The sequence below is a fragment of the Enterobacter sp. JS8-1 genome, from assembly GCF_049187015.1.
In the GTDB taxonomy this organism is placed as follows: Bacteria; Pseudomonadota; Gammaproteobacteria; order Enterobacterales; family Enterobacteriaceae; genus Enterobacter; species Enterobacter mori.
The window spans coordinates 3712289-3769105 of sequence record NZ_CP185805.1; the positions used below are offsets into that span (position 1 = coordinate 3712289).

The following is a 56817-nucleotide window of genomic DNA, read 5'->3' on the forward strand; positions in this document are numbered from 1 at the left end:
GACTGCCGGGCTGGTTTTACTTCTGCTCTCCTGGGCGGCTATCTGGTATGGGCACGTCTCCGTGCTGGCGCTGATCGTCGGTATTCTGGTGCTCGACCTGACCGTCCAGGGCGTGCATATCACCAACCAGACCGTCATTTACCGCGTGAAGCCAGAAGCGCGAAACCGCCTCACGGCCGGGTACATGACCAGCTACTTTATCGGTGGTGCTGCAGGTTCGTTGATTTCTGCTTCCGCATGGCAGCATGCGGGCTGGACAGGCGTGTGCGCCATCGGCGCCATCATGGCGGTGCTGAATCTGCTGGTCTGGTGGCGTGGCTATCACCGCCAGGAAGCAATTCACTAAGATTTACACTGCTTTAGGCCTCCTGGGGTGTAAAGGGGGCCTGCATCTGTTAATGTTAACGCAATTATTTATTCCAGAAATTTTAATGTGGGTGACATATTTAGTATACGCATGAATAGCTCAGACCCTCATCCTCACCTCCCCTCTTCAACGGGTTCATACCCTACGCTTTCTGTGCTCACCGGGTCACGGACTTACCCGGCGCTTTCTGATGGTGACATACGTTTGGCGGATATAACCGCACAAATAATTCATTTACATTATTTGTCACTGTCGTTACTATATCGGCTGTAATTAATGAGGTTATGCCCAAAATGGATAGTTCGTTTACGCCCATTGAACAAATGCTTAAATTCCGCGCCAGTCGTCATGAGGACTTCCCTTATCAGGAAATCCTGCTGACTCGCCTGTGCATGCACATGCAGGGTAAGTTGCTGGAAAATCGTAATAAAATGCTGAAAGCTCAAGGGATTAACGAGACGTTGTTTATGGCGTTAATTACGCTGCAGTCTCAGGAAAACCACAGCATTCAGCCGTCTGAGCTGAGCTGCGCGCTGGGTTCATCCCGCACCAATGCAACCCGTATCGCTGATGAACTGGAAAAACGCGGCTGGATTGAGCGCCGTGAAAGCGACAACGACCGCCGCTGTCTGCATCTGCAACTGACCGATAAAGGTCACGAATTCCTGCGTGAGGTGCTGCCACCTCAGCACAATTGCCTGCACAAACTCTGGTCTGTCCTCAGCACCGCCGAGCGCGACCAGCTTGAGCACATCACTCGCAAACTGCTCACCCGTCTGGACCAGATGGATGAAGACGGCGCCATTCTTGAGGCGCTGCGCTAACGCGACGACACGCTCGAATATCCTGATTTAAAAAAGAAAACTGACAGGCCAGCACGTCACACTGCTGGCCTTTCTGACAACAGGTCGGCTCAGCCGATGTGAAAATAAGAAGATCGTGGAGAACAACAATGAGCGCAAATGCGGAGAATACCAACCCGCAGCAACCGGCCAACAAGAAAGGCAAACGTAAGAGCGCCCTTCTTCTGTTGACCTTGCTCTTTATTATTATTGCCGTGGCATATGGGATCTATTGGTTTTTAGTATTGCGTCATGCTGAAGAGACTGATGATGCATACGTGGCAGGGAACCAGGTTCAAATTATGGCGCAGGTGTCGGGCAGCGTGACGAAAGTCTGGGCTGACAATACCGACTTTGTGCAAAAAGGGGATGTGCTGGTCACGCTCGATCCGACCGACGCCCAACAGGCATTCGAAAAAGCACAGACAGAGCTGGCCTCCAGCGTCCGTCAAACTCGCCAGCTGATGATCAACAGCAAACAGCTTCAGGCCAGCATCGACGTGCAGAAAACCGCACTGGCGCAGGCGCAGAGCGACCTCAATCGTCGTGTTCCTCTCGGCACCGCCAACCTGATTGGCCGTGAAGAGCTGCAGCACGCCCGCGACGCCGTTGCCAGCGCGCAAGCTCAGCTGGACGTGGCGATCCAACAGTACAACGCCAACCAGGCGATGGTGCTGGGCACCAGTCTGGAAAACCAGCCAGCCGTTAAGCAGGCGGCGACCGAAGTGCGTAACGCATGGCTTGCCCTGCAGCGTACCAAAATCGTCAGCCCGATGACCGGCTACGTCTCCCGTCGTTCCGTCCAGCCAGGGGCACAAATTAGCCCAACCACGCCGCTGATGGCGGTCGTTCCTGCGAACAATCTGTGGGTGGATGCGAACTTCAAAGAGACGCAGCTTGCGCATATGCGTATCGGCCAGACCGCGACCGTTATCAGCGACATCTATGGCGATGACGTGAAGTACACCGGTAAAGTGGTCGGTCTGGACATGGGGACCGGCAGCGCCTTCTCCCTGCTGCCTGCGCAGAACGCCACCGGTAACTGGATCAAAGTGGTGCAGCGTCTGCCGGTGCGTATCGAGCTGGATGCCAAACAGCTGGCGGATCACCCGCTGCGTATCGGTCTTTCCACGCTGGTGACGGTCGATACCGCCAACCGCGACGGTCAGATCCTCGCAAGCCAGGTGCGCAGCAGCCCGGCTTATGAAAGTAACGCCCGTGAAATTAGCCTCGATCCGGTCAACAAGCTGATCGATGACATCGTGAAGGCAAACGCCGGTTAATCCGAAGGTGAGCGTTATGCAACAGCAAAAGCCGCAAAAACCGCTGGAAGGCGCGCAGCTGGTTATTATGACCATTGCGCTGTCTCTGGCGACATTCATGCAGGTGCTGGACTCCACCATCGCAAACGTGGCGATCCCGACTATCGCCGGGAACCTTGGCTCATCGCTGAGCCAGGGAACCTGGGTCATTACCTCGTTCGGGGTGGCAAACGCCATCTCCATTCCGATTACCGGCTGGCTGGCGAAGCGCGTCGGTGAAGTGAAGCTGTTCCTGTGGTCAACGGTATTGTTCGTTCTCGCCTCCTGGGCGTGCGGCATGTCCAACAGCCTGACGATGCTGATTTTCTTCCGCGTCATTCAGGGGATTGTGGCAGGGCCGTTGATTCCGCTGTCGCAGAGTTTACTGCTGAACAACTACCCGCCCGCCAAACGCTCCATTGCGCTGGCGCTGTGGTCAATGACCGTAATTGTCGCGCCGATTTGCGGACCGATTCTCGGTGGCTACATCAGCGATAACTACCACTGGGGCTGGATCTTCTTTATCAACGTACCGATTGGTGCGCTGGTCGTGTTGATGACCCTGCAGTCTCTGCGCGGTCGCGAAACGCGTACCGAGCAGCGGCGAATTGATGGCGTGGGGCTGGCGTTGCTGGTCGTCGGCATTGGTAGCCTGCAGATCATGCTCGACCGGGGTAAAGAGCTGGACTGGTTTGCCTCGTCGGAAATCATCGTCCTCACGGTCGTTGCCGTGGTCGCTATCAGCTTCCTGATTGTGTGGGAACTGACGGACGACAACCCGATAGTTGACCTGTCGCTGTTTAAGTCGCGAAACTTCACCATCGGCTGTCTGTGTATCAGCCTCGCCTATATGCTCTACTTCGGCGCGATCGTTCTGCTACCGCAGCTATTGCAGGAGGTATATGGCTATACTGCGACCTGGGCGGGGCTGGCCTCTGCGCCTGTGGGGTTAATACCGGTTCTGCTGTCGCCGATTATTGGTCGTTTCGCCCATAAGCTCGACATGCGCAGGCTGGTCACGTTCAGCTTCATCATGTACGCCGTCTGCTTCTACTGGCGCGCGTATACGTTCGAACCGGGAATGGACTTTGGCGCGTCCGCGTGGCCGCAGTTTATTCAGGGCTTTGCCGTGGCGTGCTTCTTTATGCCACTGACCACCATTACGCTTTCCGGCTTACCGCCTGAGCGCATGGCGGCGGCATCGAGCCTGTCGAACTTTACCCGAACGCTGGCGGGCTCCATCGGGACGTCGATCACCACGACGCTGTGGACCAACCGGGAATCATTGCACCATGCGCAGTTGACCGAAGCAGTGAACCCGTTCAACCCGAATGCTCAGCAGATGTATAGCCAGCTGGAGGGAATGGGGATGACGGAGCAACAGGCGTCCGGCTGGATTGCTCAGCAGATCACCAACCAGGGGCTGATTATCTCGGCAAACGAGATTTTCTGGATATCGGCGGGGATCTTTATCGTCCTGCTGGGGCTGGTGTGGTTTGCTAAACCCCCGTTTGGCGCCGGTAGCGGCGGCGGCGGTGCGCACTAGTCCTGTGCGCAGGATGCCGGGTGGCGGCTACGCCTTACCCGGCCTACGATAACCGGGCCATCATTCGTAGGCCCGGTAAGCGTAGCGCCACCGGGCAACCGCCCCGGCTGTCCAGTACGCGACAGCAATTGTCAGTTTCGATAAAGCAGCGCGCCTGAAATCGATTCACGATAGTGAAAAGACAACAGGAGCGCATCATGCTGAACACACCCGCCGACAAGTACCAACCTTATCCCACGCTTTCCCTGCCTGACCGCCGCTGGCCGGAGCAACGCATCACCCGCGCGCCGCGCTGGCTCTCAACCGACTTACGCGACGGCAACCAGGCGCTTGCCGAGCCGATGGACAGCGCACGCAAGCTGCAGTTCTGGAACCTGCTGCTGGGCTGCGGATTCAAAGAGATTGAGGTGGCCTTCCCGTCCGCCTCCCAGACCGACTTCAATTTTGTGCGTCAGCTGATTGAAGAAAACCGCATTCCGGATGACGTCACGATTCAGGTGTTAACCCAGGCGCGGGAAGATCTCATCCGTCGCACTTTTGAATCCCTGCGCGGTGCGAAACAGGCCACCGTCCATCTGTATAACGCCACCGCCCCGCTGTTCCGCCGCCTGGTGTTCGGCATGGAGAAAGCGCAAGTCGTCGAGCTGGCAACGCGCGCCACGCGCCTTATTCGTCAGCTGTGTGAAGAGAACCCGGATACCCGCTGGCAGTACGAGTACTCCCCGGAGACCTTCTGCTTTACCGAACCGGAGTTTGCGCTGGAGATTTGTGAAGCGGTGGCGGAGATCTGGCAGCCGTGCGATGTGCGGCCAATGGTGATTAATTTACCCGCTACCGTCGAAGTGAGCACGCCTAACGTCTACGCCGATCAGATCGAGTATTTCTGCCGCCACTTCAGCCGCCGCCGCGATGTCTGCATCAGCGTGCATCCGCATAACGACCGCGGCACCGGCGTCGCCAGCGCGGAGCTGGCCATGATGGCAGGCGCAGATCGCGTGGAGGGCTGCCTGTTTGGCAACGGTGAGCGCACGGGCAACGTCTGCCTGGTGACGCTGGCGATGAATCTTTACAGCCAGGGCGTTAGCCCGAATCTGGACTTTAGCGATATGAACCGGGTGGTGGAAGTGGTGGAAGCCTGTAACCAGCTGCCTGTGCACCCGCGCCATCCGTGGGCGGGGCGGCTGGCGTATACCGCCTTCTCAGGCTCGCACCAGGACGCGATCAAAAAAGGTTTTGATGCCCGTCAGCCTGGCGAGCGCTGGGAGATGCCCTATCTGCCCGTCGATCCGCAGGATATCGGCTGTACCTATGAAGCGGTGATCCGCGTGAACAGCCAGTCGGGCAAAAGCGGCAGCGCGTGGCTCATCGAACAGAACCATGGCCTGAAATTACCCCGCGCCCTGCAGCAGGATTTCAGCCAGCACGTGCAGCAGGAAACCGATCGCCACGGGAAAGAGATGACGCAGAATGCGCTGTGGCAGCTGTTCCGCACCCGCTACGGCCTGATAGCGACACCGCAGTATGCACTGCAATCCTACCGCAGCGACAGCCAGCAGGATGGCCAGCTGCACTTAACGGCAAGCATCTATACGCAGGGCGGAACGCGCCAGCTTGAGGGTCAGGGTAACGGTCTGCTTTCTGCCGCCGCTCAGGGCTTAAGCCGCTGGGTCAACGCCCCATTCGTGATTAAGGATTACCACGAGCATACGTTAGGCGAACGCAGCGACAGCCGCTCGGTGGCCTACATCCGCTGCCTGTTCCAGGACGGCAGCAGCCGCTGGGGCGTGGGCATTGACAGCGACGTGGCGCGCGCGTCGCTTCAGGCGCTGTTCAACTCCGTCAGTCGTTCTTAAAGTAATCGCTGGGTGAAGTTCCCATCACCCGGCGAAACATCGCCGTAAAGGCGCTGTGACTGCCGTAACCCAGATCCAGCGCCACACGCAGCACCGGCTGGCCCTGCGCCAGCCGCACTAAGGCTTCCAGCAGGCGCGCCCTTCTTACCCACTCACCGTAGCTTAATCCCGTTTGCTGCTGAAAATGGCGGTTCAGGGTACGCTCACTCATTCCTACCAGGCTCGCGGCCTGCGCGCTGCTCCAGCTTTCCCCTGCGTTTTGCCGGATTTGCAGACACAGATGACGTAATGCTTCACTTTCTGGCTCCGGCAGATAAAACGGCAATGCCGGCATCATGCGGATTTCATCGAGGATCAGCTCATAGATCCGTTCATCGCGGCTGCCGGGTGAGTACGATTCAGGTAAAGCAAGGGAGACGAGGATCAGCTCGCGCAACAGCGGTGAGATCTGCACGATCTGGCAGGTGGCCGGGAGATCGGCGCGCGCCAGCGGATCGATAAACAGCGTGCGGGCTGCGACATTGCCGGTGATTCGAAGAGAGTGCTGTGTCCCCGCAGGGAGCCAGACGCCGCGACCGGGCGGCACCACCCAGCAGCCGGATGCGGTATCGACCCGCACCACGCCAGTCAGGCTGTGCAACAGCTGAGCGCAGTCGTGCTGGTGCCACGGCTCGCTGTCGCCGTGAACGTAATCATGGGCAAACGGAACGAGGGGGCGATGGGTAAAGGAGAAAGTAGAGGTTGTGGTCATGGGGTTAAACCACCCTCACCCTACCCTCTCCCTGAGGGAGAGGGAAAAGGTGCACTAGATGTGCAGTTCCTGCAGTTTTTCTTTTGGCAGGGCCAGCTCGTCGTTGCTGTTCACGCGAACGTCACGCTCGATGATGTGGCGCGCGATTTCCTGCGCTTCTTCCAGAGAGTGCATCTGGTAAGTCCCGCACTGGTAAACGTTCAGCTCAGGGATCTGGTTCTGCTCTTTCACCTTCAGCACGTCTTCCATCGCCGCTTTCCACGCATCTGCAACGCGCGTCTCGTCAGGCACACCAATCAGGCTCATGTAGAAACCGGTACGGCAGCCCATCGGAGAGATATCGATGATCTCAACGCCGTTGCCGTTCAGGTGGTCGCGCATGAAACCGGCGAACAGGTGCTCCAGCGTGTGAATACCTTTCTCTGGCATCACTTCTTTATTTGGCACGCAGAAACGCAGATCGAAAACGGTGATCGTGTCGCCGTGCGGGGTGTGCATGGTCTTCGCCACGCGGACTGCAGGTGCTTCCATACGGGTATGGTCGACAGTAAAGCTATCTAATAACGGCATACGTCACCTCCGATAGTGATTTTTTTTAAAATAAACTGAACTCTTCTACAGAATGCGCGTCTGAGTATATGAAAGACGCGCATTTGTTATCATCATCCCTGAATTCAGAGATGTATATTTTGGCCACAGCGATGTGGCCTTTTTCTTTTTCAGCTCAAGCCTGCTTCGCCAGAAACGCCTCAAACGACTCGGTATCCGCCGCTTCAACCTCTTTCTGACGCACGACGGACGCATCGCGTTCCGCCACAAAATCCGCTTCGCTCAGCACTTCTAACGGCTCCTGCATCAGCATCTCACGGTACTCCGCTGAGAGTGAACGCCCCGTGCCGCCAATGCCCTGATCAATCATAGAACGCAGAATGCGTGCTGAGAACGTCAGTTCAGGATTATCAAAGCTTTCAACCAGCTGGTCGCAAACGGCCTGATACGCTTCACCACCGTATACGCTGTCCATCGTCTGTGCCACGCGCTTCAGGTCGTGGAACAGATCTTTACCCACCTTAGCGAGCGGGAACTGTGCCGTTTCACAGCCGATGCCTAACGTCAGGCCAGGCTTGCGCCCTTCCAGAATCACGCGATTCCAGTTGGTGCGGGTACAAAGCAGTTCGTCTGAACTCATTTCCGGCGCATCCGCCAGCACGCACCAGACCATAAACAGATCGAGGAAGCGAACCTGCTGCTCGTCGACGCCAATCGGCGAGAACGGGTTGATATCCAGCGAGCGTACTTCAATGTATTCAATCCCGCCGCGCTGCAGCGCGTCCGACGGCGTTTCACCGCTGCGGGTAACACGTTTTGGACGAATCGGCGCATACAGCTCGTTTTCAATCTGCAGCACATTACTGTTGATTTGCAGGAGCTTGCCGTCTTTTTCGAGGCCGATTTTCTCGTACTCTTCCGACGGGGTTTTGATCGCCCGCTTCAATCCTGCCACATACTCGTGCAAATCGTTAAACGTAATACCGAGATTGCTTTGCGATTTATTGGTATAGCCAAGGTCGCTCAGGCGCAGAGAGGTCGCGTACGGCAGGTAATACATTCCGCATTCGGTCTTCTCGAACGGCAGCGTGGTCGGTTTTCCCTGCAGGAAGGAAGAACAGATCGCCGGAGAAGCACCAAACAGATACGGAATGATCCAGCCAAAACGATAGTAGTTGCGGATCAGGCGGAAGTAGCCCGCTGAGATCGCGTCTTTATCGGTTTCGCCGCATTTTGCCTGCCAGAACGCCATTGGCAGTGAGAAGTTGTAATGCACGCCTGAAATCGTCTGCATTAACGCGCCGTAGCGGTTTTTCAACCCTTCGCGATACAGCGTCTTCAGTTGACCGATATTGGACGTGCCGTATTGTGCCAGCTCAATCTCCTGCCCCTGCTCGATATAGCACGGCATGCTGAGCGGCCACATGCGCTCATCGCCCATGTTACGGGCAGTAAAGCGATGAATGTCACGCAAAATGGAAAGCATATGATCAACATCACCTTCCACCGGCGTGATGAATTCCAGCAGCGCCTCAGCAAAATCGGTTGTGATCCATTTATGTGTCAGCGCCGAGCCTAACGCCTTCGGGTGACCCGTCGTCGCTAAGCTACCGTCCGCGTTAACGCGCAGCGTTTCACGCTCAAGACCACGCTGAATACCCTTCAGAGCCTGAGGGTGGTTTTCCAGCCAGGCCAGCGCCTGAGATACGTCCGGGATCAAATTGACCTCCCGCCTGTCAAAGTAATGTTACTCAGCATAATTGTAATGGTTGACGATTGAAGGTCGCGTATTCATTCCACCAATTAGTGCCACCACGTCATACCCTGTAGTGTTGCCCACGCCACGAGAACATAGCGCAACGCCTTGCCAAGGCACAAAAAAAAGAGCACCGGTCCCCAGGAGATGCGCATCCATCCCGCCAGCAGACACAGTAAATCGCCTATTACAGGCATCCAGCTTAATAACAGCGTGGCAGCGCCATAGCGTTTTAGCCAGCCGACTGCCTTTTCCTGCCAGCGCAACTTTTCGCGCAGCGGAAAGAAACGCCCAAGAATAACGTTAGTCAGCCCCCCAAGGCTATTACCCATTGTTGCTATTAATACGAGCAACCAGGGCTGACTCACGCCGGACAACAGCATCGCCACCAGTACCACTTCCGAATTTCCCGGTAACAGCGTGGCGCTTAAAAAACTGCTGGCGAATAATGAGGCGAGTGACAGCGCGTCACTCACAGTAAGCGCACATCCACCGCGTCCATTCCGGCATCACGCGCGGCCTGGATACCGAAATCGGCATCTTCAAACACAACGCATTTTGCCGCCGGGACGCCCATTAACTCTGCACAGAGCAGGAAGGTGTCCGGTGCGGGCTTGTGATGTTTAACATGATCGGCGGCAACCACGGCAGAAAAATAGTGGCGAAGGCCAAGATGGTTGAGTAATGCTTCAGCAATCGCACTTTCGCTGCCTGTTCCTACCGACATCGGGCGACGCCCGTGCCACTCTTTTACCACGTCAATCAGCGGCAGAGGGCGTACGGTATCTAAAAGCATGGCTTTGACCGCATCGGTTTTTTCGCGCGCGAGCTGGTACGGGTCGAGATCGGCCTGATTCAGTTCAATCACGGCCTGCGCAATACGCCAGGTGGGGGATCCGTTGAGGGCAATCATCGCCTGAAGGTCGAAACGCATACCGTAGCGGCCCAGAACGTCAGTCCAGGCTTTACGATGCGTAGGTTCGGTATCCAGGAGAGTGCCATCCATATCGAAGATCAAACCGTCATACTGTGCGTACATCGTGCTCTCGCTAACCGATTAACAAAGCATTACTTTATCGTAAATGGTGGTTTTTGTCGCTGATTGCGAAGTGATAACTACGAGAGTGATTAAGAACTAAACATCGAAGGGAATAACAGAAGAGATGGTGCATCCGGGAGGATTCGAACCTCCGACCGCTCGGTTCGTAGCCGAGTACTCTATCCAGCTGAGCTACGGATGCATCGGGAAATGCTTTTAGAAACAGTAAATGGTGCATCCGGGAGGATTCGAACCTCCGACCGCTCGGTTCGTAGCCGAGTACTCTATCCAGCTGAGCTACGGATGCATCAGGGAACTGCTTTCAGAAATAGTAAATGGTGCATCCGGGAGGATTCGAACCTCCGACCGCTCGGTTCGTAGCCGAGTACTCTATCCAGCTGAGCTACGGATGCATCGGGATTTACTACTGTACTGCTCGATATTCATATCACTTCTAAAGCAATATGAAGTAATAGATGGTGCATCCGGGAGGATTCGAACCTCCGACCGCTCGGTTCGTAGCCGAGTACTCTATCCAGCTGAGCTACGGATGCAAAATGGCGGTGAGGCGGGGATTCGAACCCCGGATGCAGCTTTTGACCGCATACTCCCTTAGCAGGGGAGCGCCTTCAGCCTCTCGGCCACCTCACCACACAACGCCTCTTTCGAGTGCTTCGAGTAACTCGTTAAGAGCTTCTCGTCGCTGCGTGGCGCATATATTACTTTCTGGGACTTATAAGTCAAACAATTTTCCACAACCTTTTATCGTTTGCACAAATCGCACGCAATTCGCATGTAAAAGCCGCAAAGAGGGTGTTTTATAAGCGGATTTTGCAGACATCTTCACAGAAAACTCTTGTGAGAAACACGCAGTCAGGACGAGATAAGAGTGAGGGAGTGGTTAAAAACAGAGCGATTGAAATAGAACGGTAACTTTATGCAGGAAAAATGGCAGGAGGGTTGCGTCTCGCCCGACAGCGAGACGCGACAATATCAGTAACTGGACTGCTGGGATTTTTCAGCCTGGATACGCTGGTAGATCTCTTCACGGTGGACAGATACTTCTTTAGGAGCGTTAACACCAATACGTACCTGGTTACCCTTTACCCCTAAAACTGTCACGGTGACCTCATCCCCAATCATGAGGGTCTCACCAACTCGACGAGTCAGAATCAGCATTCTTTGCTCCTTGAAAGATTAAAAGAGTCGGGTCTCTTGTATCCCGGCATTATCCATCATATAACGCCAAAAAGTAAGCGATGACAAACACGTAAAGTGTAAGCAGTCACGGCATCACATTCTGTTAAACGTAAGTTTAGCCGATATACACAAACTCAACCTGACTTTATCGTTATCGATAGCGCAGTGAACAAGACGCCATAACGTTACCGCTATGGCGTCTGCTTGTGCTTTGTAGTTATTACAGTTTCGCGCTTACCCAGCTTTCAACGCTGGCCAATGCCGCAGGAAGTGCCGCCGCATCCGTACCACCGGCTTGCGCCATGTCCGGACGACCGCCACCTTTGCCACCCACCTGCTGGGCGACCATACCAATCAGTTCCCCTGCTTTGACGCGGTCGGTCACATCCTTAGAGACGCCCGCAATCAGAGAAACCTTACCTTCTGCCACTGTCGCCAGCACGATAACGGTAGAACCAAGCTGGTTCTTGAGATCGTCGACCATAGTGCGCAGCATCTTAGGCTCAACGCCCGCCAGATCGCTGACCAGCAGTTTGACGCCCTTAATGTCTACAGCCTTGCTGGAGAGGTTTGCACTCTCCTGCGCCGCAGCCTGCTCTTTCAGCTGCTGCAGCTCTTTTTCCAGCTGACGCGTGCGATCCAGCGCAACGCGCACTTTCTCGCCCAGGTTCTGGCTATCGCCTTTCAGCAGCTGCGCGATGTCGTGCAGCTGATCGCTCTGCGCATGCAGGCTGGCGATTGCGCCTTCACCGGTCACCGCTTCAATACGACGCACACCTGCCGCCGTACCTGATTCGGAAACAATGCGGAACAGGCCGATGTCACCGGTGCGCGATGCGTGCGTACCGCCACACAGCTCGGTAGAGAAGTCGCCCATGCTCAGCACGCGAACGCGGTCGTCATATTTCTCGCCAAACAGCGCCATCGCACCTTTTTTCTTCGCGTCCTCGAGCTCCATGATGTGAGTCTCGATTGGCAGGTTACGACGGATCTGCGCGTTCACCAGATCTTCCACTGCGCGGATTTCAGACGGTTTCATCGCTTCAAAATGCGAGAAGTCGAAACGCAGCACTTTGTCGTTAACCAGAGAACCTTTCTGTGCAACGTGGGTACCCAGCACGTCGCGCAGGGCAGCGTGCATCAGGTGGGTTGCAGAGTGGTTCAGACGAATGCGCGCGCGGCGTGCTTCATCAACGTTAGCCTGTACGCCCTCGCCCACTTTCAGAGAACCGGAAACCAGTTTGCCCTGATGACCAATCGCCTGACCGTATTTCTGGGTGTCGCTGACGCTGAAGCTAAAGCCGCTGCCTTTCAGCTCGCCCTTATCGCCAACCTGGCCGCCGGATTCCGCGTAGAACGGCGTTTTGTCCAGAATGACAACCGCATCCTGACCCGCGCTGATGCTGTCCACGGCTTTACCGTCAACAAACAGGGCGGTCACTTTGCCGGTCAGTTCCAATGCTTCATAGCCTTTGAATTCTGATGCGCCATCAACGCGGATCATCGCGTTATAGTCTGCGCCGAAACCACTGGATTCACGCGCACGACGACGCTGTTCTTCCATCGCGGCTTCGAAGCCCGCTTCGTCAACTTTGATGTTGCGCTCGCGGCAGACGTCTGCCGTCAGGTCAACCGGGAAGCCGTAGGTGTCGTACAGGCGGAAAGCGGTTTCGCCATCCAGCGTGTCGCCTTTAAGCTTCGCCAGCTCTTCGTCCAGCAGCGCCAGACCGCGCTCAAGCGTACGCGCAAACTGCTCTTCTTCGGTTTTCAGTACCTGTTCGACCTGCGCCTGCTGGCGTTTCAGCTCATCACCGGCAGCACCCATCACGCCAATCAGTGGCCCAACGAGTTTATAGAAGAAGGTGTCCTTCGCGCCCAGCATGTTGCCGTGACGGATGGCACGACGAATGATACGACGCAGCACGTAGCCACGGTTTTCATTCGACGGGATAACGCCATCGGCAATCAGGAATGCGCAGGAACGAATGTGGTCTGCGATAACGCGCAGCGATTTGTTGCTGAGGTCGGTCGCACCGGTCACTTCTGCGACGGACTTGATCAGCGTGCTGAACAGGTCGATGTCATAGTTGGAGTTAACGTGCTGCAGCACTGCGGCAATACGTTCCAGACCCATACCGGTATCAACGGACGGCTTCGGCAGCGGCTCCATGGTACCGTCAGCCTGACGGTTGAACTGCATGAAGACGATGTTCCAGATCTCAATGTAGCGGTCGCCATCTTCTTCAGCGCTTCCCGGAGGGCCGCCCCAGATGTGGTCGCCGTGATCGTAGAAGATCTCGGTGCACGGACCGCAAGGACCGGTATCACCCATCTGCCAGAAGTTGTCAGACGCATAAGGTGCGCCTTTATTATCGCCGATGCGAATAATACGTTCGCGCGGGATACCGACTTCTTTTTCCCAGATTTCGAACGCTTCGTCATCGGTTTCGTAAACGGTAACCCACAGACGCTCTTTCGGCAGGTTGAACCAGTTTTCACCGGTCAGCAGTTCCCATGCGTACTGGATAGCATCGTGTTTGAAGTAGTCGCCGAAGCTGAAGTTACCCAGCATTTCGAAGAAAGTATGGTGACGCGCGGTGTAACCGACGTTTTCCAGGTCGTTGTGTTTACCGCCCGCACGCACGCAACGCTGTGAGGTTGTGGCGCGGGAATAATTACGCTTGTCGAGACCAAGGAAAACATCCTTGAACTGGTTCATCCCGGCGTTGGTAAACAGCAGAGTCGGATCATTGTTCGGTACCAGGGAGCTGCTGGCAACAACCTGGTGTCCCTTACTATGGAAAAAGTCGAGAAACGCCTGACGGATCTCAGCGGTGCTCTTGCTCATAATTATCCTGAAATCAAGCTAACGAAATGTCGCAGCAGGTCTGTATCGGTAAACCGTTGGACAGACCAGCTACTGGAAAAAGTGGGAATAAGATAAGTTTTCTTGGGTGGGAAGTAAAATCCCGCATGCGTTCAATCGGCAAAATTACGCCAGATATCCTGAATATCTTCCATCAGAAAGCCGCGGTAGAGCAAAAAGCGTTGGATTTTGACTTTTTCTGAAAATTCACGCGGCAGCGGTTCGCCGTATTTCCGAATCGCCTGTTCTTTTGCCAATTCGCACCAGTCGGTATCGCATTCGCGCATCGCTTTTTCAATCGATTCACGGGCAACCCCTTTCTGGTTCAACTCCTGCCGAATGCGCGCGGGCCCGTATCCTTTGCGACCACGGCTGGCGAGAAAGCGGGAAGCAAAGCGCTCGTCGTCAAGATAGTGATGCTCATAGCACCAGGCGATCACGCGGTCGTAATCTTCTGCTGTGGCATCAATGTCTTCCGGTCCGTTTTTGCTCATCACGGGTGCAGACAGTTTTCGCCGTAGCTCTTGTTCGCTGTGGTCACGCACGGCAAGGATGCGCACCGCGCGGTCCAGCAAGCGCGCGTAGGCGGGTCGTCGTGATGTGGATTCACTCATAAAAAACCTGCAGATTCAGAAATGCAAAAAGGGCCGCATCAGCAGCCCTTCATCTTTACACGAGAGACTTAAAAGTCTTCGTTGGTTTCTTCAGCATCCGCGGCGTCCACCACGAAATCAGGTTTGGAGTCCTGGTTATTCAGCAGAAGCTCACGCACCTTCTTCTCAATCTCTTTCGCTGCAGCCGGGTTCTCTTTCAGCCAGGAGATAGCATTCGCTTTACCCTGACCAATCTTGTCACCGTTGTAGCTGTACCATGCGCCCGCTTTTTCAATCAGCTTTTCTTTCACGCCCAGGTCAACCAGCTCGCCGAGGAAGTTGATGCCTTCGCCGTAGAGGATCTGGAACTCAGCCTGTTTAAACGGCGCGGCGATTTTGTTCTTCACAACCTTCACGCGGGTTTCGCTACCGACCACGTTCTCGCCCTCTTTCACCGCGCCGATACGGCGGATATCCAGACGGACAGAGGCGTAGAATTTCAGGGCGTTACCACCGGTAGTGGTTTCCGGGTTACCGAACATCACACCAATTTTCATACGGATCTGGTTGATGAAGATCAGCAGCGTGTTGGACTGCTTCAGGTTACCGGCCAGCTTACGCATCGCCTGGCTCATCATACGTGCCGCGAGGCCCATGTGAGAGTCACCGATTTCACCTTCGATTTCCGCTTTTGGCGTCAGTGCCGCAACGGAGTCGACGATGATCACGTCAACCGCACCAGAACGCGCCAGCGCGTCACAAATTTCCAGTGCCTGCTCGCCGGTATCCGGCTGGGAACACAGCAGGTTGTCGATATCAACACCCAGTTTACGGGCATAGACAGGGTCCAGCGCGTGCTCAGCATCGATAAACGCACAGGTTTTACCTTCGCGCTGCGCCGCTGCAACAACCTGCAGGGTCAGGGTGGTTTTACCCGAGGATTCCGGTCCGTAGATTTCTACGATACGGCCCATCGGCAAACCGCCAGCGCCCAATGCGATATCCAGAGAAAGCGAACCGGTGGAGATAGTTTCCACGTCCATGGAACGGTCTTCACCCAGGCGCATGATGGAGCCTTTACCGAATTGCTTTTCGATCTGGCCCAGTGCTGCCGCCAACGCTTTCTGTTTGTTCTCGTCGATAGCCATTATTACTCCTGTCATGCCGGGAGAAGCGACTGCGCTTCACCGTGGATTTCTGTTCTGTTGGTGCAATTATACTGTATGGTCATACAGTATCAAGTATTTTGTAGAAATTGTTGCCAGAGCGTTTTCAATGCGTATTCCGTTGCCTGCCGACGTACGCTTTCGCGGTCGCCGCTGAAGCACTCCCGGCGGGTGATCCCCTCGCCTTTGGCGGTGGCAAAACCAAACCAGACGGTGCCGACAGGCTTCACGTCGCTGCCGCCGTCCGGGCCTGCGATGCCGCTTATGGAAATCGCGTAATCTGCCCGCGCCTCTTTCAGCGCGCCAATGGCCATCTCAATCACCACCGGTTCGCTCACCGCGCCATGCTGTTCGAGCGTCGATTCACGCACGCCAATCATCTGTGCTTTAGCTTCGTTACTGTAGGTCACAAAACCGCGTTCAAACCAGGCGGAACTCCCGGCAATGTCGGTAATCACTTTGGCAACCCAACCGCCAGTACAGGACTCTGCCGTTGTGAGGGTCGCACCACGCTGTTTAAGCGCCAACCCTACCACTTCGCTAAGCTGCATCAATTCATGGTCAGTCATTCTCGCTCCAGGCTTCGGAAAAACGTGCAGCACAAGATAGCACTTTCTCGTTAGATATGGGGATGCGCTTGCGGTTTTACGAGGGAGCTTCAGAAAAAAGCCGATGCAGGCGCACCGGCTCTGGGCATGTTATTTCATGCTGTTCGCAATCGTATCGACATTGTGACGAAACGCCTTAACGTAGGTGTCTGCTACGCCGCCTTTTGACGACAGTGCTTCCGGGTAGAGTTCGCCGCCCGGCTGCGCACCCGTGGCGCTGGCAATCTGTTTCACCAGTCGCGGGTCAAGCTGGTTTTCCATAAACCAGGTTTTTACGCCGTCGGCTTTAATCTGATTAATGATCTCAGCCACCTGCGCCGCACTGGCCTCGCTCTCTGACGACAGCCCCTGCGGGGCCATAAACGTTACGCCGTAGGCGCGGCTGAAATAGCCGAACGCATCATGGCTGGTCAGCACCTTGCGCTTATCCTTCGGGATCGCGCTAAAACGCGTTTTGGCCCAGCTGTCCAGCTGGTTAAGCTGTGCGATATAGGGTTTTCCGGAAGCTTCCAGCGCAGCTTTATCTTCCGGGTCAGCTTTCACCAGCCCGTCCAGAATATTTTGTGCATACAGCGCCCCGTTCGCCGCGCTGTTCCATGCGTGCGGATCGGTCACGGTTTTGCCCTCTTCCTCAAGCGTGTGGGTTTTCACCCCGGTCGATGCCACCACCAGTTGGCCTTTAAATCCTGAGGCCTTCACCAGCCGGTCAAGCCAGCCCTCCAGCCCCAGGCCGTTGACCACAACCACATCGGCCTTATTCAGCGCCGCGCTGTCTTTCGGTGACGGTTCGAAGGTATGCGGGTCGCCGTCCGGCCCTACCAGCGTCGTCACTTTCACGTGGTCTCCTCCCACTTCCTGAGTCATGTCACCCAATATTGAAAAACTGGTCACCACGTTGAGCGTTTTCGCCATCACACCGTGCGACATCATCCCCAGCGCGAGCGCCACAGCTAACCCTGTACGTTTCATCATTTCCCCTTGCGTTAAAAAAGCGCCCGCAGGCTGCCAGCCAGCCTGCTGCGCGTACCAAATAAAACAGAGATAAAGAACAGCGCGCTGGCGGTGAGCACGATGGATGGCCCCGCAGGCAAACTCACCGCCCAGGAAAGGCTGAGCCCGAGCCACGCACAGAAAATACCGCTGATGCCCGCCATCAATAACAACCCGGGTAACGTGCGTACCCAGCAGCGTGCTGCCACCGCGGGGAGCATCATCAGCCCGACGGCCATCAGCGTGCCAAGCACCTGAAATCCGGCCACCAGATTAAGCACCAGCAGCGCCAGAAACAGTCCATGCAATAAGCCAGGTAACCCGCGAGCATTCACCTGCAGCCAGGCGGTATCAAAGGCCTCTGTCACCAGCCCGCGATAGAAAATCGCCAGCGTGATAAGCGTGACGATGCATACGCCGGTGACGAACAGCGCGGCGTCGTTGTCCACCGCAAGAATGGAGCCAAACAGCAGATGCAGTAGATCGACGTTCGAGCCGCGCAGCGAGACCAGCGTGACGCCCAGCGCCAGCGACCCAAGATAGAAACCGGCAAAGCTGGCATCTTCTTTGAGCGGCGTGCGGCGGCTGACCAGACCGGCCACCAGCGCCACGGTAATTCCCGCGATAAAACCGCCAATACTCATCGCCAGCAGCGACATTCCGCTGAGCAAATACCCCACGGCGACACCCGGCAAAATGGCGTGAGAAAGCGCATCCCCCATCAGGCTCATCCGACGCAGTTGAAGAAACACGCCGAGCGCGGTGGTGCTGACGGAGAGCGCCAGGCAAACCACCAGCGCGCGGCGCATAAACCCGTATTCGATAAACGGCTGGAAAAATGTATGCCAGATCATGCCACCCTCACCCGTTCGGTTTTCCACTGGGGAACGTCAGCATCCAGCCGTAAGGTTTGCGGGAAGTGGCGCGACACGCGCTCGCTGTCGTGTAAAACCGCGAGCAGCGTTTGCCCCTGCATATACATCTCCAGCATCAGGTCCATCAGCACGTTGCAGGTGGCTTCATCGACCCCGGTAAAGGGCTCATCCAGCATCACCAGCGGCGCCTGCTGCACCAGTACGCGGGCAAACAGCATGCGCTGAAACTGGCCACCGGAGAGTTCATCGATGGTGGATAACGCCATGGATCCCAGCCCGACGCGCTCAAGCGTGCTGGCAATCCGCAACCGCGTCTCGCGACGAAAACCGGTAAAAAGCGATATGCGCGGCCAGCAGCCCATGCTTACCACGTCCTGTACGGTCAGCGGAAACTGTGCCTCCAGCGCGTGACGCTGTGCCAGCCAGCCGATTACCGGGCGCTTAACCTGCCAGCGGAAGCCGCCGCTGACTGGAGGAATAAACCCCGCCAGCGTTTTCAGCAGCGTCGATTTCCCGCAGCCGTTAGCGCCGATAATGGCGGTCATGCTCCCCCGTTCGATCCCCCCCGAAAGAGGATGCGTAACGGGCTGGCGGTCATAGCCCGCGACCAGTTCGTTCATCACGATCATGGCAATGCCACCGCCCAGCGCACGGCCAGCCCGATAAAGACAACAAGCACCAGCGCCAGCAACAGCCGAACCAGAGCAGACAGAGAAAAAAGGGACGTTGACATTTTGACACCAAATTAAATGTTATAACATAACAATAATGAAAGGCGGTTAAGATGTAAATGGCGGGTTTGAAAAGGGAGTGTGGCGAAATGTTTCTGCAAAATTCCCCTCTCCCGTGGGTGTACGGTCCGGGGACATGGTAGACAGGTGTTCGGGGACATGGTGAACACTTTTTAACATCCTTTACCCATGGTGATCGACTTTTTCTTCAGGTCGATCACCCCCACTTTCGTGCTGTACCACCACACCTCGTAGCTGCCGTCTTCCTGCGTCTCCTTCAGCCCGACCCGTTCTCCCCTGAACGCCTTGCCTGCGCTCAGACTTACCCCTTTCACGCTCAGCTTTCCGCTGATATCCACTTTCCTGACCATCACGCCCTCGTCGTATTCCGGGGGCGTGGTGTTGCCGCTGTATTGTCGTGCAGACGGCTTATACCGCGAGCCCGGTACCGCCATATCCAGCGCCTCATGCGGGCGTTCAAGGTTGTACACCGTCCGCCAGTGGTCGAAGGCGCGCTGCAGTTCACCCTCGCTCGCGAACCACTTGCCCTGCAGCACTTCCGCCTTCAGGCTGCGGTGAAAACGCTCCAGCTTGCCCTGCGTCTGCGGATGATAAGGCCGGGAATGCCCCACCCGGATACCGTGGCGCATCAGCCACAGCTCCAGCGCCGTCCAGGTGCCGGTGGTGTCTCCCCACGGTGAGCCGTTGTCCATCGTCATCCGGTCCGGCAGGCCGTAACGTTCAAACACGCTGACCAGTTGCTGCTGCACGGTCTCGCGCCGTTCATCGGTACAGTGCGCCAGGCACAGGGAAAAACGGGAATGGTCGTCCAGGAGGGTGAGCGGATGGCAGCGGCCACCGCCAAAGGGAAAGTGGCCCTTAAAGTCCATCTGCCAGAGGCGGTTCGGCGCGTCGTGTTCGAAGCGTCCCGTGGCGGGAATGCCCGGTGAAGTGCCCGGCAGCAGGCCGTGACGGGCCATCAGGTTATGGACGGTGCTGAAGGCGGGCATGGTGTGCCCCTGGTCTTCGAGCCAGCGCTTTATCTTGCGTGCGCCCCAGCGTTGATGGCGGTCATGGGCCATACGCAGCAGGGCAGTGATGTCGTCAGATGAGCGGTTCGGGGAATGGTGCGGTATGCGCGGGCGGTCCTGAAGGCCGGCAGCCCCTTCCTCCGCCCAGCGGCGAAGCCACTTGTAGCCGGTGGCCGGTGAAATGCCGAAGCGACGGCAGAGGGAACGGATGTTCGCCCCGTCCTGCGAGGCGAACAAAACAAACTCGGTACGTAATGACATGGTATCTCTCGCATCCCAGGGCATAAGCGACTCCATAAACGGGTTCTTATGCCTTAGTTGTAAGTGTCTACCATGTCCCCGAACAAGTGTTCACTATGTCCCCGGACCGTACATGGGAGAGGGTCAGGGTGAGGGCATCAGGCCGCACCGTGCATGCAGCCATGCCGGGTGGCGACGTTGCCTTACCCGGCCTACCCGTCAGAATGACTTACTGACTAAACGGTGACGCCGCCGGGACGCGAGCCTGAGACACCGCCAGCCCCAGCTGCCACACCGCCATTGCGTAGTGGGTACTGTGGTTATAACGGGTAATGGTGTAGAAGTTCGGCATGCCGTACCAGTACTGATACCCGGTTCCCACGTCCAGACGCAGCAGGCTCACCTGCTCGACATTGCCCAGCGGCTGCGTTGGCGTTAAGCCTGCCGCCGTCAGCTGTGCAACGCTGTATTTAGTTTTGAAGCCGTTTTCCAGACCAAACGCCTCGCCGTTTGCCTGCACCGCAACTTGCCCACCCGGCGTCCAGCCGTGCGCTTTGAAGTAGTTCGCCACGCTGCCGATGGCATCCACCGGATCCCACAGGTTGATGTGACCATCACCGTTAAAGTCGACAGCATATTGCTTATAGGAAGACGGCATAAACTGACCGTAGCCCATCGCACCGGCAAACGACCCTTTCAGATCCAGCGGGTCGTCCTGTTCGCTGCGCGCCATCAGCAGGAAGGTTTCCAGCTCGGAAGAGAAGTACTCCGCGCGACGCGGGTAGTTAAAGGAGAGCGTCGCCAGCGCGTCCAGGATGCGGGTTTTACCCATCACGCGACCCCAGCGGGTTTCCACGCCGATAATCCCGACGATGATTTCAGGCGGTACGCCGTACACCTGCCACGCGCGGTTGAGCGCATCTTCATACTGATTCCAGAACACCACGCCGTTTTGCACGTTGTCCGGGGTAATAAACTGTTTGCGATAGCGCAGCCACGCGCCGTTTGGCCCGGTCGGCACCTGTGCCGTCGGTGCCTGGCGGTCCATCAGGCGCAGCACGTAATCCAGACGCTTGGCCTGCGACAAAATTTCGTGCAGCTGCTGTCTGTCAAAGCCGTGTTTGCTCACCATTTTATCGATGAACTGTTCGGCCGCCGGGTTATTGGCGAAGTCGCCGCCCATCTGCATCATATTATGCTGCGGCTCCAGCAGGAATCCTCCGGAAGGCGCACCCGCCGTTTGCTGAACGGCTTCGGTCTTAGGTTTGCTACTACAGGCAGACAGCAGAATAAGCGCAGGCAACAGCGCTGCATAACGACGCTTGAACATGAGACATCCATTTAACGGGTTCGATAAGAACCCAGTATGGTAAAGCATCCGCAACACCTCAAGGAAGCGGTACGCACTCCCCCAACGCAAATCCGCGTTTTTTTCCACCGAAAACCATTGACCTCATCAATAAACTTTCAAAATAATCTATTTTTCTTTCATTGTGAGATCTAACTAACACTTTAAAACCTTTCAAAGTGATTATTATTAGCCTGTCAGACAAAAACAAAAAAGCCCCACAGGAGAGAAGAATGATAGAAACCATCACCCACGGCGCCGAGTGGTTCATCGGGCTGTTTCAGAAAGGCGGAGAAGTGTTCACCGGTATGGTGACCGGGATCCTGCCCCTGCTGATCAGCCTGCTGGTGATCATGAACGCGTTGATCAACTTTATCGGCCAGCAGCGCATTGAACGCTTCGCCCAGCGCTGTGCCGGGAATCCGCTGTCCCGCTATCTGGTATTACCGTTCATCGGCACCTTCGTGTTCTGTAACCCGATGACCTTAAGCCTCGGCCGCTTCATGCCGGAAAAGTACAAGCCGAGCTATTACGCCGCCGCCTCCTACAGTTGCCACTCCATGAACGGCCTGTTCCCGCACATTAACCCCGGAGAGCTGTTTGTCTATCTCGGGATCGCCAGCGGTCTCACCACCCTTGGCCTGCCGCTCGGCCCGCTGGCGGTGAGCTATCTGCTGGTCGGCCTGGTCACCAACTTCTTCCGCGGCTGGGTGACGGACCTCACCACCGCCATTTTTGAGAAAAAAATGGGCATCCAGCTTGAACAGAAAGTCCATCTTTCAGGAGCCACAGCATGAACCGGATCCGCATTGAGAAAGGCACGGGCGGCTGGGGCGGCCCGCTGGAGTTCGACGCCACCGAAGGCAAAAAGATCGTTTACATCACCGCGGGCACGCGCCCGGCGATCGTTGACAGGCTGCGCGAGCTGACCGGCTGGGAAGCGGTCGACGGCTTTAAGGAAGGCGAACCGCCGGAGGCGGAAATCGGTGTGGCGGTGATCGACTGCGGCGGCACGCTGCGCTGCGGTATCTATCCGAAGCGCCGAATTCCGACGGTGAATATTCACTCCACCGGAAAATCCGGCCCGCTGGCGCAGTACATCCTTGAGGACATTTACGTCTCAGGCGTGAAAGAGGACAACATCACGCTGGTGAATGGGACGCCTGCACCGCAAAAAGCGGCCCCGCGCGAGTACGACACCAGCAAGAAAATCACCGAGCAGAGCGACGGCCTGCTGGCGAAGGTCGGGATGGGCATGGGTTCCGCTGTGGCGGTGCTGTTCCAGTCCGGGCGCGACACCATCGACACGGTACTGAAAACCATCCTGCCCTTTATGGCGTTCGTCTCGGCGCTGATCGGCATCATCATGGCGTCCGGCCTGGGCGACTGGATTGCCCACGGCCTCGCCCCGCTCGCCAGCCACCCGCTCGGGCTGGTCACGCTGGCGCTGATCTGCTCCTTCCCGCTGCTGTCGCCGTTCCTCGGCCCGGGCGCGGTGATTGCCCAGGTCATCGGCGTGCTGATTGGCGTGCAGATTGGTCTGGGGAACATCCCTCCGCACCTCGCCCTGCCCGCCCTGTTTGCCATTAACGCCCAGGCAGCGTGCGACTTTATCCCCGTTGGGCTGTCGCTGGCCGAAGCGCGCCAGGACACCGTGCGCGTAGGCGTGCCGTCCGTGCTGGTGAGCCGCTTCCTGACGGGCGCGCCGACGGTGCTGATTGCCTGGTTTGTCTCCGGCTTTATTTATCAATAAGAGGTTCCTGCGATGACCGTGATTTACCAGACCACCATTACCCGCATCGGCCAGAGCGCAGCCGACGCGCTGAACGACCAGATGCTGATCACCTTCCGCGAAGGCGCCCCGGCAGATATCGAAGAGTTTTGTTTTATCCACTGCCACGGCGAGCTGAACGGTGAGCTGAAGGCAGGAAGCCAGCTGGAGCTGGGCGAAGCGCGCTATGCCGTCACCGCCGTTGGCGACGTGGCCGAGCAAAACCTGCGCGAGCTGGGCCACATCACCCTGCGTTTCGACGGCCAGCCGCAGGCAGAGTATCCCGGCACGGTTCACGTCGCGGGCCCGGTTCCGCAGGCTGTCACCCCAGGCTGCACGTTAAAATTTGTTGCGTAATTAAGGAGATACACATGAGTCAGGTTGCCGTTGTCATTGGTGGAGGACAAACCTTAGGCGAGTTCCTCTGCCGTGGGCTTGCCGCAGAAGGTTACCGCGTGGCGGTAGTGGACATTCAGAGTGAAAAAGCCGCCCGCGTAGCGGATACCATCAACACCGAGTTTGGCGAAGGGATGGCGTACGGGTTTGGTGCCGACGCCACCAGCGAGCAAAGCGTAATGGCGCTAGCCCGCGGCGTGGACGAGATTTTTGGACGTACCGATCTGCTGGTCTACAGCGCGGGGATTGCGAAAGCGGCCTTTATCAGCGATTTCGCGCTGGGGGATTTTGACCGCTCGCTGCAGGTAAACCTGGTGGGCTATTTCCTCTGCGCCCGCGAGTTTTCCCGTCTGATGATCCGCGACGGCATTCAGGGGCGCATCATTCAGATCAACTCAAAATCAGGGAAGGTAGGCAGCAAGCACAACTCCGGCTACAGCGCGGCGAAGTTTGGCGGCGTGGGGCTGACGCAGTCTCTGGCGCTGGATCTGGCTGAGTATGGCATTACCGTTCACTCGCTGATGCTGGGCAACCTGCTGAAATCGCCGATGTTCCAGTCCCTGCTGCCGCAGTATGCCACCAAGCTCGGTATCAAGGCTGAGGAAGTGGAGCAGTACTACATCGATAAAGTGCCGCTGAAGCGCGGGTGCGATTATCAGGACGTGCTGAACATGCTGCTGTTTTACGCCAGCCCCAAAGCCTCGTACTGCACCGGGCAGTCGATCAACGTGACCGGTGGGCAGGTCATGTTCTGATCGAGCAGCCTGATGCCCTCACCCTAACCCTCTCCCACCGGGAGAGGGAACAAAACAAGGAGTCAATATGGTAACCGCACTCATCACCGTCGCCGCCCTCGCCTGGCTGTGCCAGATGGCGTTTGGCGGCTGGCAGATCCACCAGTTTAACCGCGCGTTTGATGCCCTGTGTCAGAAAGGTCGAGTGGGCGTCGGACGTTCCGGCGGACGCTTCAAACCGCGCGTGGTCGTCGCCGTTGCGCTGGACGAAAACAATAACGTCTGCGATTCGCTCATCATGCGCGGCATGACCGTCTTCGCCCGGCCGGTGAAAATCCAGGCAATCAATGGCATTTCGCTGCAGGAATTACGGCCTGATGTGATCTTTCCCCATGATCCACTCTGTCAGAATGCACTATCATTAGCGCTTAATCTGAAACATGGATAATTTCGTTGTGAAAGCTATAGACTTGCGAAATTATCATTTCGCAACCTAAGGAACGAAGCGCCTATGAAACCTCGTCAGCGGCAGGCGGCCATTCTCGAACATCTGCAAAAGCAGGGAAAATGTTCGGTAGAGGATCTGGCCCACTACTTTGACACCACCGGCACGACAATACGCAAGGACCTGGTATTGCTCGAAAACTCTGGCGCCGTCATTCGAACCTACGGCGGCGTGGTGCTCAATAAGGACGAAGCGGACCCGCCTATCGATCACAAAACGCTGATCAATACCCACCAGAAAGCGCTCATTGCCGAAGCTGCCGTAAAATTTATCCAGGACGGTGATTCCATCATTCTGGATGCAGGCAGTACCGTCCTGCAGATGATCCCGCTGCTCAGCCGCTTTAACAACATCACGGTGATGACCAACAGCCTGCACATCGTCAACGCCCTGTCGGAGTTCGACAGCGAGCAGACCATTCTGATGCCCGGCGGCACCTTCCGCAAAAAATCGGCGTCGTTTCACGGCCAACTGGCGGAGAATGCCTTCGACCACTTCAGCTTTGATAAACTCTTTATGGGCACCGACGGCATCGACCTGAACGCGGGCGTTACGACGTTCAACGAGGTGTTCAGCGTCAGTAAAGCGATGTGCAATGCCGCGCGGGAAGTGATCTTGATGGCAGACTCGTCGAAGTTTGGCCGCAAAAGCCCCAACATTGTCTGTAGCCTTGAAAGCGTTGATAAGCTGATTACCGACGCGGGTATCGACCCGGCGTTCAAGAAAGCGCTGGAAGAGAAAGGAATCGACGTGATCGTAACCGGAGAAAGAGATGAGTGATTTTCTGTTAGAAACGGGCCGCCAGACGCTGATGCTGGAACTGCAGGAAGCCAGCCGCCTGCCGGAACGTCTGGGCGAGGATTTTGTCCGCGCCGCCAACACCATTATCCACTGCGAAGGCAAAGTGATCGTGGCGGGCATCGGTAAATCTGGCCATATCGGCAAAAAGATTGCCGCGACGCTCGCCAGCACCGGCACCCCGGCGTTCTTTGTGCATCCGGCAGAAGCGCTGCATGGCGATCTCGGGATGATTGAAAGCCGCGACGTGATGCTGTTTATCTCCTACTCCGGTTCGGCCAAAGAGCTGGACCTGATTATTCCACGTCTGCAGGAAAAATCGGTCGCCCTGCTGGCGATGACCGGAAAATCCCGCTCGCCGCTGGCGCTGGCCGCCAAAGCGACGCTGGATATTTCCGTTGAGCGTGAAGCCTGTCCGATGCACCTCGCCCCGACCTCCAGCACCGTTAACACCCTGATGATGGGCGACGCGCTGGCCATGGCGGTGATGCAGGCGCGCGGCTTTAACGAAGAAGATTTCGCCCGTTCGCATCCGGCAGGTGCGCTCGGCGCACGCCTGCTCAACAAGGTTCACCACCTGATGCGCACCGACGATGCCATTCCGCAGGTCAAACTCGATACCAGCGTCATGGACGCGATGCTGGAGCTCAGCCGCACTGGTCTGGGGCTGGTTGCGGTCTGCGATGACAACGGGAACGTCAAGGGCGTGTTTACCGACGGCGACCTGCGCCGCTGGCTGGTAGGCGGCGGCAGGCTGGAAACAAAAGTGTCGGACGCCATGACCAAAGGCGGACTGACGCTCAACGCCGAGAGCCGCGCCATTGAAGCCAAAGAGGTGCTGATGAAGCGCAAAATCACCGCCGCGCCGGTGGTGGATGATGCCGGCAGGCTGTGCGGAGCTATCAACCTGCAGGATTTTTATCAGGCCGGAATTATCTAACCCTTCAGTCCCAGACGCTTCGCCAGCCTGTGCAGGTTGGCGACGTCCATCTCCAGCGCCCGCGCGCACGCCGCCCAGCTGCGGTTATTCTGCTCCAGCGCGCGGGTAATCATCTGACGCTGAAACGCCTCCGTGGCTTCACGCAGATTTTCATTCGCTATCTCTGGTGCCGCCTGGGCAACAGCCGGTGCGGTTTCATCCTGAAGCGCAAAATGCCGCGCGTGGATCACTACCTCGTCACCCGAGCGCGTCGCCCGCGCCAGCACCACCGCGCGGTGGATCGCATGCTCCAGCTCGCGCACGTTGCCTGGCCAGCCGTAACTCAGCAGATGCGACCTCGCCCCCGGGCTCAGCACCACGCGGGAAAGCCCCATCCTGAGACGGCACTGCTCGCAGAAAAAGCCCGCCAGCAGCACCACGTCGTCCCCGCGCTCGCGCAGCGGCGGCACCGTAAGCGGGAACACGCTCAGGCGATGGAACAGGTCAGCGCGGAAGTTCCCGGCCAGTACCTCTTCACGCAGGTCGCGGTTGGTGGCGGCCAGCACGCGCACGTCCACTCTGTGACTGCGATCATCCCCCACGCGCTGGATGTCGCCGTACTGCAGGACGCGCAGCAGCTTGGCCTGCAGCGACAGGGAAAGCTCGCCAATTTCATCCAGAAACAGCGTGCCGTTATCGGCCATTTCGAACTTGCCGCTGCGGTTGCTAATGGCCCCGGTAAACGCCCCTTTGACGTGACCAAACAGCTCGCTTTCCGCCACGCTTTCCGGCAGCGCGGCGCAGTTGAGGTACACCAGCGGGTTCACCGCGCGCGGCGAGGCTTCGTGAATAGACTTCGCCACCAGCTCCTTACCGGTGCCGGTTTCCCCGAAGATCAGCACGTTTAAATCTGAGGCGGCAACAATCTCAATCTCTTTTTTGAGCTGCGCCATACCCGGAGAAAGACCGATCATCTCCGTGTGCGTTACCTGTTCAAACGCCGCCGGGCTGCCGGGAAGAATGTTCTGGCTCTCCAGCTGTTCAATCAGTAGGGCATTGTTCAGCGCCCCAGCGGCCAGGGCGGCAATCAGGCGCAGCTCTTCGTCGCTAAAGGTGTCGAACTGGTCCGGCGACAGGCCGTCGAGGGTCAGTGCTCCGATCAGATTTTGTCCGGCAAACAGCGGCAGGCCGATACAGGCGTGCACCTTCAGGCTCTCCTGTCCGGGAATAAGCCCGTCGTACGGATCGGGCAAGTCGCTGTCCGCCGGGAAGCGCACCACGTCCCCCGCGCGGGCGATAGTTTCCAGACGCGGATGGCCTTCAAGGGTAAAACGCCGTCCGAGCACGTCCTTCGCCAGCCCGTCGATAGCCAGCGGAATAAACTGCCGCCCTTCATAGCGCAGCAGCGCCGAGGCGTCACACGCCAGCACGTGGCGCAGCGTGGAGATCAGCCGCTGAAAGCGGTCCTGATGGCCGATACCGGTTTGCAGCTCAATGGCGATCTTCGCCAGCACGTCGACGGAAAAGCTCATAGTGACCTCGCTGTCATTTTGACAATGTATGTTGTCATATTGACACTGATTTTAATAGTCATAATGACTACCCATTACGGATCATAAGAATTTTTATCAAACAAAATCAATATATTAAAAGTTGGCACGCAACTTGATATAGGCAAACCATCTTATTTGAAAATGCTGTATTACGTAGAGGTTGCTATGTCTATTCTTGTTAAAAATAACATTCATTGGGTCGGTCAACGTGACTGGGAAGTGCGCGATTTCCACGGGACGGAATACAAAACGCTGCGCGGCAGCAGCTACAACAGCTATCTCATCCGCGAAGGAAAAAACGTGCTGATCGATACCGTCGATCACAAGTTCAGCCGCGAGTTCGTGCAGAACCTGCGCAGTGAAATCGACCTGGACGCCATCGACTACATCATCATCAATCATGCGGAAGAAGATCACGCCGGCGCGCTGACCGAGCTGATGTCTTACATTCCGAACACGCCGATCTACTGCACCACCAACGCCATCGACTCGATCAACGGCCACCACCACCATCCGGAGTGGAACTTCCATACCGTGAAAACCGGCGACGCGCTGGATATCGGCAACGGCAAACAGCTGATCTTCGTGGAAACCCCGATGCTGCACTGGCCGGACAGCATGATGACCTACATGACCGGCGACGCGGTGCTGTTCAGCAACGACGCCTTCGGCCAGCACTACTGCGACGAGCGCCTGTTCAACGACGAAGTGGACCAGACCGAGCTGTTCGAGCAGTGCCAACGCTACTACGCCAACATCCTGACGCCGTTCAGCCGCCTGGTAACGCCAAAAATTACCGAAATCCTCGGCTTTAACCTGCCGGTGGACATGATTGCCACCTCCCACGGCGTGGTGTGGCGTGAGAACCCGACCCAGATCGTCGAGCTGTACCTGAAGTGGGCGGCGGACTATCAGGAAGACCGCATCACGATCTTCTACGACACCATGTCCAACAACACCCGCATGATGGCGGACGCCATTGCCCAGGGCATCAACGAAGTGGACCCGAACGTGGCGGTGAAAATCTTCAACGTGGCGCGCAGCGATAAGAACGAGGTGTTGACCAACGTGTTCCGCTCTAAGGGCGTGCTGGTGGGCACCTCCACCATGAACAACGTAATGATGCCGAAAATTGCCGGCCTTGTGGAAGAGATGACCGGCCTGCGTTTTCGCAACAAGCGCGCCAGCGCCTTTGGCTCCCACGGCTGGAGCGGCGGCGCTGTAGACCGTCTGTCTACGCGTCTGCAGGATGCCGGTTTCGAAATGTCCCTGAGCCTGAAGGCGAAATGGCGTCCGGATATCGACGCCCTGGAGATCTGTCGCCAACATGGCCGCGACATTGCCCGTCAGTGGGCGCTCGCTCCGCTGCCGGAAGTGACGGCAAAACCAACCGAACAGCAGGAAGCCTGCGCCTGTGCCGCCGCGGCAGCCGCCGATCTCGGCCCGCGCATGCAGTGCAGCGTCTGCCAGTGGATTTACGATCCTGAACTGGGCGAACCGCTGCAGGATGTTGCCCCGGGCACGCCGTGGCGAGACGTGCCGGACAACTTCCTCTGCCCGGAATGTTCACTCGGTAAGGACGTCTTTGACGAACTGGGTACGGAGGCAAAATGAGCAACGGTATCGTCATCATCGGCTCGGGCTTTGCCGCCCGCCAGCTGGTGAAAAACATCCGCAAGCAGGATGCCAGCGTGCCGCTGACGGTGATTGCCGCCGACAGCATGGACGAGTACAACAAGCCTGATTTAAGCCACGTCATTAGCCAGAATCAGCGCGCCGAAGACCTCACCCGCCAGACGGCGGGGGAGTTCGCAGAGCAGTTTAACCTGCGTCTGTTCCCGTACACCTGGGTCACCGATATCGACGCCGATGCCCGCGTAGTGAAAGCGAAAGAGAAAACCTGGCAGTACGACAAGCTGGTGCTGGCCACGGGTGCCTCTGCGTTTGTGCCGCCGATTGAAGGCCGCGAGCTGATGATCACGCTCAACAGCCAGCAGGAGTACCAGGCCAGCGAAACGGGGCTTCGCGACGCTCAGCGGGTAATGATTGTCGGCGGCGGGCTGATCGGCACCGAGCTGGCGATGGATTTCTGCCGGGCGGGCAAATCCGTCACCCTGGTTGACCACGCGGCGAGCATTCTTTCGGCGCTGATGCCCGCAGAAGTAAGCAGTCGCTTACAGCATCGCCTGACCGACATGGGCGTGCATCTGCTGTTGAAATCGCAGCTGCACAGCCTGAGCAAAACCGAAGGCGGCATTCGTGCCACGCTCGACCGCAGCCGCAGCGTTGAGGTGGACGTGGTTATTGCGGCGACGGGCCTGCGCCCGGAAACCTCGCTGGCGCATCGTGCAGGGGCAGAAACAGGCCGTGGTGTGAAGGTAAATAGCTATCTGCAAACCACGCAGCCTGATATTTACGCCCTGGGCGACTGCGCTGAAATTAACGGTCAGGTGCTGCCTTTTTTACAGCCAATTCAATTAAGCGCGATGTATCTGGCGAAAAACCTGCTCGGCGGCAGCGCGCCGCTGAAATTACCCGCCATGCTGATTAAAGTCAAAACGCCGGAATTACCGCTGCACCTTGCCGGTGAAACGCAGCGTCAGGATCTGAACTGGCAAATTACCCTCGAACCGCAGGGAATGGTCGCGCGCGGTGCCGATAATGAGGGGCAACTACGCGCTTTTGTCGTCAGTGAAGACCGAATGAAGGAGGCTTTCGCTCTGCTGAAACTGTTACCTGCCTGACCCTCTTTTTGCCGGGTGGCGCTTCGCTTACCCGGCCTACAGCACGACCACGCTTACTTAACCTTTGGATTTAATTATCCACCGCCCCGATGTCCCGGGGCTTTTTTTTACGCATTCTATTCATCAAATAAATGCAAAGCAGGTATATCATCGCTATCAATCCCTTATTTATTATTCCCATTAATACTTAAATGCGGAACAGGTGAAAAACATCACCCTGTTTTATTATTCGCCGCTGGACTAGTCTGATAATTAATTAATCAGCCGGAGACAAATCATGGCGACTTTTAATACCGAACTCAAATATCTTTCTCGTTATTTCAAAGAAGCGAAGCATGCTGAGCACATTTTATTTCGCTGGCTTTATTTGAGCCCGGAGGCGCGCATTGAGCGTCTGCGCGAGCTGATGATGCCGGTCAGTGAGCCTGAGCGGTAATTGCCGGGCAAAACCGGAACACTTTACGTATACCAGCACTTTTTCTTCCGCAAAAAAATCCTACACTCTCAGCATCCCTTTTTCACAGGTATGCCGCTATGCGCCAGCTTCAGAAAATCCGTCAGTATCAACGGCTTTATCAGCACTACGGTGCAGCGCCAGCGTCCACGACTATCGCGGAAGTCGCGGAGGTTGCGCTGTGCAGCGAACGTCATGCGCGCACCCTGCTGCGCCAGCTCGCTCAAAGCGGCTGGCTAAGCTGGAACGCGCAGCCGGGGCGCGGGCACCGTGCCACCCTGCACTGCCTGACAACCACCAGCGAACTGAGCGCGCCGCTGATGCACGCCTGTCTGGAAAAAGGCGATTACCAGAGCGCGCTGCAGCTGGCCGACGGCGATCCGGCCAGCCTGCACCACATCATCACCCCGTTTTTAGGCGGCAAATGGCTTAAGCACCAGCCGACGCTGCGCATTCCGTGGTATCGCCCGCTGACCTCGCTGCATCCTGCCCTTCAGCGTCGCCGCGCCGAACAGCATATTATCTGCGCGGTTCACGCCGGCCTGACACGCTATGCACCCGGTAACGCGCAGCCGGTAGCAGATTTAGCCCATCACTGGGATGCCTCCGAAGACACGCTTCGCTGGCGCTTTTACCTGCGCAGCGGCGCGCACTGGCATAACGGTCAGGCCATCAGCGACGAAGATATTCTCAGCGCGATGCAGCAGGTGTTGGACGATCCGGCACGCAGCGCGGGGCTCGCGCACGTTCAAACGGTGTCGCTTGTCGCCCCCTGGTGTCTGGAGATTGCGCTGAACGTGCCCGATGCCATGCTGGCGCATCGTCTCGCGCATCACGCCTGTCGTCTGCCGCACCCGCAGCAGCCTGATATCGGCGCGGGCCCTTTTGCGATTGCCCATCACCACTCGCATTACCTGCGCCTTGAGCGTCAGCCCTGGTACTTTGCCGCGCACCCGCTGCTGCACGCGATTGAGTTCTGGCGCACCCGCAGCGAGGCGGAAAAAACCGCGTGGATCACCGTGGGTAAAGGCGACAATGCCCGGGAGGCCGTCACCTCCACCAGCGGCGGGTTTGCCTGGCTGATGCTGAACGCCGGGCTGCCGCAGCCGCTGGCCGCGTGGCTGCGTCAGGAGATTCAGCACATTAACCAGCAGCACCTCCGCCGGGAGGATGTCGATACCCGCACGGAGATCCTGCCCGGCATCACAACGCCCGCGTTTGCGGATGCCCCCGACGTGGCGCTCCCCGCGGCCCTTTCTCTGATCTGTTACGACACGCCGGGGCTGTGCGATCTGGCCAGCATGCTGCAAACGCGCCTGAAAAAGCGCGGCTGTGACGTTAACATCCAGCGGAAAGACCGCGAGGCGTGGCATGCGCCCGACGCGCTGGCGCAGGGAGATATCTTGCTGGGGGATTATCTGGCGGGTGAAGTACCGGTATTTGCGCTGGCAGAGTGGTTTACTGAAGAGCCCGCGTGGGCCGCCGCGCTGGGGCAGACCGCCTGGCAAAAAGAAAAGCAGACACTGATGACATACTGCGAAAGCGAGGAGACGCTAAAATCACACCTGCCCGCTTTCTTTCAGCACCTGCTGGAAAGCGGCGCCTGCACGCCGCTGTTCCACTACCGCTATCGTCTTAACACCCTCGAAAACGTGCAGGACATTGTGCTGACCGCCAGCGGCTGGCTTGATTTTACCCGCGCCTGGCTGCCGCCGGTTCAGGAACGCACGACCAGCGCGTCGTAGCCGCGCCAGCGGTAGTTGACCATGGAGATCAGCCAGCAGGCAACGAACAGCCCGACCACCACAAACCCGGCGTTACCCAGATTATCGTTTACCGCACCAATCAGATCCCAGACGCCGCCGCTGAGGGCGAATTTGTCCATCAGCAGGCCCAGCGCTTCCAGCCCGCCGATAAACAGCGCCACCACCACGGAGGTGCCGGTGATGGTCATGTTGTAGTAGAGCTTGCGCTGCGGCTTGTTAAACGCCCAGCCGTAGGCACCGACCATCAGCAGGTTGTCGAGGGTATCCACCAGCGCCATGCCGCTGGCGAAGAGCGCCGGGAAGATCATGATTGACCACACCGACATCCCGCTGGAGGCGCTGGCAGCAGAGATCCCCAGCACGCCAATCTCGGTGGCCGTGTCAAAGCCGAGGCCAAACAGGAAACCAACCAGGTACATCTGCCAGCTTTTATTCACCAGGCGGAAGGTTTTGCCGAACAGCCAGTTCATAACGCCGCCCTGGGCAGGCAGCGTGATGTCGCCCTGCACTGCCCTGCCGTGTTTCAGCGCCTGAAAACTGCGCCAGACGCCGCGCAGGATCACCATGTTCACCAGCGCCATCGCCAGCAGGAAGGTCGCCGACACCGCCGTGCCAATCAGGCTGCCAGTTTCGTGGAACCATTCCATGTTTTTCTGAAACGCCGTCGCGGTAGCGGCGATGGCAATCGAGGCCAGCACAACGATGGTGGAGTGCCCCAGCGAGAACCACGCCCCCACGCCGGACGGGCGTTTACCCTGCTGCATCATCTTACGCGTCACGGTATCAATGGCCGCGATGTGGTCGGCGTCCACCGCGTGACGCAGCCCGTAGCACCATGCCAGCAGACTGGCGGCCATCAGCGCCGTGCTGCCGCTAAAGGCGTGCCATGCCCATCCCCAGGCCAGCAGGTTTGCCATTACCAGAGCCAGCAGCAGAAGCGCGGCGCGAGGTTCATTGCGTAAGAGTCGTAACATTTTAAGTCCTTTGTGAACATGACCGGGCGGCGGCGACCACCGCCTGCCCGAAGGAGATCGCTCCGTCACCTGCGGGCAGGTGCGAAGGAAAAAGAAGCGTAAAGTCAGAAAGATAATGACGCAGGCGCGCGCGCAGCAGACGATTGTGCACCACGCCGCCGCTGAGGCAGATTGTCGACAACGATAAGCGTCGGGCATGGAACGCGGCGAGTTCTGCCAACCCTTTTGCCAGCGTGTCGTGAAACGCCCAGGCGCGCGCGCTGGGCTCAGCCTGCCAGGCTAGCCACTGCCGCCAGAAAAGCGCGAGGTTGTCGACAGATAGCGTCACCGGATGGTCGACACCCGCGCACTGCGAGGCCAGCGCTTCCAGCCTGCAGGCGGCTTCCCCCTCCCAGGACTGCGCGTCGATACCGAGCGCGCAGGCGACCGCATCAAACAGGCGACCACATGACGAGGCCTGCGGCGCGTTGATGCCGCGCCCGATCGCCGTCGCCAGCAGCGGCCAGTTCTTGCGCTGCACCGCGCGCGTTTCCGGATACTGCTGCCACTCAGGGACAAATGCCAGACAGTGGGCGAGTAAATTGCGCCACGGCTGCCGCGCCGCCAGATCGCCGCCCGGCAGCGCAACGGCAGGCAGCCCGCCCAGATGCTCGCACGCGAGATAGTTCACCCGCAGGCACTCCCCGCCCCACAGCGCACCGTTCTCGCCCATGCCGATCCCGTCCAGCGTGAGGGCGATAACGTCTCCGCCCTCACGCGGCCAGCCGTTTTCCGCCAGGCACGCCGCCGCGTGGGCGTGATGGTGCAGTACGGTTTCGACCGGCAGCGCCTGCGCTTGCGCCCATTGTTGCGTGTGATAGCCCGGATGGGCGTCGCACACCACACGCTCCGGCTGGAAGGCGTAGATGTCCTGCATCGTCGAGAGCGCGCAGCGCCACTGCGCTTCGACACCCTCGTCGCCGAGATCGCCAAAATGCTGGCTCAGCACCGCCTGGTTGCCACGCACCAGGCAGAAGGTGTTTTTCATCTCCGCACCGGTGCATAACATGGCGGGGATATTCTCGAAACCCGCAGGCAACGTGATGGCATCTGGTACAAAACCGCGCGCCCGGCGCAACATCGCACCGTCCCGATCCATCACCGAATCGTCCATCCGCTGAAGAATATCGCGATTGTGCATCAGGAAGCCGTCCGCCATGTTGCCCAGTTCATCCAGCGCCTGTTGATTACTGATGGCAGGCGGCCTGCCGCTGAGGTTGCCGGAGGTCATCACCAGCGGGCGCTGGCAGTCCATCATCAGCAAATGTTGCAGCGGGTTTGCGGGAAGCATGATGCCCACGCTATCCAGACCCGGCGCGATTGCCTCGGGGAACACCGGCAGCCAGGCTTTTGGCGTGAGCACGACAGGTGCAGCGGGTGAGCGCAGCAGCGTCTGAATCGACTCAGGCAGCTTTTCCGCCTGCGGGATCATCACCGCCAGCGGCTTCGACGGACGCTGCTTGCGTGACCGCAATGTCAGTATCGCCTGCGGGTTGAGCGCGTCGCAGACGAGGTGAAAACCGCCCAGCCCTTTAACCGCGACTATGCCGCCGTCCTTGAGCGTCGCCACCGCCGCACGCAGTGCCGCTTCGCGGGTGGCAACAACGTCGCCCGCACGCCATTCCAGCGCTGGCCCGCAGTCCGGGCACGCCACCGGCTGGGCGTGAAAACGTCGGTCGACAGGATTGCGGTACTCCGTCTCACAGGGTGCGCACAGGGAAAATGCGGCCATCGACGTGGCCGGACGGTCATAGGGCATGGCGCGAATAATGGTAAACCGCGGCCCGCAGTGGGTGCAGTTGATAAACGGATAGCGATAACGGCGCTCGCCAGGGTCGCGCATTTCAGCCAGACACGCCGGACAGGTGGCGGCATCCGGCACAATCTGGGTGTCCATCGCGCCGCCCGCACTGTGACGGATAACAAACGCGTCCGGCAGGTTCGTCCAGGTGAACGGCTGCGTTTCAACGTGGTCAATGCGTGCCAGCGGTGGGCAGTCCTGATGCAGCCTCGCGGTAAAGGCCCCCCCATTACCCGCGAGGCGCACCAGCACGCCCTCTCCGTCGTTGCAGACATCGCCCGTTAGCTGAAGCTGATGCGCAAGCTGCCAGACGAAGGGCCGAAACCCCACGCCCTGCACCTTGCCGCGCACGCGCAGCTGTACGCCGTTACTGCTCATGGCGGATCAGAACAGCAGTGATGCTGACGTATCGAACGCCGCACGACGGCGCTTTTCGGCGCTCATCTGCTCAAGCTTGTCGCGATCCACGCAGACCAGCGCGTGCGTCGGGCAGGCCTCCATGCAGGCCGGGCCTGAATCGCGGTGGTAGCACAGGTCACATTTGTTGGCTTCGGCTTTCTCCGCCCGCACGCTCAGCCCCAGACCGCTGTTGCGCACGACCGGACGGACAACCACCTCCATCGCGCCGTACGGGCAGGCGACCACGCAGGTTTTGCAGCCAATGCAGCGCTCCTGCATCACGTGCACAAAGCCTTTCTCGCGTTTAATCGCCCCGTTCGGACAGACGTTCGCGCACGGCGCGTCTTCGCACTGGCGACAGATGGCGGCGGTAGAAATATTCACGCCTTTAATGACGTGGATGCGCGGCAGGAACGTGTCAGGAGTCAGTGACGCGCAGTCCTGCTCCGCCTGATGGGAAACCACGCACGCCACTTCACAGGTACGGCAACCTATGCACTTACTGGCATCGGCCATAATAAAACGGTTCATCTGCTTCTCCAGCATTACAGTTATGCGCGGAGATATTCATAAACCGTGCCAATTATTAACACTATGATTTTTAATGATTTTAAAAATGAGCGTGGTGCTGTCATCGTCACTTATGACGATAACAGCTGTCGACGTCACCGATGCGGACCGTCGATCACGGAGTCGCGCAGGATAAGCTCACCGGAGAAGGTTTGCTGGTATTTGAACTCACCGCCGTCAAGCATGAAGATCAGGCGGCTGATGGTCTCCTTGATCATCTCCGTCACCGGAATGCGCACGCTGGAGAGCGACGGCACCATGTACGGCGCGATGGCCACATCGTCAAAACCAATCACCGACACCGCGTCCGGCGTGGCGACACCGCTGTCGTGCAGCTGCTTCATGGCACCAATCGCCATATCGTCATTACTCGCCACCAGCGCCGTAAAGCGTTCGCCCCGGGATAACAGCTCCGCCACTGCCGCCGCACCGCTGGCCGGGTTCCATTTCCCCTGCGCAATCAGCTCCTGGCGCAGTGGAATGCCGTGCTGCATCAGTGCTGCCCGGTAACCGGAAAGACGCTCAACGCCGGTCGGGGAATCGAGTGAGCCGGTGATAAACGCAATATCCCGGTGGCCTTTCGCAATCAGCTTCGACACCGCATCCTGGCAGGAGGCGTTATGATCGGACCAGACGCTGTGGCTGCTGTTTTTCCGCAGTCGTCGGTTGAGCACCATAATCGGCTGCTCGCACTTTTCGACGATCTCGTCCATCTCCTCGACGCTCAGGAAACGCGGGTAGATGATCACCGCGTCGCAGCGCATGTCGAGCAGATATTGAATTGCCTCGCGCTCCTCGTCGGCGCTGTGCTTACCGTCCGCGAGGATCAGCTGCCGCCCTTTTTCTTCCGTCATGCGCGCGGCGTGGAACAGCAGTTCGCTAAAGTAGACGCCGTGGTAAAGGGTGTTCGTCACCACCAGCCCCAGCGTCTGGGTACGCCTGGTCGCCAGGTTGCGCGCCAGCAAATTCGGGCGATAGCCGCTCTCTTCAATGGCCTGAAACACCCGGTCTTTGGTCTCCTGGCTGACGTAGCCATTTCCCGACAGCACCCGGGAGACCGTCGCTTTCGAAACGCCTGCCCGCTTCGCCACTTCCAGCATCGTGGTCATGTTGTTATTCCGTTTGAAACTGATGAGCGCAGTGTACTGCACTGCAAAAAAATTGTCGCAGCGGCGAAATCACGCTTTGACTGACGATAGGTGATCGTCATCACGAATGTGAAAAATGTACAAAAAGAGATCTTGTTTCATTCAAAGAAACTCATGATGATTATGTGAAACCGGTTTCCTACATTTCTCACAACGATAACAGGATCACATCCGATGGCCAAAAATTACGCCGCGCTGGCGAACGACGTTGTCAGCGCGCTGGGCGGCAAAGAGAACATTGTCGCCGTCACCCACTGTATGACGCGTCTGCGCTTCGTCCTGAAAGACGAAAGCCTTACCGATGCCGCGCGCCTGAAAAGCATCAGCGGCGTGCTCGGCGTGGTACGCAATGACAACCAGTGTCAGGTCATTATTGGCAACACCGTTTCTCAGGCGTACCGCGAAGTGGTGAGCCTGCTGCCAGGCAGCCTGCAGCCTGCCGTACCTGAAGGCCCGCAGAAACTGACATTACGCCGCATCGGCGCCGGGATCCTCGACGCGCTGATCGGTACCATGTCCCCGCTGATCCCGGCGATCATTGGCGGCTCGATGGTCAAGCTGCTGGCAATGATCCTCGAGATGACCGGCGTGCTGGGCAAGGGCGATCCCACGCTGACCATCCTGACGGTCATTGGCGACGGCGCGTTCTTCTTCCTGCCGCTGATGGTGGCAGCCTCGGCGGCGGTGAAGTTCAAAACTAACATGTCGCTGGCGATTGCCATTGCGGGCGTGCTGGTGCACCCGAGCTTTATCGAGCTGATGGCGAAAGCCGCGCAGGGCGAGCACGTTGAGTTCGCCTTTATCCCGGTGACGGCGGTGAAATACACCTACACCGTCATCCCGGCTCTGGTCATGACCTGGTGCCTGTCATACATAGAGCGCTGGGTGGATCGCATTACCCCGGCGGTCACCAAAAACTTCCTCAAGCCGATGCTGATCGTGCTGATTGCCGCCCCGCTCGCCATCGTGTTGATTGGCCCGCTGGGCATCTGGATCGGTAGCGCCATCTCTGCACTGGTCTACACCATTCACGGCTATCTGGGCTGGCTCTCCGTCGCCATTATGGGCGCGTTGTGGCCGCTGCTGGTGATGACCGGGATGCACCGCGTGTTTACGCCGACCATCATTCAGACCATTGCCGAGACGGGCAAGGAAGGGATGGTGATGCCGTCGGAAATCGGCGCCAACCTGTCGCTCGGCGGCTCGTCGCTGGCGGTGGCGTGGAAAACGAAAAACCCGGAGCTGCGCCAGACTGCGCTAGCGGCGGCGGCCTCCGCCATCATGGCGGGGATCTCTGAACCGGCGCTGTACGGCGTGGCGGTGCGTCTGAAACGTCCGCTGATTGCGAGCCTGATCAGCGGCTTTATCTGCGGCGCGGTGGCGGGCATGGCTGGTCTTGCCAGCCATTCGATGGCGGCACCGGGGCTGTTCACCAGCGTGCAGTTCTTCGACCCGGCCAACCCGATGACCATCGTATGGGTGTTTGGCGTGATGGGGCTGGCAGTGGTGCTGTCGTTTGTTCTGACTCTGATACTCGGCTTTGAGGATATCCCGGTCGAAGACGAGGCTGAAAAAGCGCGCGCCCTGCAGACCGCACCGGTTCAGAACAAAGCAGCAGAAGCATAAATTGAAAGCGAGGTAAGAATGTCTGTTTTTCCACAAGGATTTTTATGGGGCGGCGCGCTTGCCGCCAACCAGAGTGAAGGTGCTTACCGTGAAGGCGGCAAAGGGCTAACCACGGTCGATATGATCCCGCACGGCGCGAATCGCCTGGCGGTGAAGGTCGGTAAGGAAAAGCGTTTCTCGCTGCGTGATGACGAGTTCTACCCGAGCCACGAGGCGATTGATTTTTACCATCGCTATAAAGAGGACATCGCCCTGATGGCGGAGATGGGCTTTACGGTGTTCCGCACCTCGATTGCCTGGAGCCGCCTCTACCCGAACGGCGACGAGCCCCTGCCGAACAAAGAGGGTATTGCCTTCTACCGCGCGGTATTCGAGGAGTGCAAAAAGTACAACATTGAGCCGCTGGTGACCTTGTGCCACTTCGACGTGCCGATGCACCTGGTGACGGAGTACGGCTCCTGGCGCAACCGCAAGATGGTCGATTTCTTCGCCCGCTACGCCCGCACCTGCTTTGAAGAATTTAACGGGCTGGTGAAATACTGGCTGACCTTCAACGAAATCAACATCATGCTGCACAGCCCGTTCTCCGGCGCGGGGCTGGTGTTTGAGGAAGGTGAAAACGAGGACCAGGTGAAGTACCAGGCCGCGCACCACGAACTGGTGGCGAGCGCGCTGGCGACCAAAATCGCCCACGAGGTGAACCCGGAAAACCAGGTCGGCTGCATGCTGGCGGGCGGCAATTTCTACCCGTACTCCTGCAAGCCAGAAGATGTGTGGATGGCGCTGGAGAAAGACCGCGAGAACCTGTTCTTTATCGACGTGCAGGCGCGCGGCAGCTACCCGGCCTACTCCGCCCGCGTGTTCCGCGAAAAAGGCGTGGTAATTGTGAAAGACCCGGGCGACGACGACCTGCTAAAAAACACCGTTGATTTTGTTTCGTTCAGCTATTACGCCTCGCGCTGCGCGTCGGCGGACATGAACGCGGGCAATACCAGCGCGGCGAACATCGTGAAGTCCCTGCGTAACCCGCATATTCAGGTGAGCGAATGGGGCTGGGGCATTGACCCGCTCGGCCTGCGCATCACCATGAACATGATGTACGACCGCTACCAGAAGCCGCTGTTCCTGGTGGAAAACGGACTCGGAGCGAAGGACGAGATCGATGCGAATGGCGAGATTAACGACGACTACCGCATCAGCTACCTGCGCGAGCATATCCGCGCGATGGGCGACGCGATTGAGGACGGCGTGCCGCTGATGGGCTACACCACCTGGGGCTGCATCGACCTGGTGGCCGCCTCAACGGGCGAGATGAGCAAGCGCTACGGGTTTGTCTACGTTGACCGCGACGACGCCGGAAACGGCACGCTGGACCGCAAGCGCAAGAAATCGTTCGGATGGTATAAGAAGGTGATTGCGAGTAACGGGGCGGATCTGGAGTAGCCTGTTGCCCTCACCCCAGCCCTCTCCCACAGGGAGAGGGAGATGGGTTTGGTAGGCCGGGTAAGGCGAAGCCGCCACCCGGCACTGCTCAGAGCCGGGAGAAATCCCCGTCCCCAACCCACCCGGCAAGCCGTGAATAGACCACGTCCACCGCCTCTTTCACCGGCGGCGTCATCGGGTAATAAAACCCGACGATGTCCGGCTGAATGCCCAAAAACAGCACCTCGCCCACGTCGTCTTTAATCTGATCGACCAGGTAGTTCAGCGGCATATTGTGCGTCGTCATCATAAACATCTCGGCGATGTCGTCCGGGTCAATCAGACGGATCTCGCCGGGGTTAAGCCCCATATCGGTGGCATCGACAATCAGCAGTCTCTCCGGGTGCAGCTCGCGAATGGCGACCACGTCGTTTTCCGGCGCGCTGCCGCCGTCGATAACCACCCAGCCGCCCTGCGGGTTCGCGGCGCACATCTCTGCCAGCAGCGGACCCGCGCCGTCGTCGCCCATCATGCTGTTGCCCACGCACAGTAAAACGTCAGTCACGTAATCTCCTCACCATCAGGTAGATGGCGCTCTCCTGATGAATATCGTGCAGCATGCCGAGCAGCGTTTTGCTCCACGCCTGCTGCTCGGGGGTTTGCCTGCTCAGCGCCGCGTCAAAGGCGTTGGCGAGCATCGCTATGTGATTGGCGTCGATAACGATCTCGCCGTACTTCGGCACGCCCTCCATTTTGCGCCGCGCCGTGCTGCCCTCCTCCAGCGTGGCGATCCACGCCAGGTACTCGGGCCACGGGCAGCTTAACGCCGCCTCCAGGCAGTCGATCACCCCGAGGTGGTGCCCAATCGCCAGGCTGTAATAGACCACCTGCTGCGCCGCATCCGGGGTGGCATCGTTCTCATCAATAAACTTACGGCTCAGCTGGCTGAACACCACCGTTTCACTCATCGGATACGCGCCTCATCCACAATGCTGTTCAGGTTCGCCACGATCTCATTGAGACGCGGATCGTTTTCCGCCTCCAGCCAGCGCGCCACCTGATGGTCGCCCTGGCTCAGAAGGCGCAGATAATCATCGGCAATCTGACGCCCGTAACGGTAGCCAGCCAGCCTGCGCGCCGTGCGGTCCACTTTCACCCGCAGCGGCTGCACCATGTCCGGGTGCAGGATGGCCGCAGGTTGGTTGTCCAGCTCGCCCGGCTCGCGGGCGTGGATTTTTTGCTCCAGCAGGCCGAGCGCCATGGCAAAGCCGTACAGCGTCGCGGCGGGCGTTGGCGGGCAGCCGGGAATGTAGACGTCCACCGGCACGATTTTGTCGGTGCCGCCCCAGACGCAGTAAAGGTCGTGGAAGATGCCGCCGCTGTTGCCGCAGGCCCCGTACGAGATGCAGATTTTCGGGTCCGGCGCAGACTGCCAGGCGCGCAGCGCGGGGGAGCGCATGGCGCGGGTGACGGCCCCGGTAAACAGCAGGATGTCCGCATGTCGCGGGGACGGCACCACTTTGATGCCGAAGCGCTCGGCGTCAAACAGCGGTGACAGGGTGGCGAAGATCTCAATCTCGCAGCCGTTGCAGCCGCCGCAGTCCACGCGGTAGACGTAGGCCGAGCGTTTGATTTTTTTCAGCAGCGACGCCTTCATGCTGGCGATGGATTCGTCCACCGTCATCGGCACCGGAATGCCGTTTGCGTCGCGCGGGCCGAGTAAATTGTCCATCAGCTGGCCTCTCTCATATGGCGGGTGATATCAATGCGGTCGGACGGCAGCAGGCACTTCTGACGCTTGCACTCCGGGCAGGTTTCAAAGCTTTCACGGTGATGCTCCGCGCGGGCATCGCCGTTGTGCTGCAACAGCGCGATGGCGTAGTCGATCTCTTTCTGCACGGCGAACGGGCGTCTACAGACGCGGCAGTTGCACAGCGCAAAGCGCGACTGCTGCAGGAAGTCTTCTTTCTTCCACACCGCCAGCTCGAACTCCTGAGACAGGCGAATGGCCACCGTCGGGCAGACCTCCTCGCAGCGGCCGCAGAAGATGCAGCGCCCGAGGTTAAACTGCCAGGCCAACTCGCCGGTTTTGAGATCCGTTTCCACCGTCAGGGCATTCGACGGGCAGGCGTTGACGCAGGCCGCGCAGCCGATGCACTGCTGCGGATTGTGCTCCGGCTTGCCGCGAAAGTTTTTATCCACCGGCATCGGCTCCAGCGGATAGCTGCTGGTCTGCGTGCCGGTTTTGATCACTTTTTTGATAAAGGTAAACATGGCGAGTCCTTATTTCAGCGGCGAGTTTTTACGCTCAATGCTGTAGCGCTCAAGCTCTTTGTACGGCACCACCTGGCTTTTCTTCTTGCGCACGTCCACGACGGTCATGCGGTCGGTGCAGGAGTAGCACGGGTCGAGGCTGCCGATGATCAGCGGCGCATCGGAGACCGTATTGCCGCGCAGCATGTAGCGCAGGGTTGGCCAGTTGGCGTAGGTGGCCGCGCGGCAGCGCCAGCGGTAGAGCTTCTGGTTGTCGCCGGTCATGCTCCAGTGAATGTCGTCCCCGCGCGGCGCTTCGGCAAAGCCGAGGGCAAAGCGGTTCGGGATGTAGGTAAAGCCCTCCACCATCAGCGGGCCGCCCGGTAGGTTATCGAGGCCGAAGTCGATCATATTCAGCGCGGTGAACACCTCGTTGATGCGCACCTTCAGGCGGGAGATGACGTCGCAGCCCTGCTCGCTGTGCACGGTCATCGGCAGCAGGCCGTAGCCGACAAACGGGTGATCGGCGCGGGTATCGCGGGCGTGGCCGCTGGCACGCACCATCGGGCCGACGTTGCTGAAGTCGCGGGCGATTTCCGGGTCAAGGCGGCCGATGCCGACGGTGCGCTGCTCGATGTTTGGCGTGCTGAGCAGCATGTCCACCAGCTCCTGCACGTCGCGGCGCATCTGCTGCGCCAGCAGGCGGGTCTGGATCATGTCGTCCTTCAGCAGGTCGCGGCGGATCCCGCCAATCAGGTTCAGACCGTAGGTTTTACGCGCCCCGGTGAGGATCTCCGCCATCTTCATCGACGCCTCGCGCACGCGGAAGAACTGCATAAACCCGGAGTCAAAACCGACGAAGTGGCAGGCCAGGCCAAGGTTCAGCAGGTGCGAGTGCAGGCGCTCAACCTCCAGCAGAATGGCGCGGATCATCTGCGCGCGTTCGGGCACCACGATCCCCATGCCGTTTTCCACCGAGGTGGTGTAGGCGGTGCTGTGGGCGAAGCCGCAGATGCCGCACACGCGGTCAGAGAGGAACGTCACTTCGTTGTAGCCCATTCGGGTTTCCGCCAGCTTTTCCATGCCGCGATGGACGTAGAACAGGCGGTAGTCGGCGTCGATGATATTCTCACCGTCGACGAACAGGCGGAAGTGGCCCGGTTCGTCGGAGGTGACGTGCAGCGGGCCAATCGGCACCACGTTGTTTTTCTTGCTGCCCAGCTCGTTGATGAACTCGTAGGTTTCGCTGTCGGTGGTCGGCGCCGGGCGCTGGCGGTAGTCCATGCTGTCTTTGCGCAGCGGGTAGAGTTCATCCGGCCAGTCGTCCGGCAGCACCAGGCGGCGCTCGTCCGGCAGGCCGACCGGCACCAGGCCGTACATGTCGCGCACCTCGCGTTCGCCCCAGACGGCGGCAGGCACGCGCGGCGTGACGGACGGATATTCCGGCTTATTTGGGTCAACTTCGACGCGCACGGTGAGCCAGCACTTTTCGCCCTGCTCCATCGACATCACGTAGTACACCGCATAGTTGCCGCACAGCTGGCGCTCGTCGTTACCGAACAGCACCGACAGCCAGCCGCCCTGCTGGTAATAGAGGAACTCCACCACTTCCGGCAGGTAGTTCACCTTAATGGTGACGGTTATCTGGTCTTTGGTTTGCCAGGACTCCTCCAGCACCACGCCGGGGAAAGCCTGATGCAACGCGGCGAGATACTGCTGACCTTTCTTTTCTTCAGACATAAAAACTCTCTTTAATCACGCCACCAGCAAGGAGACGAACGCTAAAAATGCAAAACCAAAACCGGCCCAGGTGATGCGTGACGTTTCCACAAAGCGCAGACGCGCCATGCTGTTTTCAAACAGGGCAATTACCAGCACGCCGACCAGCAGCTTAAGGGCGGCAACCAACACGGCCAGCACCAGACCGCCTGAGGAGAAGTGCGGCATCTGCCCCCACGGGAAGAAGACGCCGACAAACATCTGCAGTACCACCAGCTGTTTGAGGCTGATGCCCCACTTCAGCACCGCAAAGCCGTAGCCGCTGTACTCGGTAAGCGGCCCTTCCTGCAGCTCCTGCTCGGCTTCCGCCAGATCGAACGGCAGTTTGCCCATCTCGATAAAGGTGGCGAACGCGCAGGCGCAGAGCGCCAGCACCAGCGGGATCGAGCGCGCCACAGGCCAGTGATAAACGGTATCGGTGATAAAACTGATATGGGTTGAACCCGCGACCTGCGCGGCGACCCACAGCCCCAGCAGCAGGATCGGCTCAACCAGCACGCCCAGCATCGCCTCGCGGCTGGCACCGATGCCGGTAAATGGGCTCCCGGTGTCCAGGCCCGCAATCGCAAAGAAGAAGCGGGCGATGGCGAAGAGGTAGATAAGCGTAATCAGATCGCCAAGCACGGGCAGCGGCGACGCCACCGTGACCACCGGCAGCGCGGTGGCGATGGTCAGCATCACGCCCACCATCACGAACGGCGTCAGGCGGAAGACCCAGCCTGCGGCATCCGGAGCCACGCTCTGACGAGAAAGCAGTTTGAAGAGATCGCGATACTCCTGGAGCACCCCGGGCCCGCGACGGTTATGCATTCGGGCGCGTGCCACGCGCGTGATGCCCGACAGCAGCGGCGCAGCGGCGAACAGGACCAGCGCCTGAAGAATGGCCAGTAACAAACTCATGTCAGGCTCCTCGTGAAATCACAATGATCACCAGCACCGCCAGTTCGATCAGCGCCAGACGACGGAACAACACGGGCGCGGCGGCACTCTGCCAGCCCGGCACCCAACCCTTCGGATTCAGCCAGTGGCGCAGCTTCAGCACGACGGCGAAGTTCTCCTTCACCGGCATGGCGAAACCGTGGGCGGTGATAACCATCGACTGTTCGTGTTCGTAGCCGCAGGCCCACGCCGCCCCGCGAGAGCGGGAGGCAAGGCGGTCGCGCCTGAAGAACAGCATCAGCACGAACGGCAGCAGCGGTGCGGCAATCAGCAACAGCGCCATCATCGGCTGGGATACGACGGTATGCGCCGTCGCGAGCGGCAGTGGAATAGCGTTACCCAGCAGCGGCAGCAGCCACGGGGCGGCGACCCCGCCCGCGATGCAGCACAGCGCCAGCGCGACCACGCTCACGCCCATCAGCATCGGTGCGCAGCAGGCGTTTTCCGCTTCGCGGGTGCGCGGCGCGCCGAGGAAGGTCACGCCGTAGACTTTCGCCATACACGTCACCGCCAGCGCCCCGGTAATCGCCAGCCCGACCGCCAGCAGCGGGCCGAGCAGGCGTGCAATAAAGACATCGCTCTGGCCGAGCGCGAAGAAGGACTGATAGATCACCCACTCCCCGGCAAAGCCGTTCAGCGGCGGCAGCGCGGCCATTGCCATCAGCCCGACCAGCATCGCCAGTGAAATCACCGGCATCTTTTTGCCAATCCCGCCCAGCTTTTCAATATCCCGATGGCCGGTGCGGAACCAGACGCTTCCCGCGCCGAGGAACAGGGTGCTTTTAAACAGGCTGTGGTTGACGAGGTGATAAAGACCGCCGATAAACCCGGCCGCGATCAGCGCAGGATGATTGAGCGCCAGCCCGGTCACGCCCGCGCCCATTCCGAGCAGGATGATGCCGATGTTTTCCAGCGTGTGGTACGCCAGCAGGCGCTGGATGTTGTGCTCCATCAGCGCGTACAGCCCGCCGACGAACGCGGTGATCATACCGGCAATCAGCAGCACGACGCCCCACCACAGCGGCGGTTGGCCGCCAGCCAGCGTGATGCTCAGAATACCAAACAGTCCTACCTTCATGACGACGGTGGAAAACAATGCAGCGGCAGGTGCAGAGGCATTTGCATGCGCCTGCGGCACCCAGCCGTGCAGCGGGATGATTCCGGCGAGCAGGCCAAAGCCCACAGTGCCGAGCAGCCAGACGTCATTCCCCAGCGGATGCCCGTTGAGCGCAGCGAAGTCCAGCTTGCCGAAGCGTTGCCACACCCGCCAGCAGGCCAGCGCCAGCAGCAGCGTGCCGAGGCGTCCCAGCGCAAACCACAGCTTGCCGGAGGCGCTGCAGCCCGTCAGGAACACGCCGCACAGCGCCATGATCTCCGCCATCACCACCAGCGCGCCGAGGTTGCTGGCGATAACGGTACAGACCGCCGTTGCCATCAGCAGGTTAACCAGCAGGCCGTTGGCTTTGGCGTGCGCATGGCGGTGCCAGTCGATATTGAACAGGCTGATAAACAGTCCGCACAGGCCAAAGGTCACCAGCCAGATGGCATTCAGCGGAGTAATAGCCACGGTATGACGAATCAGCGGCATGAGTGTTTCAACAGATTGCCCGCCGATCAGAACGACACCGCCCGCAGCGAGCGTCATCACGCTACCGACCGCCCCGCCGATACCGGCGATCCCGCCGCTCAGGGTTTTATGGAAAGAGAACACCAGCGCCAGCACGGCGGCGGCAGTGAAGCACGCCACGGCGCTGTTAATCATGAATATCGCGTTCATTTCGCCCCCTCGTTAAGCGCCTGCAAAAGCGAAAGATCGCCAAAATCGCTGTTGATGGTCAGCTCGCGCTTGCGCTTGCTGGTGCGGGCGATGTCGCGAATGTTGACCAGAATCAATGCTCTGGTCGGGCAGGTGCGCACGCAGGCCGGGCCCTGTTCGTCAAAGCTGCACAGATCGCATTTCACCGCGACGGCGCGGATGCCGGGCACCCAGTCCAATAGCGTGCTCACCTTCGCCGGTGCGGGTGGCGCGGGCGGCGCTTTCGGGGTATTTGCGTTTGCCGGAATATGCAGCGGGCGGCTGCCGGAAAATTCAATGGCACCGAACGGGCAGGCAATGCCGCACAGTTTGCAGCTTACGCACAGGCTTTCGTTGAGCTGGACAGCGCCATCAACGCGGGTGATGGCATTCACTGGGCATACACCCGCGCACGGGGCATCTTCACAGTGGTGGCAGAGCTGCGGAGCAGACTCTTTTTCATTACGCATGACGCGCAGACGCGGCATGGACTGCAGCCCGTGCAGGCGGTGGGTTTCCGAACACGCCGCCTCACAGGTTCGACAGCCAATACAGACCGTCGAGTCAGCAATTACAAAACGGTTCACCGGGCAATCCTCAGGTGATGGTCATTTTTGACGAAGAAAAACTGTCTTATCGACACTTTCGACACTTGGTTATCAGGCAACGTTTGCGGAGGCATTTCCCGCCGTCAGCTGCTTCAGATCGACCGGCAGGTCGTGCTCAACCGCGGTATAAAGCCCGTTATAAACCGGCGCGATTTTCTCCAGATAGTGCTCGAGCACCTGCTGGCGATCGCGGTTGCTGACGTAGCCATCGACCATGCCGTCAGCCATCAACTGCGCTTGCGCAATACATTGTTTTTCACCCTCTTTGTTCTCAACAAAGTACTCAATGGTGTGGCTGTTAAAGCTGTCCGCCAGGGTGACAAAGACCGTGAAGTGGCCAAAAAGGACAAAGCGCATATCGCCCTGCGCCGCGCAGCTCATCGCATGGTGCAAACGGGCTTTTGACAGGGTGATCCCCTGAACCAGAGAGTTGCAGTAGAGGTGCCACTGATCCTGGAGCTGCTGATGGCGCTGCGCGATGTAATCCGCTTTTTCGCTGATTTCCCAAATAGTCATAAAAGGTATCCGGTTAATGGAGATAGCGGCTGTTAAGCAGATTCCATGCCAATTTTTAACCTTATGATATATATGACCTTTAACTCTTATCGCACTGTCAACCGCGCGGTGTCGACGTGTCATTTCGACAGTGTTGACACCGTCACGCCCTAACAAAAATCAAGCTGGCACCGTTATTGCATTCAATGGCGCAATTCATTGAGGAGGCGTCATGCACGAAATCACCCTCTGCCAGCGGGCCCTGGAGCTTATCGAACAGCAGGCAGTGCAAAACCACGCGAAGCGCGTCACCGGCGTCTGGCTGAAGATCGGGGCGTTTTCCTGCGTCGAGACCAGCGCCCTGACCTTCTGTTTTGAACTGGTGTGTCGCGGCACGCTGGCAGAAGGCTGCGAGCTTCATATTGAAGAGCAGCAGGCGGAGTGCTGGTGCGAGCAGTGTCAGCAGTACGTGACCCTGCTGTCATCAAAGGTTCAGCGCTGCCCGCAGTGCCAGAATACCGGGCTGCGGATCGTGGCGGATGACGGTATGCAGATCCAACGCCTCGAAATTGAGAAGGAGTAATGTATGTGTAGCACCTGCGGTTGCGCCGAAGGCAACCTGTATATCGAAGGGGATGAACACCGTCCTCATTCCGCGTTTCGCTCCGCGCCCTTTTCACCGGCCCCGCGTCCTGCGGCGACGCTGACGGGTATCACCTTTGCGCCGCAGCAATCCCCTGCGGGGGATCTGCACTACGGCCACGGCGAAGCGGGTACCCACGCGCCGGGTATGAGCCAGCGCCAGATGCTGGACGTGGAGATCAACGTACTGGACAAAAATAACCGGCTCGCCGCCCGCAACCGCGCCCGCTTTGCCGCCCGTCAACAGCTGGTGCTGAACCTGGTGTCCAGCCCCGGCTCCGGCAAAACCACGCTGCTGACCGAAACCCTCAAACGCCTGAACGAACGCGTTTCCTGCGCCGTCATTGAAGGCGACCAGCAAACCGTTAACGACGCGGCGCGCATTCGCGAAACCGGCACGCCGGCGATTCAGGTCAACACCGGCAAAGGCTGCCATCTGGATGCGCAGATGATTGCAGACGCCACGCCGCGTCTGCCGCTGGCGGATAACGGCATCCTGTTCATTGAAAACGTCGGCAACCTGGTCTGTCCGGCGAGCTTTGACCTTGGCGAACGGCATAAAGTCGCGGTGCTCTCCGTCACCGAAGGGGAAGACAAACCGCTGAAGTACCCACATATGTTTGCCGCCGCCTCCATCATGCTGCTGAACAAAGTTGATCTGCTGCCGTACCTGAATTTCGACGTGGATAAATGCCTGTCCTGCGCCCGGGAAGTGAACCCGGACATTACGATCCTGCTGGTCTCCGCCACGCGCGGCGACGGGATGGATGCATGGCTGAACTGGCTGGAGAGCGAACGATGTGCATAGGCGTCCCCGGACAAATTCACACCATCGACGGTAACCAGGCCAAAGTTGAAGTCTGCGGTATCCTGCGCGATGTCGATCTCACGCTGGTGGGCAGCAGCGATGAAACGGGCGCATCGCGTCTCGGCCAGTGGGTGCTGGTCCACGTTGGGTTTGCCATGAGCGTGATTAACGAAGCGGAAGCCCGCGACACGCTCGACGCCCTGCAAAACATGTTCGACGTGGAGCCTGACGTGGGCGCGCTTCTGTACGGCGAGGAGCGATAGCACATGCGTTACGTTGATGAATACCGCGCACCGGAACAGGTGATGCAGCTTATCAGGCACCTGAAAACGCGCGCGGCGCTGCTGGACTACACCAAAGAAAGACCGCTGCGGATCATGGAGGTGTGCGGCGGACACACGCACGCCATCTTCAAATTTGGCCTCGACCAGCTGCTGCCGGAAAACATCGAGTTTATCCACGGCCCCGGCTGCCCGGTCTGCGTTTTACCGATGGGGCGTATCGACAGCTGCATCGACATTGCCAGCCAGCCCGACGTCATTTTCTGCACCTTTGGCGACGCGATGCGCGTGCCGGGGAAAAATGGCTCGCTGCTGCAGGCGAAAGCGCGCGGGGCCGACATCCGGATCGTCTATTCGCCGATGGATGCCCTGACGCTGGCAGCGGATAACCCCGCACGCAAGGTCGTGTTTTTTGGCCTGGGGTTTGAAACCACCATGCCCGCCACCGCCATCACGCTGCAGCAGGCTAAAGCGCGCAGCGTCGAGAACTTTTTCTTTTTCTGCCAGCACATCACGCTCATACCCACGCTGCGCAGCCTGCTGGAGGAGCCGGAAAACGGCATTGACGCCTTTCTGGCACCGGGCCACGTCAGCATGGTGATTGGCACAGACGCCTATGGTTTTATCGCTGAACAGTACAATCGTCCGTTAGTGGTGGCTGGTTTCGAACCGCTTGATCTACTGCAAGGCGTAACCATGCTGGTTGAGCAGAAAATAGCGGCCCTGAGCGCGGTGGAAAATCAGTATCGCCGCGTGGTGCCCGATGCGGGTAATGAACGAGCGCAGCAGGCGATAGCCGACGTGTTTAGCGTTGAGGGCGACAGCGAATGGCGCGGTCTGGGGGTGATTGCCGAATCCGGCGTGCGCCTGACGCCCGCGTATCAATCCTTCGACGCAGAGGCGCATTTTCGCCCGCAGCCGCAGCAGGTGTGTGACGATCCGCGCGCGCGCTGCGGTGAGGTACTCACCGGCAAATGCAAACCTCATCATTGCCCGTTATATGGCAACACCTGTAACCCGCAAACCGCGTTTGGCGCGCTGATGGTCTCCTCCGAGGGAGCCTGCGCCGCGTGGTATCAGTTCCGCAATCAGGAGTGTGAAGCATGAACACGGTTGAAATGGCGCACGGCAGCGGTGGTCAGGCGATGCAGCAGCTCATTAATCAGCTGTTTATGGAAGCATTCAACAACCCCTGGCTGGCCGAGCAGGAAGACCAGGCGCGCATTGACCTGTCAACGCTTACCGCCCACGGTGACAGACTGGCGTTTTCGACCGACAGCTACGTCATCGACCCGCTGTTCTTTCCCGGCGGTGATATCGGCAAGCTCGCCATTTGCGGTACGGCCAATGATATCGCCGTCAGCGGCGCGGTTCCGCGCTACCTCTCCTGCGGGTTTATTCTCGAAGAGGGTTTACCGATGGCAACGCTTAACGCGGTGGTCAGCAGCATGGCGCAGACCGCACGCGAAGCGGGCATTGCTATCGTCACCGGTGATACCAAAGTGGTCCAGCGCGGCGCGGCGGATAAACTTTTCATCAATACTGCAGGAATGGGGGCAATACCGGCCGACATTCACTGGGGCGCGCAGCAGCTTGGTGCAGGCGACGTGCTGATCGTGACCGGAACGCTGGGCTGCCACGGGGCAACCATTCTTAACCTGCGCGAAGGCTTAGGTCTGGACGGCGAACTGCGCAGCGACTGCGCGGTACTCACACCGCTGATTCAAACCCTGCGTACCCTTCCGGGCGTAAAAGCCCTGCGGGACGCCACCCGAGGCGGCGTGAATGCCGTCGTACACGAGTTTGCGGCAAGCTGCGGATGCGGCATTGAGCTGACCGAGCGCGATCTGCCCGTCAAGCCTGCCGTGCGCGGACTGTGCGAACTGCTGGGACTTGATCCGCTTAACTTTGCTAACGAAGGTAAACTGGTGATCGGCGTGGAACGTACCGCTGCAGAAGCGGTGCTGGAACAGCTTCGCGCCCATCCCTCAGGAAAAAACGCCGCTATCATTGGCGAAGTGGTTGAGCGCAAAGGGGTGCGCCTGGCCGGGCTGTATGGCGTTAAACGCACGCTGGATCTGCCGCACGCGGAACCCTTACCCCGAATTTGCTAGAACCGCGCCATAAGCGGTCAGCACTGAATCTCTTTTTTTGCCAGTTTCTATTGGAAAGCAATATGCCGTATACACCGATGAGCGATCTTGGACAGCAAGGCCTGTTTGACATCACGCGCACACTTTTACAGCAGCCCGATCTCGGCGCGCTGAGCGATGCCCTGACCCGGCTGGTCAGGCAATCTGCGCTGGCGGACAGCGCCGCGATTGTGCTGTGGCATAGCGGAACGCATCGCGCGAGCTACTACTCAACGCGTGATAACGGCAAAGTGTTTGAGTATGAGGACGAAACGTACCTCGCGCATGGCCCGGTGCGCCGTATACTCTCCCGGCCTGAAGTGCTGCACTGCAATTTTGCGGAGTTCAGGATGGCGTGGCCAAGGCTGGCGGAGAGCAATCTCTATCAGCCTTTCGGGCATTACTGCATGTTGCCGCTGGCGGCAGAGGGCCAGATTTTTGGCGGCTGCGAGTTTATCCGCACGACCGACCAGCCCTGGAGCGAGGCGGAATACGAGCGCCTGCACACCTTTACCCAGATAGTGGCCGTGGTGGCTGAGCAGATCCAGAGCCGCGTCACCAACAACGTAGATTACGACCTGCTGAGCCGCGAGCGCGACAACTTCCGCATTCTGGTCGCCATCACTAACGCCGTGCTGTCGCGCCTCGACATGGATGAGCTGGTCAGCGAAGTCTCGAAAGAGATCCACCACTATTTCAAAATCGATGCCATCAGCATTGCGCTTCGCGGCCATCGCAAGGGCAAGCTGAACATCTACTCCACCCACTATCTTGATGAGGCCAATCCGGCACACGAGCAGAGCGAGGTCGATGAGGCCGGTACGCTCTCCGAGCGGGTGTTTAAAAGCAAAGAGATCCTGCTGCTCAACCTGAACGAACAGGATCCGGTGGCCCCTTACGAGCGAATGCTGTTCAACACCTGGGGCAACAAAATTCAGACCCTGTGCCTGCTGCCGCTGATGTCCGGCAACACCATGCTGGGCGTGCTGAAGCTGGCGCAGTGTGAGGAAGGCGTATTCACCACCGCCAACCTGAAGCTGCTGCGCCAGATTGCCGAGCGTATCTCCATCGCGCTGGATAACGCCCTCGCCTACCAGGAGATCCACCGCCTGAAAGAGCGGCTGGTGGACGAAAACCTCGCCCTGACCGAACAGCTCAACAATGTGGACAGCGAGTTTGGCGAAATCATCGGGCGCAGCGACGCCATGTACAGCGTGCTCAAGCAGGTTGAGATGGTGGCGCAGAGCGACAGCACAGTGCTGATCCTCGGCGAAACCGGTACGGGTAAAGAGCTGATTGCCCGCGCTATCCATAACCTGAGCAACCGCAACAGCCGCCGGATGGTGAAGATGAACTGCGCCGCGATGCCTGCGGGACTGCTGGAAAGCGATCTGTTCGGCCACGAACGCGGGGCCTTTACCGGGGCCAGCAGCCAGCGGCTCGGCCGTTTTGAGCTGGCGGACAAAAGCTCGCTGTTCCTCGATGAAGTGGGCGATATGCCGCTGGAGCTGCAGCCGAAGCTGTTGCGCGTCCTGCAGGAGCAAGAGTTTGAGCGGCTTGGCAGCAACAAGCTGATTCAAACCGACGTGCGGCTAATTGCCGCCACCAACCGTGACCTGAAAAAAATGGTCGCCGACCGCGAATTTCGAAGCGATCTCTATTACCGCCTGAACGTCTTCCCGATCTGCCTGCCGCCGCTGCGTGAACGCCCGGAAGATATCCCGCTGCTGGTCAAAGCGTTTACCGCAAAGATTGCGCGGCGGATGGGGAGAAATATCGACAGCATCCCAGCCGAGACGTTACGCACCCTCTCGTCAATGGAGTGGCCGGGTAACGTGCGCGAACTGGAAAACGTTATCGAGCGCGCGGTGCTGCTGACGCGCGGGAACGTGCTGCAGCTTTCTCTACCCGAAATCTCCTTGCCGGACGAAACCCTCGTTGCGGCAGAAGTGGCGCAGAACGGCGAAGATGAGTATCAGCTGATTATGCGCGTGCTGAAAGAGACCAACGGCGTGGTGGCCGGGCCTAAAGGTGCCGCCCAGCGCCTGGGGTTAAAACGCACTACCCTGCTGTCGCGCATGAAGCGGCTTGGGATTGATAAAGAGAGCCTGGTTTAAGTCCGCATTCCGGCGGTGTTTTCTGATACCGCCTTTCGTTACCCTGCGCAATTGTCCCTCATTGACACCAAATCGTTTCCTCTGTATAAAATTCCGCCTTAATAATGAGTTTCATTTGCAACAACAATAATATTAACGAAGGGTAGCGTTTAATGAAAAAGGTCATCTGCGCGTTAGGCCTGGCGATTGCGTCGGTCGGTTCTGCTCTGGCAACCACATATCCCCTGACGATTGAAAACTGTGGCTATAAAGAGACGTTCACCAAAGCGCCGGAACGCGTCGTGGCCCTGGGTCAGAACACCGTCGAAATTTTGCTCCTGCTGGGCCTGGAAGATAAGGTGAAGGCCAGCGCCTTCTGGCCGACCAAAGTGCTGCCGCAGCTGGCTGAAAAGAATGCAAAAATCAAAACCCTGACGGTAGAAATCCCGACGCTGGAATCCATCCTTTCGCAAAATCCCGATTTTGTTCCAGCCCAGCTTCCTCTGCTGCTCGGGCCGGAAAGTAAGGTCGCAAAACGTGAAGATCTGGCCACCGTCGGCGTGAACAGCTATTTATCACCAGGCATGTGCGCCACCAAAAAGGCCGCAGGCGATATGTACGGCAGCCGCCAGACGCTGTGGGATATGACGTACCTTTATAAAGAGATTGAAGATTTCGCGAAGATTTTCAACGTTGAAGCGCGCGGCCAGGCCGTCATTGCCGATTTCAAAAAACGCGAGGCCGACCTGCGTCAGGAATTTGGTAAAAACAAAAAAGATCTTTCGTTTGTCTTCTGGTTCTCAAGCGCCTCGCCTTCGGCGGATGCCTATGTCGGCGGGAAAAACAGCGCCTCCGGTTTTATTGCTAACGTGCTGGGCGGCCATAACGCCATTACCGCAGAGACCGAATGGCCAACCGTCGGCTGGGAAAGCATTATCGCCGCGAACCCGGACGTGATTGTTGTCTCCAGCCTGGATCGTAACCGCTGGGCGCTGGATAACGCGCAAGAGAAAATCAAATTCCTGAAAAGCGATCCCACCGTCAGCCAGCTGGACGCGGTGAAGAAAGGCCATATCGTGGTGATGGACGGCCAGGCTATGAACCCGACAATCCGCACGATTTACGGCGCTGAACAGGTGGGCGAGCAGCTCAGAAAGCTGGGGCTGAACTGATGACGGCAGCCGTACTTCAGGCCCGACAGGGCCTGTTCCTGACCACCTCTGCTCTGCTTGCCGTGGTCCTGCTGTTGCTAGTGATCGCCCTCGGCGTCAGCGTCGGAGAACTGTCGATTCCGCTGTCCAACGTCTTTTACGCTATTGGCAATAAGCTGGGGCTGACCGACGTTCCGCTCAACCGCATCTATGAGAGCGTGATCTGGGACTTTCGCCTGAGCCGCGCGCTGGTGGCGGCCTGCTGCGGCGCGGGGTTAGCCATCTGCGGCGCCGTGCTGCAAAGCCTGCTGAAGAACGCGCTGGCGGAACCTTACGTGCTCGGCGTGTCCGCGGGTGCGTCAACCGGTGCGGTGTCGGTCGTCGTATTAGGGATTGGCACCGGCGCGGTGTCGCTCTCTGCGGGCGCGTTTGCCGGGGCGTTTGCCGCCTTTGCGTTTGTCGCCTTCCTGACGAACGGCGCGCGCGGCGGCAATGAACGCACTATTCTGGCGGGCGTTGCCGCCTCACAGCTGTTCAACGCCATTACCGCCTATACCATCAGCACCT

At 58.6% G+C, this 56817-nt stretch carries 55 protein-coding genes and 5 tRNA genes (2 of these 60 only partly in view); 26 read left to right on the top strand and 34 right to left on the bottom strand.

All coding sequences use genetic code 11. The features are described from left to right. The 5 genes from ACOQH0_RS17620 to leuA form a co-directional block, all read left to right on the top strand. Positions 1 to 346 carry the end of an MFS transporter gene (locus ACOQH0_RS17620; protein ID WP_089601290.1) on the top strand. It extends 839 nt beyond the left edge of the window, so 346 of the gene's 1185 nt are visible here — the last part of the coding sequence; its start codon lies off the left edge, out of view; its stop codon occupies positions 344 to 346. A 314-nt stretch (positions 347 to 660) separates the two neighbouring features. After that, positions 661 to 1191: a transcriptional repressor MprA gene (gene mprA / locus ACOQH0_RS17625; protein ID WP_089601288.1), complete on the top strand. Its 531-nt coding sequence runs from the start codon at positions 661 to 663 to the stop codon at positions 1189 to 1191. 128 nt (positions 1192 to 1319) lie between these two features. Further along, a complete protein-coding gene (emrA, locus tag ACOQH0_RS17630; RefSeq protein ID WP_420985390.1) occupies positions 1320 to 2492 on the top strand; it encodes a multidrug efflux MFS transporter periplasmic adaptor subunit EmrA in 1173 nt (390 codons plus the stop codon). A gap of 16 nt (positions 2493 to 2508) precedes the next feature. Beyond that, positions 2509 to 4056, top strand: coding sequence for a multidrug efflux MFS transporter permease subunit EmrB (gene emrB / locus ACOQH0_RS17635; RefSeq protein ID WP_089601284.1), 1548 nt, complete (start codon positions 2509 to 2511; stop codon positions 4054 to 4056). Positions 4057 to 4253: 197 nt separating this feature from the next. Next, complete coding sequence (leuA, locus tag ACOQH0_RS17640; RefSeq protein ID WP_421510907.1) at positions 4254 to 5909, top strand: 2-isopropylmalate synthase; 1656 nt, start codon at positions 4254 to 4256, stop codon at positions 5907 to 5909. On the opposite strand, the gene ACOQH0_RS17645 is transcribed toward leuA, so the two are convergent. From ACOQH0_RS17645 to mltB, 20 genes are all read right to left on the bottom strand, one after another. Continuing rightward, the gene (locus ACOQH0_RS17645) at positions 5896 to 6660 is read right to left on the bottom strand and encodes an AraC family transcriptional regulator (protein ID WP_421510908.1); all 765 of its coding nucleotides are present in this window, start codon (positions 6658 to 6660) and stop codon (positions 5896 to 5898) included. The genes leuA and ACOQH0_RS17645 overlap by 14 nt on opposite strands. A gap of 54 nt (positions 6661 to 6714) precedes the next feature. After that, positions 6715 to 7230 (bottom strand): S-ribosylhomocysteine lyase, encoded by a 516-nt coding sequence (luxS, locus tag ACOQH0_RS17650; protein ID WP_010434381.1) that lies wholly within the window; start codon positions 7228 to 7230, stop codon positions 6715 to 6717. 154 nt (positions 7231 to 7384) lie between these two features. Continuing rightward, positions 7385 to 8929: a glutamate--cysteine ligase gene (gene gshA, locus ACOQH0_RS17655; RefSeq protein WP_421510909.1), complete on the bottom strand. Its 1545-nt coding sequence runs from the start codon at positions 8927 to 8929 to the stop codon at positions 7385 to 7387. An 83-nt stretch (positions 8930 to 9012) separates the two neighbouring features. Then, positions 9013 to 9441 (bottom strand): YqaA family protein, encoded by a 429-nt coding sequence (locus tag ACOQH0_RS17660; protein ID WP_421510910.1) that lies wholly within the window; start codon positions 9439 to 9441, stop codon positions 9013 to 9015. Then, the gene (gene yqaB / locus ACOQH0_RS17665) at positions 9438 to 10004 is read right to left on the bottom strand and encodes a fructose-1-phosphate/6-phosphogluconate phosphatase (protein WP_126817646.1); all 567 of its coding nucleotides are present in this window, start codon (positions 10002 to 10004) and stop codon (positions 9438 to 9440) included. Before yqaB ends, ACOQH0_RS17660 begins: the two co-directional genes overlap by 4 nt. Positions 10005 to 10129: 125 nt before the next feature. Then, positions 10130 to 10206: transfer RNA gene (locus ACOQH0_RS17670), tRNA-Arg, on the bottom strand. Positions 10207 to 10234: 28 nt separating this feature from the next. Then, positions 10235 to 10311 (bottom strand) — tRNA-Arg (locus tag ACOQH0_RS17675). Positions 10312 to 10340: 29 nt separating this feature from the next. Next, a tRNA-Arg gene (locus tag ACOQH0_RS17680) sits at positions 10341 to 10417 on the bottom strand. Between the two features lie 64 nt (positions 10418 to 10481). Beyond that, positions 10482 to 10558 (bottom strand) — tRNA-Arg (locus ACOQH0_RS17685). 4 nt (positions 10559 to 10562) lie between these two features. Continuing rightward, a tRNA-Ser gene (locus ACOQH0_RS17690) sits at positions 10563 to 10655 on the bottom strand. A gap of 342 nt (positions 10656 to 10997) precedes the next feature. Continuing rightward, the gene (csrA, locus tag ACOQH0_RS17695; RefSeq protein ID WP_000906486.1) at positions 10998 to 11183 is read right to left on the bottom strand and encodes a carbon storage regulator CsrA; all 186 of its coding nucleotides are present in this window, start codon (positions 11181 to 11183) and stop codon (positions 10998 to 11000) included. 241 nt (positions 11184 to 11424) lie between these two features. After that, positions 11425 to 14052, bottom strand: coding sequence for an alanine--tRNA ligase (gene alaS, locus ACOQH0_RS17700; RefSeq protein WP_303569099.1), 2628 nt, complete (start codon positions 14050 to 14052; stop codon positions 11425 to 11427). Positions 14053 to 14183: 131 nt separating this feature from the next. Continuing rightward, positions 14184 to 14684, bottom strand: coding sequence for a recombination regulator RecX (gene recX, locus ACOQH0_RS17705; RefSeq protein ID WP_010434398.1), 501 nt, complete (start codon positions 14682 to 14684; stop codon positions 14184 to 14186). 68 nt (positions 14685 to 14752) lie between these two features. Continuing rightward, on the bottom strand, positions 14753 to 15811 hold the full coding sequence (gene recA / locus ACOQH0_RS17710) for a recombinase RecA (protein ID WP_028014189.1): 1059 nt from the start codon (positions 15809 to 15811) through the stop codon (positions 14753 to 14755). 89 nt (positions 15812 to 15900) lie between these two features. Continuing rightward, positions 15901 to 16398 carry a nicotinamide-nucleotide amidase gene (gene pncC, locus ACOQH0_RS17715; protein ID WP_042713547.1) on the bottom strand — a complete coding sequence of 166 codons (498 nt, stop codon included), beginning with the start codon at positions 16396 to 16398 and terminating at the stop codon, positions 15901 to 15903. 129 nt (positions 16399 to 16527) lie between these two features. Further along, on the bottom strand, positions 16528 to 17406 hold the full coding sequence (locus ACOQH0_RS17720; RefSeq protein WP_089601272.1) for a metal ABC transporter substrate-binding protein: 879 nt from the start codon (positions 17404 to 17406) through the stop codon (positions 16528 to 16530). 14 nt (positions 17407 to 17420) lie between these two features. Beyond that, entirely contained in the window at positions 17421 to 18281 is an 861-nt protein-coding gene (locus ACOQH0_RS17725; protein ID WP_256459014.1) for a metal ABC transporter permease, read from the bottom strand. After that, the gene (locus ACOQH0_RS17730) at positions 18278 to 18931 is read right to left on the bottom strand and encodes a metal ABC transporter ATP-binding protein (RefSeq protein ID WP_421510911.1); all 654 of its coding nucleotides are present in this window, start codon (positions 18929 to 18931) and stop codon (positions 18278 to 18280) included. Before ACOQH0_RS17730 ends, ACOQH0_RS17725 begins: the two co-directional genes overlap by 4 nt. A 275-nt stretch (positions 18932 to 19206) precedes the next feature. Continuing rightward, on the bottom strand, positions 19207 to 20349 hold the full coding sequence (locus ACOQH0_RS17735) for an IS481 family transposase (protein WP_421510610.1): 1143 nt from the start codon (positions 20347 to 20349) through the stop codon (positions 19207 to 19209). 184 nt (positions 20350 to 20533) lie between these two features. Further along, on the bottom strand, positions 20534 to 21634 hold the full coding sequence (gene mltB, locus ACOQH0_RS17740) for a lytic murein transglycosylase B (protein ID WP_174340992.1): 1101 nt from the start codon (positions 21632 to 21634) through the stop codon (positions 20534 to 20536). A gap of 251 nt (positions 21635 to 21885) precedes the next feature. Here mltB and srlA point away from each other — a divergent pair, with 251 nt between their 5' ends. The 7 genes from srlA to gutQ all read left to right on the top strand — a co-directional run bounded on the left by srlA (position 21886) and on the right by gutQ (position 26796). Beyond that, positions 21886 to 22449, top strand: a complete 564-nt coding sequence (srlA, locus tag ACOQH0_RS17745; RefSeq protein ID WP_023333189.1) for a PTS glucitol/sorbitol transporter subunit IIC — start codon at positions 21886 to 21888, stop codon at positions 22447 to 22449. After that, positions 22446 to 23405, top strand: a complete 960-nt coding sequence (srlE, locus tag ACOQH0_RS17750; RefSeq protein WP_063144185.1) for a PTS glucitol/sorbitol transporter subunit IIB — start codon at positions 22446 to 22448, stop codon at positions 23403 to 23405. The genes srlA and srlE overlap by 4 nt, the downstream gene beginning before the upstream one ends. A gap of 12 nt (positions 23406 to 23417) precedes the next feature. Beyond that, positions 23418 to 23780 (top strand): PTS glucitol/sorbitol transporter subunit IIA, encoded by a 363-nt coding sequence (gene srlB, locus ACOQH0_RS17755; protein ID WP_089601265.1) that lies wholly within the window; start codon positions 23418 to 23420, stop codon positions 23778 to 23780. A 14-nt stretch (positions 23781 to 23794) separates the two neighbouring features. Next, positions 23795 to 24574, top strand: coding sequence for a sorbitol-6-phosphate dehydrogenase (gene srlD / locus ACOQH0_RS17760; protein WP_047348067.1), 780 nt, complete (start codon positions 23795 to 23797; stop codon positions 24572 to 24574). A 67-nt stretch (positions 24575 to 24641) separates the two neighbouring features. Then, positions 24642 to 25001 (top strand): transcriptional regulator GutM, encoded by a 360-nt coding sequence (gene gutM, locus ACOQH0_RS17765; RefSeq protein WP_010434428.1) that lies wholly within the window; start codon positions 24642 to 24644, stop codon positions 24999 to 25001. Positions 25002 to 25064: 63 nt separating this feature from the next. Next, positions 25065 to 25838, top strand: coding sequence for a glucitol operon DNA-binding transcriptional repressor SrlR (gene srlR / locus ACOQH0_RS17770; RefSeq protein ID WP_010434430.1), 774 nt, complete (start codon positions 25065 to 25067; stop codon positions 25836 to 25838). Beyond that, entirely contained in the window at positions 25831 to 26796 is a 966-nt protein-coding gene (gene gutQ / locus ACOQH0_RS17775; protein WP_421510912.1) for an arabinose-5-phosphate isomerase GutQ, read from the top strand. Before srlR ends, gutQ begins: the two co-directional genes overlap by 8 nt. Here gutQ and norR read toward each other — a convergent pair. Further along, entirely contained in the window at positions 26793 to 28307 is a 1515-nt protein-coding gene (gene norR, locus ACOQH0_RS17780; protein ID WP_421510913.1) for a nitric oxide reductase transcriptional regulator NorR, read from the bottom strand. The two genes, gutQ and norR, sit on opposite strands and share 4 nt — an antisense overlap. 186 nt (positions 28308 to 28493) lie before the next feature. Here norR and norV point away from each other — a divergent pair, with 186 nt between their 5' ends. The 4 genes from norV to ACOQH0_RS17800 all read left to right on the top strand — a co-directional run bounded on the left by norV (position 28494) and on the right by ACOQH0_RS17800 (position 33271). Further along, entirely contained in the window at positions 28494 to 29942 is a 1449-nt protein-coding gene (norV, locus tag ACOQH0_RS17785) for an anaerobic nitric oxide reductase flavorubredoxin (protein WP_089601261.1), read from the top strand. Beyond that, positions 29939 to 31072, top strand: coding sequence for an NADH:flavorubredoxin reductase NorW (gene norW / locus ACOQH0_RS17790; protein WP_421510914.1), 1134 nt, complete (start codon positions 29939 to 29941; stop codon positions 31070 to 31072). The genes norV and norW overlap by 4 nt, the downstream gene beginning before the upstream one ends. Positions 31073 to 31349: 277 nt before the next feature. Then, positions 31350 to 31508 carry a hypothetical protein gene (locus ACOQH0_RS17795; protein ID WP_010434440.1) on the top strand — a complete coding sequence of 53 codons (159 nt, stop codon included), beginning with the start codon at positions 31350 to 31352 and terminating at the stop codon, positions 31506 to 31508. Between the two features lie 98 nt (positions 31509 to 31606). After that, positions 31607 to 33271, top strand: a complete 1665-nt coding sequence (locus ACOQH0_RS17800) for an SgrR family transcriptional regulator (protein ID WP_421510915.1) — start codon at positions 31607 to 31609, stop codon at positions 33269 to 33271. Here ACOQH0_RS17800 and ACOQH0_RS17805 read toward each other — a convergent pair. From ACOQH0_RS17805 to ACOQH0_RS17820, 4 genes are all read right to left on the bottom strand, one after another. After that, complete coding sequence (locus ACOQH0_RS17805; protein WP_421510916.1) at positions 33244 to 34266, bottom strand: HoxN/HupN/NixA family nickel/cobalt transporter; 1023 nt, start codon at positions 34264 to 34266, stop codon at positions 33244 to 33246. The genes ACOQH0_RS17800 and ACOQH0_RS17805 overlap by 28 nt on opposite strands. Position 34267: 1 nt before the next feature. Next, positions 34268 to 36484 (bottom strand): carbamoyltransferase HypF, encoded by a 2217-nt coding sequence (gene hypF / locus ACOQH0_RS17810; RefSeq protein WP_421510917.1) that lies wholly within the window; start codon positions 36482 to 36484, stop codon positions 34268 to 34270. Positions 36485 to 36490: 6 nt separating this feature from the next. Beyond that, on the bottom strand, positions 36491 to 37036 hold the full coding sequence (hydN, locus tag ACOQH0_RS17815) for an electron transport protein HydN (protein WP_100166270.1): 546 nt from the start codon (positions 37034 to 37036) through the stop codon (positions 36491 to 36493). A gap of 134 nt (positions 37037 to 37170) precedes the next feature. Beyond that, on the bottom strand, positions 37171 to 38184 hold the full coding sequence (locus ACOQH0_RS17820) for a LacI family DNA-binding transcriptional regulator (RefSeq protein ID WP_010434454.1): 1014 nt from the start codon (positions 38182 to 38184) through the stop codon (positions 37171 to 37173). A 213-nt stretch (positions 38185 to 38397) separates the two neighbouring features. Between ACOQH0_RS17820 and ascF the strand changes: the two genes are divergently transcribed. Further along, on the top strand, positions 38398 to 39849 hold the full coding sequence (ascF, locus tag ACOQH0_RS17825; RefSeq protein ID WP_010434458.1) for a PTS cellobiose/arbutin/salicin transporter subunit IIBC: 1452 nt from the start codon (positions 38398 to 38400) through the stop codon (positions 39847 to 39849). A gap of 18 nt (positions 39850 to 39867) precedes the next feature. Then, a complete protein-coding gene (locus tag ACOQH0_RS17830; protein WP_182401302.1) occupies positions 39868 to 41292 on the top strand; it encodes a 6-phospho-beta-glucosidase in 1425 nt (474 codons plus the stop codon). Positions 41293 to 41380: 88 nt separating this feature from the next. Here ACOQH0_RS17830 and hycI read toward each other — a convergent pair whose 3' ends face one another. The 9 genes from hycI to hycA all read right to left on the bottom strand — a co-directional run bounded on the left by hycI (position 41381) and on the right by hycA (position 49161). Then, positions 41381 to 41836: a hydrogenase maturation peptidase HycI gene (hycI, locus tag ACOQH0_RS17835; protein ID WP_421510918.1), complete on the bottom strand. Its 456-nt coding sequence runs from the start codon at positions 41834 to 41836 to the stop codon at positions 41381 to 41383. Beyond that, positions 41829 to 42239 (bottom strand): formate hydrogenlyase maturation HycH family protein, encoded by a 411-nt coding sequence (locus ACOQH0_RS17840; protein ID WP_032660335.1) that lies wholly within the window; start codon positions 42237 to 42239, stop codon positions 41829 to 41831. The genes hycI and ACOQH0_RS17840 overlap by 8 nt, the downstream gene beginning before the upstream one ends. Beyond that, a complete protein-coding gene (locus ACOQH0_RS17845) occupies positions 42236 to 43003 on the bottom strand; it encodes an NADH-quinone oxidoreductase subunit B family protein (RefSeq protein WP_063622348.1) in 768 nt (255 codons plus the stop codon). The genes ACOQH0_RS17840 and ACOQH0_RS17845 overlap by 4 nt, the downstream gene beginning before the upstream one ends. Further along, positions 43003 to 43545, bottom strand: coding sequence for a formate hydrogenlyase complex iron-sulfur subunit (locus ACOQH0_RS17850; protein ID WP_421510919.1), 543 nt, complete (start codon positions 43543 to 43545; stop codon positions 43003 to 43005). Before ACOQH0_RS17850 ends, ACOQH0_RS17845 begins: the two co-directional genes overlap by 1 nt. Positions 43546 to 43554: 9 nt before the next feature. After that, positions 43555 to 45264, bottom strand: coding sequence for a formate hydrogenlyase subunit HycE (hycE, locus tag ACOQH0_RS17855; RefSeq protein ID WP_089601248.1), 1710 nt, complete (start codon positions 45262 to 45264; stop codon positions 43555 to 43557). Between the two features lie 15 nt (positions 45265 to 45279). Then, positions 45280 to 46203 (bottom strand): respiratory chain complex I subunit 1 family protein, encoded by a 924-nt coding sequence (locus ACOQH0_RS17860; RefSeq protein WP_421510920.1) that lies wholly within the window; start codon positions 46201 to 46203, stop codon positions 45280 to 45282. 1 nt (position 46204) lies between these two features. Beyond that, positions 46205 to 48019, bottom strand: coding sequence for a formate hydrogenlyase subunit 3 (gene hycC, locus ACOQH0_RS17865; protein ID WP_421510921.1), 1815 nt, complete (start codon positions 48017 to 48019; stop codon positions 46205 to 46207). Continuing rightward, positions 48016 to 48624: a 4Fe-4S dicluster domain-containing protein gene (locus ACOQH0_RS17870; protein WP_089601242.1), complete on the bottom strand. Its 609-nt coding sequence runs from the start codon at positions 48622 to 48624 to the stop codon at positions 48016 to 48018. Before ACOQH0_RS17870 ends, hycC begins: the two co-directional genes overlap by 4 nt. 72 nt (positions 48625 to 48696) lie before the next feature. Next, entirely contained in the window at positions 48697 to 49161 is a 465-nt protein-coding gene (gene hycA, locus ACOQH0_RS17875; RefSeq protein WP_010434482.1) for a formate hydrogenlyase regulator HycA, read from the bottom strand. Between the two features lie 211 nt (positions 49162 to 49372). On the opposite strand from hycA, the gene hypA reads away from it, so the two are divergent. The 8 genes from hypA to ACOQH0_RS17915 all read left to right on the top strand — a co-directional run. Next, entirely contained in the window at positions 49373 to 49723 is a 351-nt protein-coding gene (gene hypA, locus ACOQH0_RS17880; RefSeq protein WP_010434483.1) for a hydrogenase maturation nickel metallochaperone HypA, read from the top strand. Between the two features lie 3 nt (positions 49724 to 49726). Next, complete coding sequence (gene hypB, locus ACOQH0_RS17885) at positions 49727 to 50590, top strand: hydrogenase nickel incorporation protein HypB (RefSeq protein ID WP_421510922.1); 864 nt, start codon at positions 49727 to 49729, stop codon at positions 50588 to 50590. Further along, a complete protein-coding gene (locus ACOQH0_RS17890; RefSeq protein WP_010434489.1) occupies positions 50581 to 50853 on the top strand; it encodes a HypC/HybG/HupF family hydrogenase formation chaperone in 273 nt (90 codons plus the stop codon). Before hypB ends, ACOQH0_RS17890 begins: the two co-directional genes overlap by 10 nt. Positions 50854 to 50856: 3 nt before the next feature. Beyond that, positions 50857 to 51978, top strand: coding sequence for a hydrogenase formation protein HypD (hypD, locus tag ACOQH0_RS17895; RefSeq protein WP_421510923.1), 1122 nt, complete (start codon positions 50857 to 50859; stop codon positions 51976 to 51978). After that, positions 51975 to 52985: a hydrogenase expression/formation protein HypE gene (gene hypE / locus ACOQH0_RS17900; RefSeq protein ID WP_108416391.1), complete on the top strand. Its 1011-nt coding sequence runs from the start codon at positions 51975 to 51977 to the stop codon at positions 52983 to 52985. The genes hypD and hypE overlap by 4 nt, the downstream gene beginning before the upstream one ends. Positions 52986 to 53047: 62 nt before the next feature. Then, positions 53048 to 55120: a formate hydrogenlyase transcriptional activator FlhA gene (gene flhA, locus ACOQH0_RS17905; protein ID WP_421510924.1), complete on the top strand. Its 2073-nt coding sequence runs from the start codon at positions 53048 to 53050 to the stop codon at positions 55118 to 55120. A 152-nt stretch (positions 55121 to 55272) separates the two neighbouring features. After that, positions 55273 to 56271: an ABC transporter substrate-binding protein gene (locus ACOQH0_RS17910; protein ID WP_421510925.1), complete on the top strand. Its 999-nt coding sequence runs from the start codon at positions 55273 to 55275 to the stop codon at positions 56269 to 56271. Continuing rightward, positions 56271 to 56817, top strand: the 5' portion of a protein-coding gene (locus ACOQH0_RS17915) for a FecCD family ABC transporter permease (RefSeq protein ID WP_042717167.1). 491 nt of this gene lie beyond the right edge of the window; 547 of the gene's 1038 nt are visible here — the first part of the coding sequence; it begins with the start codon at positions 56271 to 56273; its stop codon lies off the right edge, out of view. The genes ACOQH0_RS17910 and ACOQH0_RS17915 overlap by 1 nt, the downstream gene beginning before the upstream one ends.

Coding starts and splice junctions, on each gene's coding strand:
- gutQ (WP_421510912.1), top strand. CDS start 25,831: ATGAGTGATTTTCTGTTAGAAACGGGCCGCCAGACGCTGATGCTGGAA.
- norR (WP_421510913.1), bottom strand. CDS start 28,307: ATGAGCTTTTCCGTCGACGTGCTGGCGAAGATCGCCATTGAGCTGCAA.
- alaS (WP_303569099.1), bottom strand. CDS start 14,052: ATGAGCAAGAGCACCGCTGAGATCCGTCAGGCGTTTCTCGACTTTTTC.
- ACOQH0_RS17795 (WP_010434440.1), top strand. CDS start 31,350: ATGGCGACTTTTAATACCGAACTCAAATATCTTTCTCGTTATTTCAAA.
- hypA (WP_010434483.1), top strand. CDS start 49,373: ATGCACGAAATCACCCTCTGCCAGCGGGCCCTGGAGCTTATCGAACAG.
- ascF (WP_010434458.1), top strand. CDS start 38,398: ATGGCCAAAAATTACGCCGCGCTGGCGAACGACGTTGTCAGCGCGCTG.
- ACOQH0_RS17800 (WP_421510915.1), top strand. CDS start 31,607: ATGCGCCAGCTTCAGAAAATCCGTCAGTATCAACGGCTTTATCAGCAC.
- hycE (WP_089601248.1), bottom strand. CDS start 45,264: ATGTCTGAAGAAAAGAAAGGTCAGCAGTATCTCGCCGCGTTGCATCAG.
- luxS (WP_010434381.1), bottom strand. CDS start 7,230: ATGCCGTTATTAGATAGCTTTACTGTCGACCATACCCGTATGGAAGCA.
- ACOQH0_RS17890 (WP_010434489.1), top strand. CDS start 50,581: ATGTGCATAGGCGTCCCCGGACAAATTCACACCATCGACGGTAACCAG.
- srlD (WP_047348067.1), top strand. CDS start 23,795: ATGAGTCAGGTTGCCGTTGTCATTGGTGGAGGACAAACCTTAGGCGAG.
- hycA (WP_010434482.1), bottom strand. CDS start 49,161: ATGACTATTTGGGAAATCAGCGAAAAAGCGGATTACATCGCGCAGCGC.
- norV (WP_089601261.1), top strand. CDS start 28,494: ATGTCTATTCTTGTTAAAAATAACATTCATTGGGTCGGTCAACGTGAC.
- emrA (WP_420985390.1), top strand. CDS start 1,320: ATGAGCGCAAATGCGGAGAATACCAACCCGCAGCAACCGGCCAACAAG.
- srlE (WP_063144185.1), top strand. CDS start 22,446: ATGAACCGGATCCGCATTGAGAAAGGCACGGGCGGCTGGGGCGGCCCG.
- emrB (WP_089601284.1), top strand. CDS start 2,509: ATGCAACAGCAAAAGCCGCAAAAACCGCTGGAAGGCGCGCAGCTGGTT.
- mprA (WP_089601288.1), top strand. CDS start 661: ATGGATAGTTCGTTTACGCCCATTGAACAAATGCTTAAATTCCGCGCC.
- pncC (WP_042713547.1), bottom strand. CDS start 16,398: ATGACTGACCATGAATTGATGCAGCTTAGCGAAGTGGTAGGGTTGGCG.
- ACOQH0_RS17820 (WP_010434454.1), bottom strand. CDS start 38,184: ATGACCACGATGCTGGAAGTGGCGAAGCGGGCAGGCGTTTCGAAAGCG.
- srlA (WP_023333189.1), top strand. CDS start 21,886: ATGATAGAAACCATCACCCACGGCGCCGAGTGGTTCATCGGGCTGTTT.
- hypB (WP_421510922.1), top strand. CDS start 49,727: ATGTGTAGCACCTGCGGTTGCGCCGAAGGCAACCTGTATATCGAAGGG.
- ACOQH0_RS17845 (WP_063622348.1), bottom strand. CDS start 43,003: ATGGACAATTTACTCGGCCCGCGCGACGCAAACGGCATTCCGGTGCCG.
- ACOQH0_RS17860 (WP_421510920.1), bottom strand. CDS start 46,203: ATGAGTTTGTTACTGGCCATTCTTCAGGCGCTGGTCCTGTTCGCCGCT.
- ACOQH0_RS17645 (WP_421510908.1), bottom strand. CDS start 6,660: ATGACCACAACCTCTACTTTCTCCTTTACCCATCGCCCCCTCGTTCCG.
- norW (WP_421510914.1), top strand. CDS start 29,939: ATGAGCAACGGTATCGTCATCATCGGCTCGGGCTTTGCCGCCCGCCAG.
- ACOQH0_RS17720 (WP_089601272.1), bottom strand. CDS start 17,406: ATGAAACGTACAGGGTTAGCTGTGGCGCTCGCGCTGGGGATGATGTCG.
- hypF (WP_421510917.1), bottom strand. CDS start 36,484: ATGAGCAGTAACGGCGTACAGCTGCGCGTGCGCGGCAAGGTGCAGGGC.
- leuA (WP_421510907.1), top strand. CDS start 4,254: ATGCTGAACACACCCGCCGACAAGTACCAACCTTATCCCACGCTTTCC.
- ACOQH0_RS17730 (WP_421510911.1), bottom strand. CDS start 18,931: ATGATCGTGATGAACGAACTGGTCGCGGGCTATGACCGCCAGCCCGTT.
- yqaB (WP_126817646.1), bottom strand. CDS start 10,004: ATGTACGCACAGTATGACGGTTTGATCTTCGATATGGATGGCACTCTC.
- srlR (WP_010434430.1), top strand. CDS start 25,065: ATGAAACCTCGTCAGCGGCAGGCGGCCATTCTCGAACATCTGCAAAAG.
- flhA (WP_421510924.1), top strand. CDS start 53,048: ATGCCGTATACACCGATGAGCGATCTTGGACAGCAAGGCCTGTTTGAC.
- ACOQH0_RS17830 (WP_182401302.1), top strand. CDS start 39,868: ATGTCTGTTTTTCCACAAGGATTTTTATGGGGCGGCGCGCTTGCCGCC.
- recX (WP_010434398.1), bottom strand. CDS start 14,684: ATGAGTGAATCCACATCACGACGACCCGCCTACGCGCGCTTGCTGGAC.
- recA (WP_028014189.1), bottom strand. CDS start 15,811: ATGGCTATCGACGAGAACAAACAGAAAGCGTTGGCGGCAGCACTGGGC.
- hypD (WP_421510923.1), top strand. CDS start 50,857: ATGCGTTACGTTGATGAATACCGCGCACCGGAACAGGTGATGCAGCTT.
- ACOQH0_RS17805 (WP_421510916.1), bottom strand. CDS start 34,266: ATGTTACGACTCTTACGCAATGAACCTCGCGCCGCGCTTCTGCTGCTG.
- ACOQH0_RS17840 (WP_032660335.1), bottom strand. CDS start 42,239: ATGAGTGAAACGGTGGTGTTCAGCCAGCTGAGCCGTAAGTTTATTGAT.
- mltB (WP_174340992.1), bottom strand. CDS start 21,634: ATGTTCAAGCGTCGTTATGCAGCGCTGTTGCCTGCGCTTATTCTGCTG.
- ACOQH0_RS17850 (WP_421510919.1), bottom strand. CDS start 43,545: ATGTTTACCTTTATCAAAAAAGTGATCAAAACCGGCACGCAGACCAGC.
- ACOQH0_RS17725 (WP_256459014.1), bottom strand. CDS start 18,281: ATGATCTGGCATACATTTTTCCAGCCGTTTATCGAATACGGGTTTATG.
- ACOQH0_RS17910 (WP_421510925.1), top strand. CDS start 55,273: ATGAAAAAGGTCATCTGCGCGTTAGGCCTGGCGATTGCGTCGGTCGGT.
- hydN (WP_100166270.1), bottom strand. CDS start 37,036: ATGAACCGTTTTATTATGGCCGATGCCAGTAAGTGCATAGGTTGCCGT.
- srlB (WP_089601265.1), top strand. CDS start 23,418: ATGACCGTGATTTACCAGACCACCATTACCCGCATCGGCCAGAGCGCA.
- gutM (WP_010434428.1), top strand. CDS start 24,642: ATGGTAACCGCACTCATCACCGTCGCCGCCCTCGCCTGGCTGTGCCAG.
- ACOQH0_RS17735 (WP_421510610.1), bottom strand. CDS start 20,349: ATGCCCTGGGATGCGAGAGATACCATGTCATTACGTACCGAGTTTGTT.
- csrA (WP_000906486.1), bottom strand. CDS start 11,183: ATGCTGATTCTGACTCGTCGAGTTGGTGAGACCCTCATGATTGGGGAT.
- hypE (WP_108416391.1), top strand. CDS start 51,975: ATGAACACGGTTGAAATGGCGCACGGCAGCGGTGGTCAGGCGATGCAG.
- hycC (WP_421510921.1), bottom strand. CDS start 48,019: ATGAACGCGATATTCATGATTAACAGCGCCGTGGCGTGCTTCACTGCC.